The sequence below is a fragment of the Streptomyces sp. NPDC026522 genome (genome assembly GCF_055567555.1).
This window is the reverse complement of record NZ_JBVHQF010000004.1, coordinates 452782-506724: the sequence shown is the minus strand read 5'-3', so window position 1 is coordinate 506724 and position 53943 is coordinate 452782. Positions and strand designations below refer to the sequence as shown.

The 53943-nt window shown below is 70.9% G+C and carries 56 protein-coding genes, 1 tRNA gene and 1 riboswitch (2 of these 58 cut by a window edge); of the genes, 36 read left to right on the top strand and 21 right to left on the bottom strand.

Going from position 1 to position 53943, the window contains the following annotated elements:
* A protein-coding gene (locus tag ACZ4M3_RS13740; RefSeq protein ID WP_467732123.1) for an MFS transporter crosses the window boundary here: on the top strand, positions 1 to 200 show its 3' end. It extends 1282 nt beyond the left edge of the window; 200 of the gene's 1482 nt are visible here — the last part of the coding sequence; its start codon lies beyond the left edge, outside the window; the stop codon is at positions 198 to 200.
* Positions 201 to 343: 143 nt separating this feature from the next.
* On the top strand, positions 344 to 2128 hold the full coding sequence (locus tag ACZ4M3_RS13735) for a DEAD/DEAH box helicase (RefSeq protein ID WP_467732121.1): 1785 nt from the start codon (positions 344 to 346) through the stop codon (positions 2126 to 2128).
* A 115-nt stretch (positions 2129 to 2243) separates the two neighbouring features.
* Here ACZ4M3_RS13735 and ACZ4M3_RS13730 read toward each other — a convergent pair whose 3' ends face one another.
* Positions 2244 to 3278: a hypothetical protein gene (locus tag ACZ4M3_RS13730; protein WP_467732119.1), complete on the bottom strand. Its 1035-nt coding sequence runs from the start codon at positions 3276 to 3278 to the stop codon at positions 2244 to 2246.
* 367 nt (positions 3279 to 3645) lie between these two features.
* On the opposite strand from ACZ4M3_RS13730, the gene ACZ4M3_RS13725 reads away from it, so the two are divergent.
* A complete protein-coding gene (locus ACZ4M3_RS13725; RefSeq protein ID WP_453353789.1) occupies positions 3646 to 4287 on the top strand; it encodes an IclR family transcriptional regulator in 642 nt (213 codons plus the stop codon).
* 181 nt (positions 4288 to 4468) lie between these two features.
* Entirely contained in the window at positions 4469 to 5266 is a 798-nt protein-coding gene (locus ACZ4M3_RS13720) for a S16 family serine protease (protein WP_467732117.1), read from the top strand.
* Here ACZ4M3_RS13720 and ACZ4M3_RS13715 read toward each other — a convergent pair.
* The 3 genes from ACZ4M3_RS13715 to ACZ4M3_RS13705 form a co-directional block, all read right to left on the bottom strand.
* Entirely contained in the window at positions 5196 to 6512 is a 1317-nt protein-coding gene (locus ACZ4M3_RS13715) for an MFS transporter (RefSeq protein ID WP_467732115.1), read from the bottom strand. The two genes, ACZ4M3_RS13720 and ACZ4M3_RS13715, sit on opposite strands and share 71 nt — an antisense overlap.
* Positions 6509 to 7150, bottom strand: coding sequence for an ArsR/SmtB family transcription factor (locus ACZ4M3_RS13710; RefSeq protein ID WP_467732259.1), 642 nt, complete (start codon positions 7148 to 7150; stop codon positions 6509 to 6511). The genes ACZ4M3_RS13715 and ACZ4M3_RS13710 overlap by 4 nt, the downstream gene beginning before the upstream one ends.
* Before the next feature lie 104 nt (positions 7151 to 7254).
* Positions 7255 to 7725 carry an Lrp/AsnC family transcriptional regulator gene (locus ACZ4M3_RS13705; RefSeq protein ID WP_467732114.1) on the bottom strand — a complete coding sequence of 157 codons (471 nt, stop codon included), beginning with the start codon at positions 7723 to 7725 and terminating at the stop codon, positions 7255 to 7257.
* Between the two features lie 133 nt (positions 7726 to 7858).
* Here ACZ4M3_RS13705 and hppD point away from each other — a divergent pair, with 133 nt between their 5' ends.
* Positions 7859 to 9013 carry a 4-hydroxyphenylpyruvate dioxygenase gene (gene hppD / locus ACZ4M3_RS13700; RefSeq protein ID WP_467732112.1) on the top strand — a complete coding sequence of 385 codons (1155 nt, stop codon included), beginning with the start codon at positions 7859 to 7861 and terminating at the stop codon, positions 9011 to 9013.
* 214 nt (positions 9014 to 9227) lie between these two features.
* On the opposite strand, the gene ACZ4M3_RS13695 is transcribed toward hppD, so the two are convergent.
* On the bottom strand, positions 9228 to 10748 hold the full coding sequence (locus ACZ4M3_RS13695; RefSeq protein WP_467732110.1) for a tetratricopeptide repeat protein: 1521 nt from the start codon (positions 10746 to 10748) through the stop codon (positions 9228 to 9230).
* A gap of 96 nt (positions 10749 to 10844) precedes the next feature.
* Here ACZ4M3_RS13695 and ACZ4M3_RS13690 point away from each other — a divergent pair, with 96 nt between their 5' ends.
* The gene (locus ACZ4M3_RS13690; protein ID WP_467732108.1) at positions 10845 to 12266 is read left to right on the top strand and encodes an FAD-binding oxidoreductase; all 1422 of its coding nucleotides are present in this window, start codon (positions 10845 to 10847) and stop codon (positions 12264 to 12266) included.
* 51 nt (positions 12267 to 12317) lie between these two features.
* Here ACZ4M3_RS13690 and ACZ4M3_RS13685 read toward each other — a convergent pair whose 3' ends face one another.
* Complete coding sequence (locus tag ACZ4M3_RS13685) at positions 12318 to 12797, bottom strand: SsgA family sporulation/cell division regulator (protein WP_467732106.1); 480 nt, start codon at positions 12795 to 12797, stop codon at positions 12318 to 12320.
* A 275-nt stretch (positions 12798 to 13072) separates the two neighbouring features.
* Between ACZ4M3_RS13685 and ACZ4M3_RS13680 the strand changes: the two genes are divergently transcribed.
* Together ACZ4M3_RS13680 and ACZ4M3_RS13675 are read left to right on the top strand one after the other, a co-directional pair.
* Positions 13073 to 14410, top strand: a complete 1338-nt coding sequence (locus ACZ4M3_RS13680; RefSeq protein ID WP_467732104.1) for an RDD family protein — start codon at positions 13073 to 13075, stop codon at positions 14408 to 14410.
* A 90-nt stretch (positions 14411 to 14500) separates the two neighbouring features.
* Positions 14501 to 15229: an RDD family protein gene (locus tag ACZ4M3_RS13675; protein ID WP_467732102.1), complete on the top strand. Its 729-nt coding sequence runs from the start codon at positions 14501 to 14503 to the stop codon at positions 15227 to 15229.
* Positions 15230 to 15254: 25 nt separating this feature from the next.
* Here ACZ4M3_RS13675 and ACZ4M3_RS13670 read toward each other — a convergent pair whose 3' ends face one another.
* Entirely contained in the window at positions 15255 to 15566 is a 312-nt protein-coding gene (locus tag ACZ4M3_RS13670) for a hypothetical protein (protein WP_467732100.1), read from the bottom strand.
* 438 nt (positions 15567 to 16004) lie between these two features.
* Between ACZ4M3_RS13670 and ACZ4M3_RS13665 the strand changes: the two genes are divergently transcribed.
* Both ACZ4M3_RS13665 and ACZ4M3_RS13660 read left to right on the top strand, forming a co-directional pair.
* A complete protein-coding gene (locus tag ACZ4M3_RS13665) occupies positions 16005 to 18422 on the top strand; it encodes an immune inhibitor A domain-containing protein (RefSeq protein WP_467732098.1) in 2418 nt (805 codons plus the stop codon).
* 113 nt (positions 18423 to 18535) lie between these two features.
* Positions 18536 to 18841 (top strand): hypothetical protein, encoded by a 306-nt coding sequence (locus ACZ4M3_RS13660; protein ID WP_467732096.1) that lies wholly within the window; start codon positions 18536 to 18538, stop codon positions 18839 to 18841.
* A gap of 16 nt (positions 18842 to 18857) precedes the next feature.
* Here the strand turns inward: ACZ4M3_RS13660 and ACZ4M3_RS13655 are convergent, their stop codons facing one another.
* Positions 18858 to 19460, bottom strand: coding sequence for a nicotinamidase (locus ACZ4M3_RS13655; protein WP_467732094.1), 603 nt, complete (start codon positions 19458 to 19460; stop codon positions 18858 to 18860).
* 161 nt (positions 19461 to 19621) lie between these two features.
* Complete coding sequence (locus tag ACZ4M3_RS13650) at positions 19622 to 20950, bottom strand: nicotinate phosphoribosyltransferase (RefSeq protein ID WP_467732092.1); 1329 nt, start codon at positions 20948 to 20950, stop codon at positions 19622 to 19624.
* An 80-nt stretch (positions 20951 to 21030) separates the two neighbouring features.
* Here ACZ4M3_RS13650 and clpS point away from each other — a divergent pair, with 80 nt between their 5' ends.
* From clpS to ACZ4M3_RS13615, 7 genes are all read left to right on the top strand, one after another.
* Complete coding sequence (clpS, locus tag ACZ4M3_RS13645) at positions 21031 to 21345, top strand: ATP-dependent Clp protease adapter ClpS (protein ID WP_467732090.1); 315 nt, start codon at positions 21031 to 21033, stop codon at positions 21343 to 21345.
* Positions 21342 to 21953, top strand: coding sequence for a DUF2017 domain-containing protein (locus ACZ4M3_RS13640; RefSeq protein WP_467732257.1), 612 nt, complete (start codon positions 21342 to 21344; stop codon positions 21951 to 21953). The genes clpS and ACZ4M3_RS13640 overlap by 4 nt, the downstream gene beginning before the upstream one ends.
* Positions 21954 to 22309: 356 nt before the next feature.
* Positions 22310 to 23752 (top strand): amino acid permease, encoded by a 1443-nt coding sequence (locus ACZ4M3_RS13635; protein WP_467732088.1) that lies wholly within the window; start codon positions 22310 to 22312, stop codon positions 23750 to 23752.
* Positions 23753 to 23878: 126 nt separating this feature from the next.
* Positions 23879 to 24301 (top strand): M67 family metallopeptidase, encoded by a 423-nt coding sequence (locus ACZ4M3_RS13630; protein ID WP_467732087.1) that lies wholly within the window; start codon positions 23879 to 23881, stop codon positions 24299 to 24301.
* A 77-nt stretch (positions 24302 to 24378) separates the two neighbouring features.
* The gene (locus ACZ4M3_RS13625) at positions 24379 to 24489 is read left to right on the top strand and encodes a putative leader peptide (RefSeq protein WP_467732085.1); all 111 of its coding nucleotides are present in this window, start codon (positions 24379 to 24381) and stop codon (positions 24487 to 24489) included.
* A 114-nt stretch (positions 24490 to 24603) separates the two neighbouring features.
* Positions 24604 to 24882, top strand: a complete 279-nt coding sequence (locus tag ACZ4M3_RS13620; protein WP_467732255.1) for a MoaD/ThiS family protein — start codon at positions 24604 to 24606, stop codon at positions 24880 to 24882.
* Positions 24882 to 25832: a PLP-dependent cysteine synthase family protein gene (locus ACZ4M3_RS13615; protein ID WP_136214408.1), complete on the top strand. Its 951-nt coding sequence runs from the start codon at positions 24882 to 24884 to the stop codon at positions 25830 to 25832. Before ACZ4M3_RS13620 ends, ACZ4M3_RS13615 begins: the two co-directional genes overlap by 1 nt.
* Positions 25833 to 25983: 151 nt before the next feature.
* Here ACZ4M3_RS13615 and ACZ4M3_RS13610 read toward each other — a convergent pair whose 3' ends face one another.
* A complete protein-coding gene (locus ACZ4M3_RS13610) occupies positions 25984 to 26394 on the bottom strand; it encodes a hypothetical protein (RefSeq protein ID WP_467732083.1) in 411 nt (136 codons plus the stop codon).
* A gap of 195 nt (positions 26395 to 26589) precedes the next feature.
* Here ACZ4M3_RS13610 and ACZ4M3_RS13605 point away from each other — a divergent pair, with 195 nt between their 5' ends.
* Positions 26590 to 27342: an MBL fold metallo-hydrolase gene (locus ACZ4M3_RS13605; protein WP_467732081.1), complete on the top strand. Its 753-nt coding sequence runs from the start codon at positions 26590 to 26592 to the stop codon at positions 27340 to 27342.
* Between the two features lie 99 nt (positions 27343 to 27441).
* Here the strand turns inward: ACZ4M3_RS13605 and ACZ4M3_RS13600 are convergent, their stop codons facing one another.
* Entirely contained in the window at positions 27442 to 28698 is a 1257-nt protein-coding gene (locus ACZ4M3_RS13600; RefSeq protein WP_467732079.1) for a PTS transporter subunit EIIC, read from the bottom strand.
* A gap of 266 nt (positions 28699 to 28964) precedes the next feature.
* Entirely contained in the window at positions 28965 to 30266 is a 1302-nt protein-coding gene (locus ACZ4M3_RS13595; protein WP_467732077.1) for a PTS transporter subunit EIIC, read from the bottom strand.
* 255 nt (positions 30267 to 30521) lie between these two features.
* On the opposite strand from ACZ4M3_RS13595, the gene ACZ4M3_RS13590 reads away from it, so the two are divergent.
* The 4 genes from ACZ4M3_RS13590 to rdgB all read left to right on the top strand — a co-directional run bounded on the left by ACZ4M3_RS13590 (position 30522) and on the right by rdgB (position 32783).
* Positions 30522 to 30755 carry a PTS sugar transporter subunit IIB gene (locus tag ACZ4M3_RS13590; RefSeq protein WP_467732076.1) on the top strand — a complete coding sequence of 78 codons (234 nt, stop codon included), beginning with the start codon at positions 30522 to 30524 and terminating at the stop codon, positions 30753 to 30755.
* A 109-nt stretch (positions 30756 to 30864) separates the two neighbouring features.
* On the top strand, positions 30865 to 31599 hold the full coding sequence (gene rph, locus ACZ4M3_RS13585) for a ribonuclease PH (protein ID WP_467732074.1): 735 nt from the start codon (positions 30865 to 30867) through the stop codon (positions 31597 to 31599).
* Between the two features lie 140 nt (positions 31600 to 31739).
* Positions 31740 to 32132: a hypothetical protein gene (locus tag ACZ4M3_RS13580; RefSeq protein WP_467732072.1), complete on the top strand. Its 393-nt coding sequence runs from the start codon at positions 31740 to 31742 to the stop codon at positions 32130 to 32132.
* 48 nt (positions 32133 to 32180) lie between these two features.
* On the top strand, positions 32181 to 32783 hold the full coding sequence (gene rdgB / locus ACZ4M3_RS13575) for an RdgB/HAM1 family non-canonical purine NTP pyrophosphatase (RefSeq protein ID WP_467732070.1): 603 nt from the start codon (positions 32181 to 32183) through the stop codon (positions 32781 to 32783).
* A gap of 57 nt (positions 32784 to 32840) precedes the next feature.
* Here rdgB and ACZ4M3_RS13570 read toward each other — a convergent pair.
* Positions 32841 to 32915, bottom strand: a tRNA-Leu gene (locus ACZ4M3_RS13570).
* 511 nt (positions 32916 to 33426) lie between these two features.
* On the bottom strand, positions 33427 to 33894 hold the full coding sequence (gene bcp / locus ACZ4M3_RS13565; protein WP_467732068.1) for a thioredoxin-dependent thiol peroxidase: 468 nt from the start codon (positions 33892 to 33894) through the stop codon (positions 33427 to 33429).
* Positions 33895 to 34030: 136 nt separating this feature from the next.
* Between bcp and ACZ4M3_RS13560 the strand changes: the two genes are divergently transcribed.
* The 3 genes from ACZ4M3_RS13560 (at position 34031) to ACZ4M3_RS13550 (ending at position 35254) form a co-directional block, all read left to right on the top strand.
* The gene (locus ACZ4M3_RS13560) at positions 34031 to 34351 is read left to right on the top strand and encodes a DUF3618 domain-containing protein (RefSeq protein ID WP_467732066.1); all 321 of its coding nucleotides are present in this window, start codon (positions 34031 to 34033) and stop codon (positions 34349 to 34351) included.
* Between the two features lie 76 nt (positions 34352 to 34427).
* Positions 34428 to 34769, top strand: coding sequence for a GroES family chaperonin (locus ACZ4M3_RS13555; protein ID WP_467732064.1), 342 nt, complete (start codon positions 34428 to 34430; stop codon positions 34767 to 34769).
* 67 nt (positions 34770 to 34836) lie between these two features.
* Positions 34837 to 34901, top strand: a riboswitch (guanidine-III (ykkC-III) riboswitch).
* 32 nt (positions 34902 to 34933) lie between these two features.
* Positions 34934 to 35254 (top strand): DMT family transporter, encoded by a 321-nt coding sequence (locus tag ACZ4M3_RS13550; protein WP_467732062.1) that lies wholly within the window; start codon positions 34934 to 34936, stop codon positions 35252 to 35254.
* 21 nt (positions 35255 to 35275) lie between these two features.
* On the opposite strand, the gene ACZ4M3_RS13545 is transcribed toward ACZ4M3_RS13550, so the two are convergent.
* Positions 35276 to 37681, bottom strand: coding sequence for a transglycosylase domain-containing protein (locus ACZ4M3_RS13545; RefSeq protein WP_467732060.1), 2406 nt, complete (start codon positions 37679 to 37681; stop codon positions 35276 to 35278).
* A 173-nt stretch (positions 37682 to 37854) separates the two neighbouring features.
* On the opposite strand from ACZ4M3_RS13545, the gene ACZ4M3_RS13540 reads away from it, so the two are divergent.
* The 5 genes from ACZ4M3_RS13540 (at position 37855) to ACZ4M3_RS13520 (ending at position 43037) form a co-directional block, all read left to right on the top strand.
* Positions 37855 to 38781 carry an ABC transporter permease gene (locus ACZ4M3_RS13540; RefSeq protein WP_467732058.1) on the top strand — a complete coding sequence of 309 codons (927 nt, stop codon included), beginning with the start codon at positions 37855 to 37857 and terminating at the stop codon, positions 38779 to 38781.
* Between the two features lie 103 nt (positions 38782 to 38884).
* Complete coding sequence (locus tag ACZ4M3_RS13535; RefSeq protein WP_467732253.1) at positions 38885 to 39649, top strand: ABC transporter permease; 765 nt, start codon at positions 38885 to 38887, stop codon at positions 39647 to 39649.
* Positions 39650 to 39658: 9 nt separating this feature from the next.
* On the top strand, positions 39659 to 40627 hold the full coding sequence (locus ACZ4M3_RS13530) for an ABC transporter ATP-binding protein (protein ID WP_467732056.1): 969 nt from the start codon (positions 39659 to 39661) through the stop codon (positions 40625 to 40627).
* 80 nt (positions 40628 to 40707) lie between these two features.
* The gene (locus tag ACZ4M3_RS13525; protein ID WP_467732054.1) at positions 40708 to 41502 is read left to right on the top strand and encodes a DUF1707 SHOCT-like domain-containing protein; all 795 of its coding nucleotides are present in this window, start codon (positions 40708 to 40710) and stop codon (positions 41500 to 41502) included.
* A 101-nt stretch (positions 41503 to 41603) separates the two neighbouring features.
* A complete protein-coding gene (locus ACZ4M3_RS13520) occupies positions 41604 to 43037 on the top strand; it encodes a DUF445 domain-containing protein (protein WP_467732052.1) in 1434 nt (477 codons plus the stop codon).
* A 130-nt stretch (positions 43038 to 43167) separates the two neighbouring features.
* Here the strand turns inward: ACZ4M3_RS13520 and ACZ4M3_RS13515 are convergent, their stop codons facing one another.
* Both ACZ4M3_RS13515 and ACZ4M3_RS13510 read right to left on the bottom strand, forming a co-directional pair.
* Positions 43168 to 43470, bottom strand: a complete 303-nt coding sequence (locus ACZ4M3_RS13515; protein ID WP_467732050.1) for a hypothetical protein — start codon at positions 43468 to 43470, stop codon at positions 43168 to 43170.
* 50 nt (positions 43471 to 43520) lie between these two features.
* Positions 43521 to 43697, bottom strand: coding sequence for a hypothetical protein (locus ACZ4M3_RS13510; RefSeq protein ID WP_467732048.1), 177 nt, complete (start codon positions 43695 to 43697; stop codon positions 43521 to 43523).
* Between the two features lie 245 nt (positions 43698 to 43942).
* On the opposite strand from ACZ4M3_RS13510, the gene ACZ4M3_RS13505 reads away from it, so the two are divergent.
* Together ACZ4M3_RS13505 and ACZ4M3_RS13500 are read left to right on the top strand one after the other, a co-directional pair.
* Positions 43943 to 44479, top strand: coding sequence for a GNAT family N-acetyltransferase (locus ACZ4M3_RS13505; protein ID WP_467732046.1), 537 nt, complete (start codon positions 43943 to 43945; stop codon positions 44477 to 44479).
* A 39-nt stretch (positions 44480 to 44518) separates the two neighbouring features.
* Positions 44519 to 45517 (top strand): hypothetical protein, encoded by a 999-nt coding sequence (locus ACZ4M3_RS13500; protein WP_467732044.1) that lies wholly within the window; start codon positions 44519 to 44521, stop codon positions 45515 to 45517.
* Here the strand turns inward: ACZ4M3_RS13500 and ACZ4M3_RS13495 are convergent.
* Positions 45508 to 46305, bottom strand: a complete 798-nt coding sequence (locus ACZ4M3_RS13495) for a hypothetical protein (RefSeq protein WP_467732042.1) — start codon at positions 46303 to 46305, stop codon at positions 45508 to 45510. The two genes, ACZ4M3_RS13500 and ACZ4M3_RS13495, sit on opposite strands and share 10 nt — an antisense overlap.
* Positions 46306 to 46539: 234 nt before the next feature.
* Here ACZ4M3_RS13495 and ACZ4M3_RS13490 point away from each other — a divergent pair, with 234 nt between their 5' ends.
* The 4 genes from ACZ4M3_RS13490 (at position 46540) to ACZ4M3_RS13475 (ending at position 51862) form a co-directional block, all read left to right on the top strand.
* Positions 46540 to 47214, top strand: a complete 675-nt coding sequence (locus ACZ4M3_RS13490; RefSeq protein ID WP_467732040.1) for a hypothetical protein — start codon at positions 46540 to 46542, stop codon at positions 47212 to 47214.
* Positions 47215 to 47296: 82 nt separating this feature from the next.
* The gene (locus ACZ4M3_RS13485) at positions 47297 to 48709 is read left to right on the top strand and encodes a ParB N-terminal domain-containing protein (protein WP_467732038.1); all 1413 of its coding nucleotides are present in this window, start codon (positions 47297 to 47299) and stop codon (positions 48707 to 48709) included.
* Positions 48706 to 50526 (top strand): DEAD/DEAH box helicase, encoded by a 1821-nt coding sequence (locus ACZ4M3_RS13480; RefSeq protein WP_467732036.1) that lies wholly within the window; start codon positions 48706 to 48708, stop codon positions 50524 to 50526. The genes ACZ4M3_RS13485 and ACZ4M3_RS13480 overlap by 4 nt, the downstream gene beginning before the upstream one ends.
* Before the next feature lie 121 nt (positions 50527 to 50647).
* Positions 50648 to 51862, top strand: a complete 1215-nt coding sequence (locus ACZ4M3_RS13475) for a DNA cytosine methyltransferase (protein ID WP_467732034.1) — start codon at positions 50648 to 50650, stop codon at positions 51860 to 51862.
* Here the strand turns inward: ACZ4M3_RS13475 and ACZ4M3_RS13470 are convergent.
* The 3 genes from ACZ4M3_RS13470 to ACZ4M3_RS13460 form a co-directional block, all read right to left on the bottom strand.
* Positions 51859 to 52320: a very short patch repair endonuclease gene (locus ACZ4M3_RS13470; RefSeq protein ID WP_467732251.1), complete on the bottom strand. Its 462-nt coding sequence runs from the start codon at positions 52318 to 52320 to the stop codon at positions 51859 to 51861. The two genes, ACZ4M3_RS13475 and ACZ4M3_RS13470, sit on opposite strands and share 4 nt — an antisense overlap.
* Before the next feature lie 84 nt (positions 52321 to 52404).
* Positions 52405 to 53382, bottom strand: a complete 978-nt coding sequence (locus tag ACZ4M3_RS13465; protein WP_467732032.1) for a NaeI family type II restriction endonuclease — start codon at positions 53380 to 53382, stop codon at positions 52405 to 52407.
* Between the two features lie 39 nt (positions 53383 to 53421).
* Positions 53422 to 53943: the 3' portion of a hypothetical protein gene (locus ACZ4M3_RS13460; RefSeq protein ID WP_467732030.1), read on the bottom strand. Its footprint extends 486 nt past the window's final position; 522 of the gene's 1008 nt are visible here — the last part of the coding sequence; its start codon lies off the right edge, out of view — the gene reads right to left on this strand; the stop codon is at positions 53422 to 53424.

Sequence of the window (53943 nt, the reverse complement as noted above, 5' to 3'; positions counted from 1 at the left end):
GCGGGGCGGCGTTCGCCGCGCTGGGCGGCGGAGCGGTCGGGGCCGGGGCCGGCCCCGCGCAGGGGGCGACGGCCTCGCACCCCGCGGCCTTCGTGGCCGTCTTCCTGCCGATGGCCGCGGTGGCCCTGGTGGGCGCCTGGGTCGCGACCCGGCTGGACCCGGTCCCGGACCGGGACCCGGCCGCCGCCCCGGCCGCCTGACGCCCCCGTCGCCGCCGGACGCGTGTGACGCTCGCCGCACCCGCCGAGGTCGTGGGCCTGTCCCTCCGCGGGGGGTGCGTGCGCACCGGTAGGGTGGCCCGGTTGTCCTACGTACGACTGCCGAGAGCGACGAACCGGAGACCGTGACTACTACCGCCTCCCACCACCTCTCACCCGCCTTCCCCGGCCGCGCGCCGTGGGGTACCGCCAGCAAGCTGCGCGCCTGGCAGGAGAGTGCGCTGGGCCGATACCTGGAGACGCAGCCGCGCGACTTCCTCGCCGTCGCGACCCCCGGCGCCGGCAAGACGACCTTCGCGCTGACGCTCGCCTCCTGGCTGTTGCACCACCACGTCGTCCAGCAGGTGACCGTCGTCGCGCCGACCGAGCACCTCAAGAAGCAGTGGGCCGAGGCCGCCGCCCGGATAGGCATCCGGCTCGATCCGGAGTACTCGGCCGGGCCGCTGAGCAAGGACTACCACGGCGTCGCCGTCACCTACGCCGGTGTGGGCGTGCGCCCGATGCTGCACCGCAACCGGTGCGAGCAGCGCAAGACCCTCGTGATCCTCGACGAGATCCACCACGCGGGCGACTCCAAGTCCTGGGGCGAGGCCTGCCTGGAGGCGTTCGACCCGGCCACCCGCCGGCTCGCGCTGACCGGTACGCCCTTCCGGTCGGACACCAACCCGATCCCGTTCGTGACGTACGAGGAGGGCAACGACGGCATCCGGCGGTCGTCGGCCGACTACACCTACGGCTACGGGAACGCCCTCGGCGACGGCGTCGTCCGGCCCGTGATCTTCCTCTCCTACAGCGGCAACATGCGCTGGCGCACCAAGGCGGGCGACGAGATCGCCGCCCGCCTCGGCGAGCCGATGACCAAGGACGCCATCTCGCAGGCCTGGCGCACCGCGCTGGACCCGCGCGGCGACTGGATGCCGAACGTACTGCGCGCCGCCGACCAGCGGCTGACGGAGGTACGCAAGGGCATCCCCGACGCGGGCGGCCTCGTCATCGCCTCCGACCAGGACTCGGCGCGCGCGTACGCCAAGCTGATCCGGGAGATCACCGGGACCAAGGCGACCGTCGTCCTGTCCGACGACACGGGCGCCTCGAAGCGGATCGACGACTTCAGCGCGGGCGACGACCGGTGGATGGTCGCGGTCCGGATGGTGTCGGAAGGCGTCGACGTGCCGCGCTTGGCGGTGGGGGTTTATGCCACCACCATTTCGACGCCGCTGTTCTTCGCACAGGCCGTCGGGCGTTTCGTACGTTCGCGCAGGCGCGGCGAGACCGCTTCTGTGTTCCTTCCGACGATTCCGTACCTGCTCGGATTCGCCAATGAGATGGAAGTCGAACGGGACCACGTTCTCGACAAACCGAAGAAACAGGGTGAGGAAGACCCTTATGCCGAGTCCGAGAAGGAAATGGACGAGGCGAACAAACTGGAGGACGAGGACACCGGCGAGGACGAGCAGATGTCCTTCGAGGCGCTGGAGTCCGACGCCGTCTTCGACCGGGTGCTCTACGACGGCGCCGAGTTCGGCATGCAGGCGCACCCGGGCAGCGAGGAGGAGCAGGACTACCTCGGCATCCCCGGGCTGCTGGAGCCCGACCAGGTGCAGATGCTGCTCCAGAAGCGGCAGTCGCGGCAGATCGCGCACAGCCGGCGCAAGCCGGACACCGAGGCGGACCTGCTGGAACTGCCGGCCGACCGGCGGCCCGTGGTTTCGCACAAGGAGCTGCTGGAGCTGCGCAAGTCGTTGAACACGATGGTCGGCGCGTACGTCCACCAGAGCGGCAAGCCGCACGGGGTGATCCACACGGAGCTGCGCCGCGTGTGCGGCGGGCCGCCGAGCGCGGAGGCGACGGCGGGACAGTTGCGGGAGCGCATCAAGAAGGTCCAGGAGTGGGCCACCCGTATGCGGTGAGTCCCCCCGTCCCCGCGGGCTGTCCTGATGTTCCGAACGCGGAACGGGGCCCGCGCGCCGATGCGCGCGGGCCCCGTTCTCATGTGGTGCTCGGCTGCTCGCCTTCGCCCGCGGGTTACGCGGTGGTGCGGCGTCGGCGGCCGGTGCCGGCGACCAGGGCGGCGCCCATGGCGAGGGCCACACCGCCGGCGCCCAGGGCCCAGGTGGTGGCCGCGTCGGTGCCGGTCTCGGCGAGCTGGCCGCCGGTCTGGCCGTTGCCGGTGGTGCCGGTGGTGCCGGTGTTGCCCGTGGTGCCGGTGCCGGTGCCGGTGCTGGTACTGCTGTGCGTGCCGTTGTCCACGATCGGCGTGGTGTTGCTGCCGCCGTTCGGCTTCGTCTCGTTGCCGCCGGTACCGGTACCGGCGCCGGTGTCGCCCTTGACGATCTTCGCCTCGGCCCAGACGGTGTCCGACCAGACGTCCTCGTCCGTGTTGCTGCCGCCGGCGACGGCGATGGCGATGTCGCCCGTCGGGGCGCCCGCGGTGAACTTGACGCGGACCTCGAGGTCGAAGGTGCCCTTCGGGATGTTCAGGTCGTCCGTCAGCAGGGCGACGATCACGCCGCCCTCGTCCTCGATGGCGACGTTGTGCCACTGACCCGCGAAGCGGACCTGCACCTGGGCGTCGCCGGCCGCCAGCGCCGCGCGCTGGTGGGCGACGGCCAGGATGAGGACGTAGCTCTCCTGGGCCTTGCCCTGGGAGTTGTCCGCGGCGAGGGTGAAGTTCGTCCACTCGCCGCCGGCCTTGAAGGTGCTCGGGACACCGTTCAGGCCGAGCTCGGGGCCGGTGCCGTGCTCGAAGAAGTCGCCGTCGCCCATGTCCGGCTGCTCGGGCCCGGTCCCGGGCCCGGTGACCGGAGCCGGGGTCTCCCCCTTCGGGGCCGCCGGGGTCTGCTTGGCGGGAGTCTCCTTGGCGGGGGTCTGCGTCACCGGAGCCGGGGTCTCGGCGGCCGGGGCCGGGATCTCGGCGGTGGCGGAGTCGTCCTTCGGAGCTGCGTCCGGCGTCGTGACCGCCGCGTTCTTGACCTCGTCCGCCATCGCGGGGGTTGCCATGAGCACGGTCGGACCGACCACGGCGGCAGCGGCGACGACGGCCATGCGCTTGAGCTTCATTAGTTGCTTTTCCCCTCCGCGTGCTCCGGACGATCCGCCCGGCCACCCCCAGCGTTCTTTAAAACGTGATCAGCGTAGGGTCGAGGTAACGCCACATTGCGCCAATGAACATTACGAATTGACACACGGGGAAGAAAAAATCGGAACAAACCGGCGGTAGGCGCCCGGATTCTGGACGAGGCCTTCCGCTGAGCGGACCTGCTCGCTACTGTCCCCGCATCGAACGCCCCGTGGCAGCGCCGCCGCGGGAGCGCAGCCGGAGCCATGCCATGGCCGCAACCGGCGGCCTCTCCGTGCGTCGCCGAGGGACCGGCAGCGCTCCACCCCGCGAGAGTCACCGCCGCCCAGTGAAAGAGGGAGAGGCGTCGTGACTGCGGAAACCTCCCAGACCCTCGACCGAGGGCTCAGAGTTCTCAAGCTGCTCGCCGACACCGACCACGGTCTGACCGTCACCGAGCTCTCCAACCGACTCGGTGTCAACCGCACCGTCGTCTACCGTCTGCTCGCCACGCTCGAACAGCACGCCCTGGTCCGCCGCGACCTCGGCGGCCGCGCCCGGGTCGGGCTCGGTGTGCTCCGGCTGGGGCGACAGGTCCATCCGCTCGTCCGCGAGGCGGCCCTGCCCGCGCTGCGCTCCCTCGCCGAGGACATCGGGGCGACCGCGCACCTGACCCTCGTCGACGGCACCGAGGCGCTCGCGGTGGCCGTCGTGGAGCCGACCTGGACCGACTACCACGTGGCCTACCGGGCCGGCTTCCGCCACCCGCTGGACCGCGGGGCAGCGGGCCGGGCCATCCTGGCCGCCCGTCAGGGGGCGCTCATCGAGCCCGGGTACACCCTGACCCACGGAGAGCTGGAAGCGGGCGCCAGCGGCGCCGCGGCACCCCTCGTGGGCGTCACCGGGCTGGAAGGCAGCGTCGGCGTCGTCATGCTGGCCGACGCGGTGCCCGAGCGGGTCGGCCCGCGCGTGGTCGACGCGGCCCGCGAGGTCGCCGACGCCCTGCGCTGATCCCCTGCGCTGACGCCTGACGCCTGACGCCTGACGCCTGACGCGCCGACGCCGCGCGCCCGCGACGTGCGCCGACGTACCGCGCTACGGCCGCGCCCGCCGCGTCCCGGACCGCCGGGGCGCGGGCCGCGGCGGCGCGTGCGCGGGCCGGCGCTCCGCGGCGGCCCGATAGATTGACCGCGTGCTCTCTCGCCTCACACGTCTGCCGCGTCCCGCCGCCCTGGCCGTCTGCGCCGTGCCCGTCCTCGGGCTGTTCGTCGCGGCGGCCTTCGCGCCGCTGCCCTTCGTGATCGCCCAGCCGGGGCTCACCGCCGACGTGCTCGGCGCCCGTGACGGCAAGCCGGTCATCGCCGTCACCGGCGCCCCCACCCGCGAGACCAAGGGCCAGCTGCGGATGACGACCATCCAGGCCACCGGCCCCTCCTCGACGGTGCGGCTGCCCGAACTCGTCGCCCGCTGGTTCGACGGCACCCGGGCCGTCATGCCCCGCGGGTCCGTCTACCCGACGGGCGGAAGCGACAAGGAGATCGAGGCGCACAACCTGGAGGAAATGGCCAAGTCCCAGTCGACCGCCTCCGAGGCCGCACTCGGCTTTCTGCACAAGGACCCCAAGACGGTGAAGGCCGATCTCAACCTCGCCGACGTCGGCGGTCCCAGCGCCGGCCTGCTGTTCTCCCTCGGCATCGTCGACAAGCTCGACGGCGACGGCAGCGGCGGCGACCTCACCGGCGGGCGGGTGATCGCCGGTACGGGAACCATCACCGCCGGGGGCGAGGTCGGCGCGGTCGGCGGGGTCGCACTCAAGACGCAGGCCGCCAAGCGGGACGGGGCGAGCGTGTTCCTGGTCCCCAAGGCCGAATGCTCCGACGCCCGCTCCGAGCTCCCCGAGGGACTCCGGCTGGTCCCCGTCACCTCCCTGACGGATGCGGTGAACGCCCTTCGGGCACTGAACCGGGGGGAGTCGGTTCCGTCCTGCTGACCGGCCCGGGCGCGCCGGCCGGCGCCGGCCGGCGGTCCATGCCGCGCCACGCCGGGAACACCAAGGGGCTCAGCGTCGCCAGCAGGTAGACGCCGCCGAAGGCGAGCAGCGCCGGGGTGGCGCCGAACCCGTCGATCAGCAGGCCCGCCGCGAGGCCGCCCAGCGGCATCGTCAGCTCACAGCCCGCCGTGGTCACCCCGGCGACCCGGCTGCGCAGCGCGTCCGGCACGTGCTCGTAGACCAGCGTGGACAGGATCGGGTTGAGCACGCCCGCGCCCAGCCCGGAGAGCGCCATGGTCACCGAGAGCGGCAGCGGGGTGTCGGTGACGGCGGCCACCAGGTACCGGGGTGCCCCGCACAGCAGGAACGCCACCGTGAACACCGTCCGGCGGTCCAGCCGCTCGCCCCACGCTCCGTACAGCAGGGCGCCGAGCAGCGCGGAGCCGCCGAAGAGGGCGACCATCAGGCCGAGCGCGGAGGGGCCGCCGAGGGCCTCGCGGCCGTGCACCGGCAGCAGCACCGAAGACCAGCCCTGGTCCAGGCCGTTGGTCGTCATGACCATCACGGTGATGCCCAGCAGCAGCCTCGACCGGGCCACGAAGGCCCAGCCTTCGGCGAGGTCGGCCCGGTAGCCGGCGAACGAGATCTTCCCGGCGTCGCGGTGCGGTTCGGCCGCCGGGACGCCCCGCAGGAAGGCGGTGACCAGCAGTGCCGACGCGGCGTAGGTGGCGGCGTCCACCAGCAGGACCGATTCGGTCCCGAACGCGGCGATCAGCACTCCGGCCAGGGCCGCCCCGATCATGCGGGCCCCGCGCGAGACGGCGTCGTAGAAGCCGGCCGCCCGGGCGAGGGGAGTGCCGGCGTGCTCGGCCAGGTCCGGGAGCAGCACGCCGCGGGCGGTCAGGCCCGGAGTGTGCACGAGGCCGCTCAGCGCCATCAGCGCGCACAGCATCCAGAACTCCAGCAGTCCCGCGTAGTGCAGCAGCGGGATCGCGCCGACGGCCAGCGCACAGATCAGGTCGGAGACGGCGGAGACCCGGCGGCGCCCGATCCGGTCGATGACGGGCCCGCCGACGAGGGCGGCCACGACGACCGGGAGGGTGGCGCAGAAGGCCACGACGCCGGCCCGGCCGGCGCTGCCCGTGGTCTGGAGCACGAACCACGGAACGCCGATGACGGTGAGCGAACTGCCCGCTATGGAAATGGTGTTGGCGGCCAGCACCGCTGCTAAGGGGCGCCTGCTCATGTCGTGCTCCGGGGGGTGTCGGCGCTGTCGCGCGGGAAGGCGTGGGTGTGGACGCGGACCGGCAGCCGGCCTTCGGCGGGCGGCAGGTCGCGGAAGCTGTTGACCAGGTCGTGCATCCTGCGGATCAGCTCGCGGCTCTCCCCGGCGGTCAGGTGCAGCGTGAAGTCGCTGAGGTCGGAGCCGTGCCGCCACTCGGCGGACCAGGCGTGGGCGTTGCCGAGCCAGGTGCTCAGCTCCTGGGTGTGGATCGTCGCGACCTCGTGCAGGAAGAAGTCCGCCGCGCCGCGGGTGGCCGGGTCGTCGTCGTACAGCAGGCCCTCGTCGAACCGCATGCCGTCGTGGGCGGCCTTCCACCACCGCTCGCGGCCCTTGCCGTGCTCGGGCGCGTCCTCGACGAAGCCGTAGGCGGCGAGCTGGCGCAGGTGGTAGCTGGTGGAACCGCTGGACTCCCCGAGGCGTTCGGCCAGTTGGGAGGCGGTGGCGGGGCCGTCGTGGCGCAGCGCGGCCAGCATGCGCATGCGCAGGGGATGGGCGATCCCGCGCAACGAGCGGGCATCGAGGGTGCGGACCAGGGGCTGCGACCGGGGCCGGGACTGGGGCCGGGACTGGGGTTGGGGGTGGGGTTGGGACGGGGACATGGGCTGGGGCTGCGGGACTTGCGGAGTCTCGGGCACGGGCCCACCGTAGAGTTGCAAAGGTTCCTATGCAAGGGTTTCTTTGCAAGTCGTGTCGCCCCCGCAGGTCAGTCGTCCGCGGCCGCCTGCTCGACCAGCGGGATGATCCGCAGCGGAACCGGGTTCTCCATGACGATCGCCGTCGAGGCCCGCACGATCCCCTCGAAGCCGACCACCCGGTCGATCACCCGCTGCAGGTCCGCGTTGGAGCGGGCCACCAGCCGGCACAGCATGTCCCCGTGACCCGTCGTCGTGTGCAGTTCCAGCACCTCCGGCACCCCGTCCAGGTGGGCCCGTACGTCGGCCCCCTGGCCCTGCTTGATCTCCAGCGTGGCGAACGCGGTCACCGGGTAGCCCAGCGCGGCCGGATCGACCTGCGGCCCGAAACCGCGGATGGCCCCGCTCGACTGGAGCCGGTCCAGGCGCGCCTGGACCGTGCCGCGGGCCACGCCGAGCCGCCGGGACGCCTCCAGCACCCCTATCCGGGGCTCGCGGGCCAGCAGCACGATCAGGCGGCCGTCCAGTTCGTCGATTCCCATGGCTGCCTCCGGACCGCTCGACGGGTGGTCATACTGCACAGATCTTTCAGTCATGCTGCGGCTGTGCTGGTCAATATGTACAGCAGAAACGGAAACTATTGCGCAGCTTGTGGATCGGCGGGAATCTGCGCTCATGACTGAGTCTTTGGCGCACCTCGAAACCACCCCGGCCACCGCGCGTGGGGCAGACCCCTTCCCGGTGAAGGGCATGGACGCGGTCGTCTTCGCCGTGGGCAACGCCAAGCAGGCCGCGCACTACTACTCCACCGCGTTCGGCATGAAGCTCGTCGCCTACTCCGGACCGGAGAACGGCGTCCGCGAGACGGCCAGCTACGTCCTGACCAACGGCTCCGCCCGCTTCGTCCTGACCTCCGTCATCAAGGCGGCCACGGACCGCGGCCGGTTCCTCGCCGAGCACGTCGCCGAGCACGGCGACGGCGTGGTCGACCTCGCGATCGAGGTCCCGGACGCCCGGGCGGCGTACGCGTACGCCGTCGAGCACGGCGCGCGCGGGCTCGACGAGCCGTACGAGGTCAAGGACGAGCACGGCACGGTCGTGCTCGCCGCGATCGCGACGTACGGCCAGACCCGTCACACGCTGGTGGAGCGCAAGGGGTACTCCGGCCCCTACCTGCCCGGCTTCGTCGCCGTCGACCCGATGGTCGAGCCGCCGGCCAAGCGGACCTTCCAGGCGATCGACCACTGCGTGGGCAACGTCGAGCTCGGCCGGATGAACGAGTGGGTGGCGTTCTACAACAAGGTCATGGGCTTCACGAACATGAAGGAGTTCGTGGGCGACGACATCGCGACCGAGTACTCGGCGCTGATGTCGAAGGTGGTCGCGGACGGCACCCTCAAGGTGAAGTTCCCGATCAACGAGCCGGCGATCGCGAAGAAGAAGTCCCAGATCGACGAGTACCTGGAGTTCTACGGCGGTGCGGGCGTCCAGCACATCGCGCTGGCGTCGAACGACATCGTGGCGACCGTGCGGTCGATGCGGGCGGCGGGCGTGCAGTTCCTGGACACCCCGGACTCGTACTACGACACGCTGGGCGAGTGGGCCGGCGAGACGCGGGTGCCGGTGGAGACGCTGCGCGAGCTGAAGATCCTCGTCGACCGGGACGAGGACGGGTACCTGCTGCAGATCTTCACGAAGCCGGTGCAGGACCGGCCGACGGTGTTCTTCGAGATCATCGAGCGGCACGGGTCGATGGGGTTCGGGAAGGGCAACTTCAAGGCGCTGTTCGAGGCGATCGAGCGGGAGCAGGAGAAGCGGGGCAACCTGTAGGTTGCGCTGATGTGCCGGGCTGCGGCCCCGCCGGGTCCCTGCGGGGGGCGGCGGGGCCGTTGCGTTGCGCGGCGGTCCGGGGCCGGTCCGGGGCCGGTTGCCGGTGCGGCGCCGTTGCGCGGAGCGGCCCCGGCTGCGCCGGGCTTCCGGGGCTCCGCCCCGGGCCCCGCGCCTCAAACGCCGGCGGGGCTGGATTTGGCCCGGGCGCCGCGCCTCAAACGCCGGCGGGGCTGGGTGTGGCGGTGGGGGTGGGTTTGGGTGGGGTGGAGGGGTGGGGTTTGGGGGTGGCCTTGGGGAGGTCCGGGGCTACCCAGGGAGTGGCCGGCTGCATGTTCTCCGGGCCGCCCGGCGGGGGCTGGGCCAGGGCGGCCAGGGCTTCCTTCGCCAGCGGGCCGCGCAGCGGCGAGAAGCCCGGGTTCGTCCGCAGGGCCTCCTGCAAGTGCCGCCGCGCCCCCGCCTCGTCGCCCAGGCCGCGTTCGATCATCGCCCGGTGGAAGGAGAACTCCGCGCTCCGCAGCCCCGGTTCCGTCGCCTTCTTCGCGTACTCCAGCGCCATCGCGTCGTCCCCCGTCCGGTGCAGCGCCCACCCCAGCGCGTCCGCGACCTCCATGCTCTTGTGCCGCCCCCACTCCTGCGTCAGCCGCCGCACCGCCGCCTCCGGGTCGCGATGGTCGGCCTCGTACAGCCCGAGCACCACGCTCTCGTCCACCGGCTGCGCAGCCTCCTGCCCGGCCAGCGCGCCCAGCGCCTCGTACGGCACCCGCGCCTCCTCCACCCGGCCCAGCGACTCCAGCAGCTCGCCCAGCTCCAGCTGCAACCGCGGTACCGCAGCCCGGCCCAGCGCCATCCGGTAGTCCCGCACCGCCTCCCCGCCCCGCCCCAGCGAGGCCAGCGCCCGCGCCCGGCCGCCCAGCGCCTCCGCCTGCGCCGGGTCCGTGCGCAGCGCAGCCTCGTACTGGCCCAGCGCCTCCTCCGCGTCGCCCCGCTCCCAGGACAGCTCCCCGAGCCGGAACAGCGCGTACGCCTTCTCCACCGGGGCCTTCGCCGCGCCCGCAGCGTGCTCCATCGCCATCACCGCGTCCTCGCGCCAGCCGCGGTCCCGGTACACCTGCGAGGCCTTGACGTACACCGCCAGCCCCGAGTGCAGCTCGTCCAGCCGCTCCAGCGCCTTCTGCGCGGCCTTGTAGTCGCCGAGCCCGGTGTACGCGTCCACCAGCACGGGGTACGCCGTCCACCGCCGCGGCGCCTGCGCCCGTACCAGCTCGCCCCACTTCTTCGCCGTCCCGAAGTCCCGCCGGGCGTTGGCCAGCGCGCCCATGCCCGTCATCGCGTCGAAGTTGCCCTGCTCGGCGGGCCGCAGCTCCAGCGACCGTTTCAGCGCCCCCTCCGCCTTCGGGAACCAGTCCGCGGCGGCCGTGCGCCGGCCCTGTTCCAGGTAGGCCGAGCCGAGCACCGCCCACGACGCCCCGTCGCGGGGATGCGCCGCGAGCCACTTCTCCCGGTCCGTGACCAGCGCCGTCAGGTCCACCGCCGCTGCCGGGGCGCCCAGGCCCATCGCCGCCGCCGCCCGTTCACCGGGGCCGGGCGGGCGCGCGTCGTCCCCGGTCCGGGCCGGCCTGACGACCAGGGCCCCGACGATCAGGACCACCGCGACCGCGGCCGCCACGAGCGTCTTGCGGCCGGTGAACGTCACGGCCGGCTCGGCCTGCTCCGATGCGTAGTCGATACGGTCCATGAGGTCACTGTGCGTCAATATGAAGAGTACGCCGGGGTGTCCGAAGAAGGTCGCGTCCGTGTTCACACCTATGGCCCCAGCTGCCACGCTGACCCCATGGATGATGACCTCTCCACCCCACCCCGCACGGACCTCCGCGAGGCAGCGCCCCACGAGGCACTCCTCGAAGCGCTCCTCGACGGGCTGCCCGCGGAAGCGGTCCTGACCGACCCCGAGGTGACCGCCTCCTACGCCACCGACATGGCGAGCTTCTGCGCCGCCGGCACCCCGGCCGCCGTCGCCCTGCCCCGGACCGTGGAACAGGTGCAGCACGTGCTGCGCACCGCGACCGCCCTGCGCGTCCCCGTGGTGCCCCAGGGCGCCCGTACGGGCCTGTCGGGCGCCGCCAACGCCTCCGAGGGCTGCATCGTGCTCTCCCTGGTGAAGATGGACCGGATCCTGGAGATCTCCGCCGTCGACCGGATCGCCGTCGTCGAACCGGGCGTGGTCAACGCCGTCCTCTCCCGCGCCGTCGCCGAACAGGGCCTGTACTACCCGCCCGACCCCTCCAGCTGGGAGCAGTGCACCATCGGCGGCAACATCGGCACCGCGTCCGGCGGTCTGTGCTGCGTCAAGTACGGCGTCACCGCCGAGTACGTCCTCGGCCTCGACGTGGTCCTCGCCGACGGGCGGCTGCTGCGCACCGGCCGGCGCACCGCCAAGGGCGTCGCCGGGTACGACGTCACCCGCCTGTTCGTCGGCTCCGAGGGCAGCCTCGGCGTCGTCGTGCGGGCCGTGCTCGGACTGCGCCCCGCGCCGCCCCGGCAGCTCGCGCTCGCCGCCGAGTTCCCCTCCGCCGCGGCCGCTTGCGCGGCGGTCTGCGCCGTCATGGAGGCCGGACTGACGCCCTCGCTGCTGGAACTGATGGACCGTACGACCGTCCGGGCGGTCAACGCCCTCGGCAAGATGGGCCTGCCCGAGAGCACCGAGGCGCTGCTGCTCGCCGCCTTCGACACCCCGCAGGCGCCCGACGACCTCGCCGCCGTCGCGCAGCTGTGCGCGGCCGCCGGGGCCACCGCCGTCGTACCCGCCGAGGACGAGGCCGAGTCGGAACTGCTGCTCCAGGCCCGGCGGATGTCGCTGACCGCGCTGGAGGCCCTGCGGCCCGCGACGATGATCGACGACGTGTGCGTCCCGCGCTCGCGGCTCGCCGAGATGCTGGAGGGGACCGCCGCGATCGCCCGTACGCACGAGCTGCTCATCGGGGTCTGCGCGCACGCCGGGGACGGCAACACCCACCCGGTGGTCTGCTTCGACCCGGCCGACGAGGACGAGGCACGGCGGGCCCGCGCGTCCTTCGACGCCATCATGGCGCTCGGGCTGGAGCTGGGCGGCACCATCACCGGTGAGCACGGGGTCGGCGTCCTGAAGAAGGACTGGCTCGCCCGCGAGCTGGGGCCGGTGGGTCTGGAGGTGCAGCGCAACCTGAAGCGCGCCTTCGACCCCCTGGGCCTGCTGAACCCCGGCAAGCTGTTCTGAGACGCGCTCCGGGACCACCGGGGCCCGCGCGTCGCCACCACCCGCGGGCCCTCAGAAGTCCCCGTCCGGCGACTCGTCCGAAGGCCACGGGTCCCGCAGCCACATGTCGTCCGCCGGGGTCGGGGTGAGCAGCTCCGCCAGCGCCGCGTCCAGGCCGAGCCGCTCCGCCTCCGTCCCCGGCGGGACCACGCGCAGGGTCCGCTCCAGCCACGCCGACACACAGGCGGCGGGAGCCTCCAGCAGGGCGTCGCCGTCGGGGGAGCTGAGCGCCATGGCCAGCACGGACCGGTTGTCGACCTTCGTGGGCCAGATCCGGACGTCGCCGTGGCCGCACGGCCGGAACACCCCCTCGACCAGCAGCTCGCGCGCGAAGGTCCAGTGCACCGGGGCGCTGGAGCCGGCGTGGAAGGTGATGTGCACGGCGTACGGGTCGTCGGTCAGGTAGAGCAGCCTGGCGGGGACGGGGATGCTGCGCTCGGGGGACATGACCAGCTTGAGTTCCAGCTCGCGCTCGATGACGGGGTGGTGCATGAGGGCCTCACTTCGTTGCGGATCTCGCGTCCGGTGCGCGCGGGGCCCGGATCGAGCCCCACGTCCGGAGAGAGCCCCGATGTGCCGGGGTATGACGCGACTTCGCGAGGTGAAGCGGAGATTGGCCGAAATCTGTCGGATGACCGAAACCAGGCGACTGAGGAAAGGGTTCGCTCGAAGGCTTGGATTCTCCCGTTACCGGACCTGCCGGAGGGAGGTTCTTCGTTATGGTCCTGCCCTTCACAAGCCTCAAGCCACGATCGGAGTTGGGGACATTGACGGCCTCCCCTGGTGACGGCGAGCACGCGGCCCGCGAGGGCTACTACCCCGATCCCTCCATCCCGGGGTACGTCCGGTACTGGAACGGCTCGAACTGGGTTCCGGGTACGAGCAGGCCCGCCACGCCCGCGGACGAGACGGGTCCGGTCTTCCTGGACGAGACGTCCGCGACCGAGGCGCTGCCCGACCCCGACCCCGACCCCGGCTCCGACCCGGAACCCGCCGCGCCGTCGGCCCGCGACCCCGAGCCATTGGCCGCCGCCGTGGCCGAGGCGGCGGCCTGGCAGGCGGACCCCGCGCACCAGGCGGGCTTCGGCGGCCCGCGCGACGTACGGGTGTCCTGGGGCCATCCCGAGGAGCCCGCCGGGGCGCTGCCCGCCCGGGCGGCGGTCGCCGCGCCGCCCGGGGACCGGTACTCCGCGCAGGCCCCCGCGGAGGCGGTGGGCATCCTGTCGGCCCGCTCACCCGTGGCGGCGGCCGCCCCCGCGCCCGTCGCCGTCCCCGCCCCCGGGGCCGCCCCGGCGACCGCGTGGCCCGCGGCTCCCGGCGGCGGTGGCGGTGGCGCGCCGTCCGGGGTCACCTCCTCCTGGCCCGAGGCGGCCGCCCGGCCCGCCCCGGCGCGGCCCCGTCCGGCGGTGACGGCGCCCGGGCCGGCCCCCGAGCCGCCGCGGCCCGTGCCCGTCGCCGACCGCACCCCGCCCGTAGCCCCGGCGCCCACCCCGCCCCAAGCCCCGGTACCCAGCCCGCCCGTAGCCCCGGCGCCCGCACCGCCCGTAGCCCCGGCGCCGGCCGCCGTCCCGCTTCCCGCACCCGCCGCCGTTCCGCTCCCCACCGCGCACGCCGTCTTCGAGCGCATGGCCGAGCGGGCCGTCCGCCCCGCGGGTCTCGTCCGCCGCGGCCTCGCCCGGCTCCTGGACTCCCTCGTACTCGGCGCCGTCGCGGCGGGCACCGCCATGCCCCTCGTCCCCCGGGTGACGGCCCACGTCCAGGCCAAGGTCGACGCCGCCCGGGCGATCGGGCGGCACACCACCGTCTGGCTGCTCGACGCCACCGTCACCGGCTACCTGGGCCTGGTGCTCGCCGCCGTCCTGCTCTTCGGAGTCCTCTACGAGGCCCTGCCCACCGCCCGCTGGGGCCGCACCCCGGGAAAGAAGCTGCTCGGCGTCCGGGTCCTGACGACCGCCACCCGGCGCCCGCCCACCTTCGGGGCCGCCCTGCGCCGCTGGCTGGTGTACGCGGCCCTCGGCGTCCCGGGCAGCCTCTGGTGCCTGGCCGACCGGCCCCGCCGGCAGGCCTGGCACGACAAGGCGGCGAAGACGTACGTAGCCCGGTAGGCCCTGCGCCCCGCCCGCCCGGCCCCTGTCACACCCCCGGACGGACGCCTTCCCGTTGCGGGGTCCGCGCGCCCGGGGTCGACTCGGGCCATGAGCACCGATCAGCCGCCGCCGGACCAGCCGCCCGAGGACGACCCGTTCCGCAAGAAGCCCCAGGAACCGACGCCCCCGTCGGGCGGTTCGCCGTACGGTCCGCCGCCGGGCGGCGCCGGGTATCCGCCGCCCCCGCCCCCGGGCGGACCCGGCGGACCAGGCGGCGGGGGCTACCCGCCGCCGCCCGGGCAGTACAACGGGAGCGGTGGCGCCGGAGGGCCGTACGGGATGCCGGACCCGCTCGCCGGCATGCCCCCGCTCGCGGACTTCGGCAAGCGGCTCGGCGCCCGCGTCATCGATGTGATCATCGTCGCAGTACCGCTGTTCCTGATCCAGCTGCCGTTCGGCTCGCGGCGCTACTCCGTCGACACGAGCAAGGGGGAGGACGTCACCGAGGTCATCACCAAGTCGTACAACGGCAGCGGACTGCTCTGGACGCTCATCTCGATCGTCGCGTACGTGGGCTACGACTGGTGGTTCACCAAGCGGAACGGGCAGACCATCGGCAAGCGGGCCATGGGCCTGCGCGTCGCGATGCTCAACGACGGCAGCGTGCCGCCGTCCGGCCCCGCGCTCAGCCGTGGCGCGGTGCTGTGGGTGCCGACCCTGATCTGCTGCTTCTGCCTGTGGCCGCTCGCGCTGATCGTCTCGATGCTGGTCGACAAGCCGTACAAGCAGGCGCTGCACGACAAGGTGGCGAAGACCGTGGTGGTCCGCACCACTTAAGGGCTGTCCCGCCCGCTCCGCCGGTTCAGTGGTGCACGGGGTGCACGGGCTGTTCGGCCGCGGCCCGCGGTTCGGGCACCCGCGCCGGTGCCGGTGCCGCCGGGCCGGCGGGGACCGCCCCGGCCGCCGGCAGCGCATCGCCCTGCCGGGCGTGCCGGCCGCGCCGGCGCGGGATCGGCACGGTGAGTGCGACGAGGAGCCCGAGGGCGAGCGCGGCGGCGGAGATGACCGCGATGCCGATCCCCGTGCTGGTCTGCGACAGCAGCAGCATGGCGATCGTCGACACGATGACGGTGGCGGACCCGTAGGCGAGCTGTGCGGCAGTCGGACGCGGCATGGCGGTATCCGTCCTCAAGGCGGTGAGGGAGAGTCGGCTCAACTGGTCGCGCGTCAGCAGACTCTATGACGGGGGATGCCCGAGCGGAACCGTCAGTAAGCGTGCCCTAACCGGAGGATGGCCTCGCACGGGAGCACAGGGGGGCGCACGGCATCATTTCCCGGGCATCCTGTGGTGGTTCTCCGGCCATCTTCCGGTGTTCGCCGAGGGCGCCCGCCGAGGGCGGGAAGCGCCCCTTCGCCCCGACTGGCGCCGGAACGTCCGAATAGCGGAACTCGCTGCCCGCATAGTGCAGTTGTAAGGAACAAGTCAAGGTCTGTCTTTTCTCTGTTCTCTCCGGTCAAATGTCGTCACTTGAGACGCGCGCCGCGCGGAACCCCCCACTCCTTTGGAGACGTTCCGACCAACGCTGCGGCCGCGGGAGGGGAACGACATCAAGTGACCGGCAACTCCACGAGAAGGCGCAGGCTGCGCGCCGCGGCCGTCGCCGCGACGCTGGCCGCCACCGCGGCCTCGGGCGCCTTCTTCACCACGGCACAGGCCGACACGAGCCCGAGTGGGGGTGGCGCGCCCGCATCGGACCGCCAGGACCCGAACGCTCCGGCGAAGGAGCAGGTCCAGCACGACCTGCCGGGCCCGTTCAGCAAGCAGCAGGCGCAGGCCCGCGAGGCCGCCCTCGACCAGGTGCTGAGCGGCAAGAAGGAAGTAGAGCAGCGCGGGGCGTCCAAGGTCGTCAAGCTGGACGACAAGAAGTACGTCGAGCTGGGCCGCGAGAAGACCGACAAGATCTTCACGATCCTCGTCGAGTTCGGCGACCAGGTCGACAACACGACCATGTACGACCCGGACGGCCCGAACGGCCCCAAGCCGCCGGTCCCGAAGTACGGCGGCACCCCCGGCCCGGCGCACAACACGATCGCGCAGCCCGACCGCGCGACGAACAACAGCACCGCGTGGCGCAAGGACTTCAGCCGCGACTACTTCCAGGACCTGTACTTCGGTACCGGCCAGGGCAAGAACTCGCTGAAGACCTACTACGAGAAGACCTCCTCGGGCCGCTACTCGGTCGACGGCCAGGTCGCCGACTGGGTCAAGATCCCGTACAACGAGGCCCGTTACGGCTCGAACTACTGCGGCCAGACGAACTGCTCCAACGTCTGGGACACCGTCAAGGACGGCGTCAACGCGTGGGTCGACGGCCAGAAGAAGGCCGGCAAGTCGGACGCCGAGATCAAGGCGACCCTGGCGCAGTACGACCAGTGGGACCGCAACGACTACGACGGCGACGGCAACTTCAACGAGCCCGACGGCTACATCGACCACTTCCAGATCGTCCACGCGGGCGAGGACGAGTCGGCCGGCGGCGGCGTGCAGGGCAACAACGCGCTGTGGGCGCACCGCTGGTACGCGTACGGCACCGACGTCGGCAAGACCGGCCCGGCGAACAACAAGGCCGGCGGTACGCAGATCGGTGACACCGGCATCTGGGTCGGCGACTACACGATGCAGCCGGAGAACGGCGGCCTCGGCGTCTTCGCGCACGAGTACGGCCACGACCTGGGCCTGCCCGACCTGTACGACACCAGCGGCGGCGGCGACAACAGCGTCGGCTTCTGGTCCCTGATGTCGGCGGGCTCCTGGCTCGGCGACGGCAAGGACTCCATAGGCAACCTCCCGGGCGACATGGACGCCTGGAGCAAGCTGCAGCTCGGTTGGCTGAACTACGACAAGGCCACGGCCGCGACGAAGTCCACCCACAAGCTGGGTGTCTCCGCGTACAACACCAAGGACAAGCAGGGTCTGCTCGTCGAGCTGCCGAAGAAGCAGGTCAAGACGGACATCGTCGCTCCCGCCGAGGGCTCCTCGCAGTGGTGGAGCAACATGGGTGACGACCTCAAGAACACCCTGACCCGCTCGGTCGACCTGACCGGCAAGTCCTCCGCCGCCCTGTCCCTCAAGGGCTGGTGGGACATCGAGCAGGACTACGACTTCCTGTACACCGAGGTGTCCACGGACGGCGGCGCCACCTGGACCGCCCTCGCCGGCACCGCCGACGGTGCGGCCCTCCCGGCCGACGCCTCCGGCGCCCCCTCGCTGACCGGTGTCTCCGGCGCCTGGAAGCAGCTGAACTTCCCGCTGGACGCCTACGCGGGCAAGAAGATCGACCTCCGCTTCCGCTACCAGACGGACGGCGGCGCGGGCGGCAAGGGCTTCACCGCCGACGCCGTCACCCTCACCGCGGACGGCTCCGCGCTGTTCACCGACGGCGCCGAGAACGGCGACAACGGCTGGACCGGCAAGGGCTTCTCCCGGGTCGGCGCGAGCTTCACCAAGGAGTACCCGCAGTACTACCTGGCGGAGAACCGCCGCTACGTCTCGTACGACTCGACCCTCAAGGTCGGCCCGTACAACTTCGGCTTCGCCAACACCAAGCCGAACTGGGTGGAGCACTACCCGTACCAGGACGGCCTGCTGATCTGGCTCTGGGACACCTCCCAGAAGGACAACAACACGAGCCAGCACCCGGGCTCGGGTCTGATCCTCCCGGTCGACGCCAACGCCAAGCCGATGAAGTGGGCGGACGGCACCCTGCTGCGGAACAAGATCCAGCCGTACGACGCGACCTTCAGCGCCTACTCGACGGACGCGTTCACCCTGCACAAGAACGGCGAGGCGCTGTTCCTCAAGCCGAAGCCCGCGAACCTCGTCTTCGACGACCACAAGGGCAAGTACTTCTACGACGAGAACCCGACCGGTTCGGTGAAGGTCACTGACACCAACACCAAGATCAAGATCGTCAAGGAGCCGTACGACGGTCTCCAGATGACGGTCGAGGTCGGCCCCGCCGCCAAGTAGTCCGGCAAAACCGCAGGTCAAAGCATGATCGGCCGTCGCCCTCTAGCGGGCGGCGGCCGATCGCGTTTAGATGCGGGTCGGAAGTTGTCTTATTGACGGGGGAGCTGAAGATCATGCCCGGTGGAGGTTTCGTCAGACTGCCAGGCGGCAGCGTGGTGGTCGCGCTCATGCTGCCGAGACCGTCCGGCGAGGACGGGAACGTCCGCGTCCTCGTGCACGCCGCGAACCGGGCCCGCGCCCTGACCAGGCTGCGGAACCTCGGCATGCGCGCCGTCTACCTGCGCGGCAACGCCCACCCGCCGACCCCCGACGAGGTCACCGCCGTCCTGCACCACCCGGACGGCCTCCTCTGGCGCGGCACCCCCGACCGCGCCCAGGAACTCTGGCACCCGATCCGCGCCCTGCTGCGGGGCGCCTGAGGGCCCTGGCGGCCCGCTACGCGCCGCCGAGCACCGGCGCGCCCGTGAGGCGCACCCCGGCCGCCCGGAGCTCCTCCAGCGCGCGGGCGGTGGTGCGCGGGGCCACGCCCGCCGTGAGGTCGAGCAGGACCTGCGTGCGGAAGCCCGCGCGGGCCGCGTCCAGGGCGGTGGCCCGCACGCAGTGGTCGGTGGCGATGCCCACGACGTCGACCTCCGTCACGCCGCGCTCGCGCAGCCAGCCGGCGAGGCCCGCGCCGTTCTCGTCCCGGCCCTCGAACCCGCTGTACGCGGCCTCGTACGCCCCCTTGTCGAAGACGGCGGCGACCGCCCCGGAGGCGACCGCCGGGGCGAAGTTCGGGTGGAAGCCGACGCCCTCGGTCCCGGCGACGCAGTGCACCGGCCAGGAGCTCTCGTAGTCCGGCTCGGCCGGCGGGCGCGCGAAGTGCGGACCGGGGTCGATGTGGTGGTCACGGGTGGCGACGACGTGCCGGTAGCCGGGCGTGGCCTGGCCGATCAGCTCCGTGATGGCGGCGGCGACGTCGGCGCCGCCGGGGACCGCGAGGCTGCCGCCTTCGCAGAAGTCGTTCTGTACGTCGACGACGATCAGTGCGCGGTGCATGTCGCGTGCCCTTCGCTGTGATGTGTGGTGGGGCGGGACCCTCGCGGGGGCGCTTCCCCCACCGTGCCGGTGCCCTGCCCCCGGACCCCCGCGCCTCAAACGCCGCCGAGGTCGCAGTGGCCCCGGGCGGATCCGGCCGGGGGACGGCCCCCGCGCCGTGGCTACACGTACTCCGTCGGGATCACGGCCTCGCCGCGCGAGAGCTGCGCCGCGGACAGCGGCAGTCCGGCGCGGGCCGCGAAGTGGCGGTCGCGGGCCGCCTCCAGGGGCTCGCGGGCCACGACCTCGCCGCCCTTGACCAGCTGGACCAGCAGCTGCCGGTCCGCCAGGGCGGTCGGCACCGGGCCCACGCCGACGACCTCCGCCTCGGCGACCCCCTCCGCGTCCCGTCGGCGGGCCGCCCACTTGCGGCCGCCCAGGGAGGTCTTGCCGCCCGAGGACTTCTTCGCCACGGGCAGCAGCGGCGCCTTCGGGTCGTCCGACGTGGCCCGCGCCACCAGCTTGTAGACCATCGAGCACGTCGGGTGCCCGCTGCCGGTCACCAGCTGCGTGCCCACCCCGTACGCGTCCACGGGCGCCGCCGCCAGCGAGGCGATCGCGTACTCGTCCAGGTCGGAGGTGACCACGATCCGCGTGTCCGTCGCGCCCAGCTCGTCCAGCTGGTGCCGCACCCGGTGCGCGACCAGCAGCAGGTCCCCGGAGTCGATGCGCACCGCGCCCAGGCCCGTCCCGGCGACCTCCACGGCCGTCCGTACCGCCTCCGCGACGTCGTAGGTGTCCACCAGCAGGGTGGTGCCGCTGCCCAGCGAGGCCACCTGCGCGGTGAAGGCGTCGCGCTCGTTGTCGTGCACCAGGGTGAAGGCGTGCGCGCTCGTGCCGACCGTCGGGATCCCGTAGCGGAATCCCGCCGCCAGGTCCGAGGTGGAGGTGAAGCCGCCCACGTACGCGGCGCGCGAGGCCGCCACGGCCGCCAGCTCGTGCGTGCGCCGGGCGCCCATCTCGATCAGCGGCCGGCCGGCCGCCGCCGAGGCCATCCGGGAGGCGGCCGCGGCGATCGCCGAGTCGTGGTTGAGGATCGACAGGACGACGGTTTCCAGCAGTACGCACTCGGCGAAGCTGCCCTCGACGCGCAGCAGCGGCGAGCCGGGGAAGTAGACCTCGCCCTCCGGGTAGCCCCAGATGTCGCCCGAGAAGCGGTACGAGGACAGCCAGTCCAGCGTCGCCGCGTCGACCACGGCCCGCTCCCGCAGGAACTCCAGCACCGCGCCGTCGAAGCGGAAGTTCTCGACCGCGTCCAGCACCCGTCCGGTGCCCGCCACCACGCCGTAGCGCCGCCCCTCGGGCAGCCGCCGGGTGAAGACCTCGAAGACCGAGCGCCGGTCGGCGGTGCCGTTGGCCAGCGCGGCCTGGAGCATCGTGAGCTCGTAATGGTCCGTGAAGAGCGCTGTCGACGGCACGTCCACCGGCAGGCCCAGGTCCGCAGGGTTCATGTCACGGATGCTAGCGCACATCTCGTCAGAGTGACGAGATGTAGGGCCGGTTTGTGCGACGGACCCGTCACAGTGGCAGCATGGGACGGGTGAGTGTTGCTCCCATTGAGATCGAACGCACCGAATCGGCCGAAGAGGCCTCCGCCGTCCCCGAACCCGACGTTCCGTGGGTGACCCTGGTGCACAACGACCCGGTCAACCTCATGAGCTACGTGACGTACGTGTTCCAGGCGTACTTCGGCTACTCCAAGGACAAGGCGAACCGGCTGATGCTCGACGTCCACCACAAGGGCCGGGCGGTCGTCTCCAGCGGCACCCGCGAGGAGATGGAACGGGACGTGCAGGCGATGCACGGCTACGGGCTCTGGGCGACGCTGTCGCAGGACCGCGGCTGATGGGCACCTTCGAGTCCCGCCAGGGCGGCGGCGCGGCGATCGCGCTCGACGACATCGAGATCTCCATCCTGCGTTCGCTGGCCGTGCAGCTGCTGGAGCTGATCGGCCCCGGCGAGCCGGAACCCCCGGCGGACGCCGACCCGCTGGCCGTGCTGTTCGCCTCGGACGGCCCGACCGAACCCCCGTCCGACCCGGCGCTCGCCCGCCTCTTCCCCGATGCGTACGGGGCCGGCCCGGACCCGGAGGACGGTGCGCCGCGCGCCGAGGTGCAGGAGCTGCGGGCCCGCTCGGCCGAGTTCCGCCGCTTCACCGAGAACGACCTGCGCACCCGCAAGCGCGAGGACGCGCTGGCGGTCGTCCACAGCCTGAGCGGGCTCACCCCCGCCGAGGGCGGGGCGGCCGTGCTGGAGCTGACCGGGGAGCTGCCGCTGCGCTGGCTCGGGGCGCTCAACGACCTGCGCCTGACCATCGCCGCCCGGCTGGAGATCACCGAGGACGACGAGAGCGCCGCGCTGTTCCGGCTGCCGGACGACGATCCGCGCAAGCCGATGGTGATGGCGTACCTGTGGCTCGGCGGCCTCCAGGAGAGCCTGATCGAGACCCTCTGAACGGGCCACGATCGGGCCACCTGGCCGACATGCGCCGGCCATTCGCTCGTCACCCGCTCCGTTCGCTCAGCGAACGCTCAAATCCGGATAACGATCAGATCACCGCGATGCGGTGATCTGATCTGCTTTCAGTCTTATGTCCGGGTTTATCTGTGCGGTGCGTCACATTCCGGCCTCTCGATCACCCGTAAGCACGTGATAAATCTTCACGACTGCCGACGGGACGCCACCCATGTCTCCCGGCTCGCTTGTACCGGCTGATCGCCGGCGTGCAACTCCATCCGTATCCGGGGGGATCGAGGACCCGATCCGCAGCCATCGAGGCGCGGGTCGGCGTGGAGAAAGGCGCACCAGACATGACCTCTGTGCAGGTCGAGCAGCACGACAAGAAGCCCGGCGAGGGTGCCGGGCCCGAGGGTGGCGGGGAGGGATACCACCGCGCACTCGGAGCCCGCCAGATCCAGATGATCGCGATCGGCGGCGCCATCGGCACCGGCCTGTTCCTCGGCGCGGGCAAGGCCATCTCCAAGGCCGGCCCCAGCCTGATCCTGGCCTACGCCATCGCGGGCCTGGTCATCTTCTTCATCATGCGGGCCCTGGGCGAGCTGCTCATGTACCGCCCGGTCTCCGGCTCCTTCTCGGACTACGCACGCGAGTTCCTGGGCCCCTTCTGGGGTTACGTGACCGGCTGGACGTACTGGCTGTTCTGGGTGGTCACCGGCATCACCGAGGTCACCGCCGCCGCGCAGTACATGTCGTACTGGACCCACGACAGCTTCCCGCAGTGGGCGTACGCGCTGATCTTCACGGTCGTCCTCTACGCCGCCAACCTGATCTCCGTGAAGCTCTTCGGCGAGCTGGAGTTCTGGTTCTCCATGGTCAAGGTCACCGCCATCGTCGGCATGATCCTGATCTGCGCCGGCATCCTCACCATCGGGTTCTCCGACGCCGCCGACACCGCGACCGTCGCGAACCTGTGGAACGACGGCGGCTTCTTCCCCAAGGGCATCGGCGGCACGCTGATGACCCTCCAGATCGTCATGTTCGCCTTCCTCGCGGTCGAGCTGGTCGGCGTCACCGCCGGCGAGTCGAAGGACCCCGAGAAGACCCTGCCCAAGGCCATCAACACCGTGCCGTGGCGGATCGCCGTCTTCTACGTCGGCGCGCTGATCATGATCCTGTCGGTCGTCCCGTGGCACGAGTTCCAGCCCGGCGTCAGCCCCTTCGTGGCCGCCTTCGAGAAGATGGGCCTCGGCGTCGGAGCCGCCATCGTCAACTTCGTGGTGCTCACCGCCGCCCTGTCCTCCTGCAACTCGGGCATGTACTCCACCGGCCGCATGCTGCGCGACCTCGCCCTCAACGGCCAGGGCCCGAAGGTCTTCACCAAGCTGACCAAGAGCGGCACCCCGCTGGTCGGCACCACCTTCTCCGCCGCGCTGATGCTGGTGGGCGTCTGGATCAACTACGTCGCCCCGGGCAAGGCCTTCGACTACGTCGTCTCCTTCGCCACCATCTCCGGCATGTGGGCCTGGATCATGATCCTGGTCTGCCAGATCCGCTACCGGGCCGCATCCGACCGCGGCGACCTCCCGAAGTCCCCGTTCCGGGCGCCCGGAGCCCCGTACACCAGCTGGTTCGCGCTCCTGTTCATCGGCATGGTCATCGTGATGATGGGCGCCGACAAGGACGCCCGCGTCTCGCTGTACTGCGCCCCGCTGTGGGGTGTGATCCTGGGTGTTTCCTACCTGGTCATGAAGAACCGCAACCCGCGCGGCGCGGCCTTCACCAAGGCCCAGTAGCCCCCGCGGACCGCGCTTCCCGGGCGTCCATCACGCACGTCCGGGAAGCACGCCGTCCGTCCAGCATGCGGGCCCTCCCGTACCAGTCCTCGGTACGGGAGGGCCCGTCTGTTTATCCTGTCGCTCATGCTGACCCTCACCCAGGCCCTGTACGACCAGATCGTGGAACACGCCCGCAAGGACCACCCCGACGAGGCCTGCGGAGTCGTGGCCGGCCCGGCCGGCACCGACCGCCCCGAGCGGTTCATCCCGATGCTGAACGCCGCCCGCTCGCCCACGTTCTACGAGTTCGACTCCAAGGACCTGCTCAAGCTCTACCGCGAGCTGGACGACCGGGACGAGGAACCCGTGATCGTCTACCACTCGCACACCGCCACCGAGGCCTACCCCTCGCGCACCGACGTCACCTACGCGAACGAGCCCGGAGCGCACTACGTACTCGTCTCCACGGCCGACCACGACGGCCTCGGAGAGTTCCAGTTCCGCTCGTACCGCATCGTCGACGGAGTCATCACCGAGGAAGAAGTGCAGGTCGTCGAGGCCTACTGACCAGTATGTGAGCGTCGTGGGTCCACGATGCGGGATCACACTCCAAACGGGGGGGCGGGAATCGTTAACATGACCGCATGGTTTCCCCCGACGTGAGCAATGAGACGCCCGGCAGGCCGCTGCTGCTCGTGGCGCGGCTGCACGTCGACCTGTGCCGCCTCGCCAGCGCCATCTGTCCTGCTGCCTGAGCACTTCCCGAGCACCGAGCACCACAGCCCTGCCGCGCGGGGGCCACGCGCGCGTCCCCACCCCCCCCGCACGCCCCCTCACGCTTTGACGACTTGACGACACTGGAGCCCGCCATGGCCATCGAGGTCCGCATCCCCACCATCCTCCGCACCTACACCGACGGCGAGAAGGCCGTCACGGGCGAAGGCAGCACCCTGGCCGACCTGTTCGCGGACCTGGAAACCCGGCACAAGGGCATCGAGGAGCGCATCGTCGACGGCGGCCAGCTGCGCCGCTTCGTCAACGTCTACCTCAATGACGAGGACGTCCGCTTCCTGGACGGCATCTCCACCCCGCTCAAGGACGGCGACAGCGTCACCATCCTCCCGGCCGTGGCCGGCGGATCGAAGTAATGCGCTACGACTCCCCCCTCGCGGCGGTCGGCAACACACCGCTCGTCAGGCTGCCCCGGCTCTCGCCCTCCGACGACGTGCGGATCTGGGCGAAGCTGGAGGACCGCAACCCCACCGGCTCGATCAAGGACCGCCCCGCGCTCCACATGGTCGAACAGGCGGAGAAGGACGGCCGGCTGTTCCCCGGCTGCACCATCCTGGAGCCCACTTCCGGCAACACGGGCATCTCGCTCGCGATGGCCGCGAAGCTCAAGGGCTACCGGATCGTCTGCGTGATGCCGGAGAACACCAGCCAGGAGCGCCGTGACCTGCTGACGATGTGGGGAGCCGAGATCATCCCGTCCCCGGCGGCGGGCGGCTCGAACACCGCGGTCCGGGTGGCCAAGGAGCTCGCCGCCGAGCACCCCGACTGGGTGATGCTCTACCAGTACGGCAACCCCGACAACGCGGGCGCGCACTACGCCACCACCGGCCCGGAGATCCTGCGCGACCTGCCCTCCGTCACCCACTTCGTGGCCGGCCTGGGCACCACCGGCACCCTGATGGGCGTCGGCCGCTACCTGCGCGAACACGTGCCCGGTGTCAAGATCGTCGCTGCCGAACCGCGCTACGACGACCTCGTCTACGGCCTGCGCAACCTGGACGAGGGCTTCGTCCCGGAGCTGTACGACGCGTCGGTGCTCACCACCCGCTTCTCGGTGGGCTCGGCGGACGCGGTCACCCGCACCCGGGAACTGCTGCGCGAGGAGGGCATCTTCGCGGGCGTCTCCACGGGCGCGGCCCTGCACGCGGCGATCGGCGTCGGCCGCAAGGCCGTGGCGGCGGGCGAACAGGCGGACATCGTGTTCGTCGTGGCCGACGGCGGCTGGAAGTACCTCTCGACGGGCGTCTACACGGCGGCAACGACGGAGGAGGCCATCGAGGTCCTCCAGGGCCAGCTCTGGGCATAGGTCCCCCGACCCCGGCCCGTCCAGCCTCGTGGGGGTACCTCCCAGCGGTAGCAGGGGGAGTTCGAGGCGCGGGTCCGGGCGGAGCCCGGTTCCCGGAAGGGGCGGGGGAGAGCCCCGCGCAGCGGCACCCGACGCCCTGGTCACCGCCCGCTCACCCGCGGCCCCCGCCCAGCCCGCTGACCTCGTCCCACACCGTCGGATCCAGCATGCCCAGCCGCCTGTCGAACTCCGCCGCCGACACCTCCGCCGGCCGGTCCGCCTCCAGGTAGCCCGTCCGTCCCGGCACCCCGGCCACCCCCGGCGGCAACGGGATCACCCCCGCGCGCCGGTCGTCGTACTTCCCGGTGATCCACGCGACGCGCACCCGCCCGCCCCGCACCCCCGCCCTCAGCACCAGACAGGGCCGCCCGTCCGCCAGCCGCCACAGCTCGCCCGCCCGCACCCCGGCCCGCGACCCGGGCCCGCGCTGCCGCGCCGCGCCCCCTCGCGCCCGGCGGGGCAGCAGCAACAGCACCACGACGGCGACCACCGCCCCCGCGGCGGGCCACCATGACGTGTCCATAACCCGAAGGTAGCCGCGGCCCCCGCCCCCGGCACGGCAACGCCCGTACCCCCTGTCGCTCCCCCGGGTGACAGCACAGGTGATTCCCCCCACAACGGCCCGCCGCGGAGGAGCGACCGGAGGTTTCGCGCCTTACGCTCGACGCACGCTCGGCCCGCATTCCGTCCACGGACCGTCCACGGAGGTTCACGCTCCATGAAGCTCACCGTCGTCGGCTGCTCGGGGTCGTTCCCGTCCGCGGATTCGGCATGTTCGAGCTACCTCGTCGAGGCCGACGGCTTCCGGCTGCTCCTCGACATGGGCAACGGCGCCCTCGGCGCGCTCCAGCGCCACATCGGCCTCTACGACCTCGACGCGATCTTCCTGAGCCATCTGCACGCCGACCACTGCATCGACATGTGCGCGTACTTCGTGGCCCGCTACTACCGGCACGAGGGCGGCCGCTGCGGCACCATCCCCGTCTACGGCCCCGAGGGCACCGAGCAGCGGCTGACGACGGCCTACGACGACGTCCCCGACGCCCGCTCGATGGGCGAGGTCTTCGACTTCCGGACCCTGAAGTCCGGCGCCTTCGAGATCGGCCCGTTCCAGGTGCGTACCGAGCGGGTGTGCCACCCCGTCGAGTCGTACGCCATCCGCGTCGAGCACGGCGGCCGCTCGCTCACCTACTCCGGGGACACCGGCGTCTGCCCGGAGCTGGCCGCGCTGGCCGAGGGCGTCGACCTGTTCCTGTGCGAGGCGTCCTTCACGCACGGCAAGGAGGACGTCCCCGACCTCCACCTCAACGGCCGCGAGGCGGGCCGGTACGCGGCCACCGGCGGCGTCGGCCGGCTGGTCCTGACCCACGTCCCGCCGTGGACGGACGCCGCCCGCAACCTCGCGGACGCCCGCGCGGTCTACGACGGCCGGATCGACCTGGCGGCGCCGGGCGAGGTCTACGAGCTCTGACGGCCCGACGGCCCGACCGCCCGACGGCACACGCAGGAGCCCCCGCCCTCCCTTGCTTCGGGGAGAGCGGGGGCTCCTGCCTGCTTGAGGACGTCCGGCCTACTTGGCCTCGGCCTTCTCCATCTCGGCGATCTCCTCGTCGGACTCGCGGCCCGGGGTGGGGAGGTTGAACTTCGTGATCGCGAACCGGAAGACCACGTAGTAGACGACCGCGAAGCACAAGCCGACCACGGCGAGCCCGAACGGGTTGGTGGCCTTGCCCAGGTTCAGCAGGTAGTCGATCGCACCGGCGGAGAAGCCGAAGCCGTCCTTCATGCCGAGCGACCAGGTCAGCGCCATCGAGATGCCGGTGAGCACCGCGTGGACCGCGTACAGCACCGGGGCGATGAACATGAACGTGAACTCGATCGGCTCGGTGACACCGGTGACGAAGGAGGTCAGCGCGAGGGAGACCATCATGCCGCCGACGACCTTGCGGCGCTCGGGGCGGGCGCAATGGACGATCGCCAGGCAGGCCGCCGGGAGGGCGAACATCATGATCGGGAAGAAGCCGGTCATGAACTGTCCGGCGCTCGGGTCACCGGCCAGGAAGCGGGCGATGTCGCCGCTCTTGCCGTTGTAGTCGCCGGCCTGGAACCAGGGGAACGAGTTCAGCAGGTGGTGCATGCCGACCGGGATGAGCGCGCGGTTGAAGACGCCGAAGATGCCCGCGCCGACGGCGCCGGAACCGACCAGCCACTCACCGAAGTTGTGCAGGCCCGTACCGAGGACCGGCCAGATGAGGCCGAAGAGGATGCCGATCAGCAGACCCGCGAATGCGGAGAGGATCGGGACGAGGCGGCGACCGCCGAAGAAGCCCGCCCACTCGGGCAGCTTGGTCCGGTAGAACTTCTGGTAGATCAGAGCGACCACGATGCCCATGACGACACCGCCGAGCACCTTGGCGTCGACCGGCGCGTCGATCATGACGACCTTGCCGTCGACCGCCTTGGCGATCTTCGGCAGGTTGGAGTCGGTGAACGTGGCCAGCACGTTCTTGAAGACCAGGTAGCCGGTCACGGCTGCCAGGGCGGTCGAACCGTCCGACTTCTTGGCGAAGCCGATCGCGATGCCGACGGCGAACAGCAGCGCCATGTTGTCGAGGATCGCGCCGCCGCCGGCGGACATGTACCCGGCGATCTTGGTGAGGAAGCCCGGCAGCGACGGATCGCCGAGCATGTCCTTGTCACCGAGGCGGACGAGCAGTGCCGCGGCCGGCAGTACGGCGACGGGGAGCATGAGGCTCCGGCCGATGCGCTGCATGACGGCCATCACGCCCGCGCCCTTTTTCTTTTCCGCAGCGGTGGCTGTGGACATGAGCTTCCTCCAGAAGGCAAGGCGCCGCCAGGGGTGGAACCAAGGGGGACGGCGACGTCTCGAAAAGGGGGCACACGCCGCCGGGGGGAAGCGGTCGTGGTCTACACCATTGCGTGGTGTAGACCAGTTGTAACACGGTCAGGGTTAGATAAGGAACCTTCAATTTTTTGTTGTAGGACCCACCCTCCCCGCAGGCAGCGAAAAGCCCCCGGATCCGGTGATCCGAGGGCCTTTCGACCGTACGAGCGGAGGCGGCGGAGCGGCCCTCAGGCCTTGGTCACGTCCGCCTGCATCGCCGCGATCTCCTCGTCCGACTCCCGGCCCGGCGTCGCGAGCCGGAACTTCGTGATGGCGAAGCGGAAGACCGCGTAGTAGACGACCGCGAAACACAGCCCGATCGGGATGATCAGCCACGGCTTGGTCGCCAGCCCCCAGTTGATGACGTAGTCGATCAGACCCGCCGAGAAGCTGAACCCGTCGTGGACCCCCAGCGCCCACGTCACCGCCATCGACACGCCCGTCAGCAACGCGTGGATCACGTACAGCGCCGGCGCCACGAACAGGAACGAGTACTCCAGCGGCTCCGTGATCCCGGTGACGAACGACGTCAGCGCCACCGACAGCATCAGGCCCCCCACCTCCTTGCGGCGCTGCGGCTTCGCGGTGTGCGTGATCGCCAGCGCCGCCGCCGGCAGGGCGAACATCATGATCGGGAAGAAGCCCGAGAGGAACTGGCCGGCCTGCGGGTCGCCCGCCAGGAACATGTTGATGTCCCCGTGCACGACCACCCCGTCCGGCTTGGTGTAACTGCCGAACTGGAACCACACGGGCACGTTCAGGAACTGGTGCAGGCCGATCACCAGCAGCGCGCGGTTCGCGACGCCGAAGATGCCCGCACCCCACGACCCCAGGCCCACCAGCCAGTCCGAGAAGCTCTCCAGCGCGTCACCGATCGGCGGCCAGATCCACAGGCACAGTCCCGCGAACGCGATCGCCACGAACGACATGATGATCGGAACGAGCCGGCGGCCGTTGAAGAAACCGAGCCAGTCCACCAGCTTCACCCGGTGGAAGCGCTGCCAGAACCAGGCCGCCAGCAGCCCCATGACGATGCCGCCGAACACCCCCGGATTCTGGTACGTGTACCCGGCGAACGTGTCCGTCGACGTCAGACAGCCGCCCCCGATGTCCCTCGTCCCCGGCGGGCACGGCTTCGGAAAGGCGTGCATCACCCCCCGGTAGACGAGGAACCCCGCCACCGCCGCCAGCGCGGTCGAACCGTCCGCCTTCTTGGCCATGCCGATCGCCACGCCCACGCAGAACAGCAGGGGCAGACCCAGGTCCGGATCCAGCAGCGCGCCGCCCGCGCCAGCCATGACCTTGGCGACGTCCGCCCAGTCCAGCCCCTCCGTACCGAAGACGTCGGGCTGGCCGAGCCGGGTGAGGATCCCGGCGGCGGGCAGGACGGCGATCGGCAGCTGGAGACTGCGCCCCATCTTCTGGAGCCCCTGGAGCAGGCCGTTCCACCACTGCGGCCGCGGCCTGGCTGCGGCGCTGTTCGCGCTCATCGGCGTCCTCCCTGACCGGCCCGTTTTTGGCAGGTGCGGCCCGTACGGCACACTGGTGTAGACCATTTGTCGCGCGGTCACATGCACCGGCCCACAAGGCGGGTGGGTGCTGATCGTTATCATTCGGCAGGTGCCGGGCCCGCGCTCGCATAGATGGGCCAACCGTGAGTTACCGTGACAAAGCGGACCTCCGGGTGGGCCGACCAGGCATCCGGCCGCCGAGACTCGTTCTTCGTCATACGCAGGGAGACACACATGGCCACCAAGGCTGAGAAGATCGTCGCCGGGCTCGGCGGTATCGAAAACATCGAAGAAGTCGAAGGCTGCATCACCCGCCTGCGCACCGAAGTGATCGACCCGGTCAAGGTCGACGAAGCCGCCCTCAAGGCCGCCGGCGCCCACGGCGTCGTCAAGATGGGCACCGCGATCCAGGTCGTCATCGGCACCGACGCCGACCCCATCGCCGCCGACATCGAAGACATGATGTGAGCTGAGCCCACCGGCTCACCCGCCCCACCCCGCGCAGCACGGCAGACCCCGTCCCCTAACCACCCGGACGGGGTCTTCCCGCACCCGCACACCGACTAGGCTCGGCAGCATGTCTCGCATCGACGGCCGCACGCCCGAACAGCTCCGCCCGGTCACCATCGAACGCGGATGGAGCAAGCACGCCGAGGGCTCCGTCCTCATCTCCTTCGGAGACACCAAGGTCTTCTGCACCGCGTCCTTCAGCGAAGGCGTCCCGCGCTGGCGCAAGGGCAGCGGCGAGGGCTGGGTCACCTCCGAATACTCGATGCTGCCCCGCTCCACCAACACCCGCGGCGACCGCGAATCCGTGCGCGGCAAGATCGGCGGCCGCACCCACGAGATCTCCCGCCTCATCGGCCGCTCGCTGCGCGCGGTCATCGACTACAAGGCCCTCGGCGAGAACACCATCGTCCTGGACTGCGACGTCCTCCAGGCCGACGGCGGCACCCGCACCGCCGCCATCACCGGCGCCTACGTCGCCCTCGCCGACGCCGTCGCCTGGGGCCAGCGCAAGAAGCTGATCAAGGCCGGCCGCAAGCCCCTCACCGGGACCGTCGCCGCCGTCAGCGTCGGCATCGTGGACGGCGAACCCCTCCTCGACCTCTGCTACGAGGAAGACGTCCGCGCCGAGACCGACATGAACGTCGTCTGCACCGGCGACGGCCGCTTCGTCGAGGTCCAGGGCACCGCCGAAGGCGAGCCCTTCGACCGCAAGGAACTCAACGCCCTCCTCGACCTCGCCGCCGGCGGCTGCGCCGACCTCCAGGCCCTCCAGCTCAGCGCCCTGGACCTCGCCGTGTCATAGCCCGCCCGCGGGCCGGCAACCGCCGGGCCGGACCCGGCGTCTACGCCGGTACGGGCGCACGGTGTCAAAGCCGTGCGCCCGTCCACGTACCCGGGTCCTGACACCCGAGCCCACGCACCGAGCCCCAGGGGGGACCCCGAATGAAGCCCTACCGCAACCACCGCGTCGCCGCCGTCGTGCTGGCGGCCGCCCTGGCCGTCCCGGCGCTCTCCGCCTGCGACACGCTCTCCACCGCGATGGACTGCGCCAACACCGCCGTCGCCATAACCGACGGGGCCAACGACCTCCAGCAGGCCGTCTCCCAGGCCGGCAACAGCCCGCAGGACGCCCAGAACGCCCTCAACCAGATCGAGACGAGCCTCAAGAAGATCGGCGACCAGACGGACAACGCCGACCTGAGCAAGGCCATCGACTCCATGAAGACGGCCGTCACGAACGTCCGCACCTCGATCGACAACGGCAACACCGCCCCGGACATCACCCCGGTCGGCAACGCCGCGAAGGAGATCTCCAAGGTCTGCACCCCCGGCTGACGCCCGCCGGCGCACGGCCCGGCGGGTCACTGCTCGATACTGGACGCCATGACCCGCCTGATCCTCGCCACCCGCAATGCGGGCAAAGTCACCGAACTCCGCGCCATCCTGTCCGACGCCGGCCTGCCGCACGAACTGGTCGGCGCGGACGCGTACCCCGAGATCCCGGACGTCAAGGAAACCGGCGTCACCTTCGCCGAGAACGCCCTCCTCAAGGCCCACGCCCTGGCCCGCGCCACCGGCCTGCCCGCCATCGCCGACGACTCCGGCCTGTGCGTCGACGTCCTGAACGGCGCCCCCGGCATCTTCTCCGCCCGCTGGGCCGGCACCCACGGCGACGACAAGGCCAACCTGGACCTCCTGCTGGCCCAGCTCTCCGACATCGACGACCCGCACCGCGGCGCCCACTTCGCCTGCGCGGCCGCCCTCGCCCTCCCGGACGGCACCGAACGCGTCGTCGAAGGCCGCCTCCGCGGCACCCTGCGCCACGCCCCGGCGGGCACGGGCGGCTTCGGCTACGATCCGATCCTCCAGCCGGAGGGCGACACCCGCACCTGCGCGGAACTCACCGCGGCGGAAAAGAACGCCATCTCCCACCGCGGCCAGGCCTTCCGCGCCCTGGTCCCCTTCATCCGCGCCCTGACGGCCTGAGCCGGCCGGACACGCCGAAGGCCCGGCTCTCAGAGCCGGGCCTTCGATGGGTGCAGGTGGGCCCGGTGGGACTCGAACCCACGACATACCGGATCTAAACCGGCATCCTCTTGCCAGCTGGGATACGGGCCCGCGTGGCATACCTTACCGCTGCGATGCGACGGTCCCATCGCGCGGCCGTCGGGCACCTCCCCGGCACCAGGTGCTGGTGATCGCATGGCAGTTGGCGACCGGTCCTCCCGCAGGATCTCCTCGGTGGAGCGTCGCCGCCGGTTGTCCCGTGCCCGTTCTGTTCGCCGAACGGGCGTGAAGTGCGAGGTGTCCATGCCGAAGGACTGCACCTTGCGGCTGATGTGCGTGCGGTGGCCGCCCACGGCATCGGGGCCGGGGCGCCGGAGTACTTCGTACATGAGGTGGAAGCGGCTACGGCGTCCATCAGGACCTCCTTGGTCCACTTCACCCCATCGCGCTCGAAGTGGGACACGTCCACGCCCAGGCGCCTCATCCGTTCCCGGTCGCACGTGCGGCCCCCGTACGGAGCAACAGGTCGATAGCCGGACGGTTGCGGGGGATTGCGTCCGATGAGCGGAATGACCCGCACCGGTTGGGTGCGGGTCACTCATCGGCGGGGGAAGCGCGCGGATCAGATGCCGAGGTCCTTGATGATCTTGGCTACGTGGCCCGTCGCCTTCACGTTGTAGAGGGCGCGTTCGACCTTGCCCTCCTCGTCCACGATCACCGTCGAGCGGATGACGCCGGTGACCGTCTTGCCGTACAGCTTCTTCTCGCCGAACGCGCCGTACGCCGTAAGGACCTCCTTGGCGGGGTCGCCGACCAGGGTCACCTTCAAGTGTTCCTGCTCGCGGAACTTCGCCAGCTTCTCCGGCTTGTCCGGCGACACGCCGATCACGTCGTAACCCGCCTGGGCCAACACCGCCAGGTTGTCGGTGAAGTCGCACGCCTGCTTGGTGCAGCCCGGCGTCAGGGCGGCCGGGTAGAAGTACACGATCACCTTGCGGCCCTTGTGGGCGGCCAGCGAGACCTCGTTGCCGTCCGCGTCGGGCAGGGTGAAGGCGGGGGCGGTGTCGCCCGGCTGAAGTCGCTCGCTCATGTCAGCAGTCTCCTCGGGAGGGGATCGGTACGGTCCGAGACTAAGCTGACAGACTGTTCACGGTGGGCCACGCCCCTTTGGCCACCACGACCGACCACGACCGACCACGACCGACCACGACGACGGAGGCAGCGCGGTGCCGGAAGCCAGGACCCCCGCACAGATCGAGGCGGACATCGTCCGCCGCCGCGAGCAGCTCGCCGAGACGCTCGACGAGATCGGTGTGCGCGTGCACCCGTCGACGATCGTCGGGGATGCGAAGGCCAAGGTCGCCTCCAAGGTGGACCACACCGTCGGCCGCGCCGTCGTGGCCGTGAACCGGTTGGTCACCGACGTGAGGAGCGGGCTGCGCCGGGAGGACGGTTCGCCGCGCATCGAGCGGATCGTGCCGGTCGTGGCGGCCGCGGCGGGGCTGGTCGGGCTCCTCGTGCTGACGGCGCGCCGCAAGCGCGGATGAGGTCCGCGGGTGTCGGCGGGGTGTCGGCGGTGACCCTGCGGGGTGCCGGCCCGGCGCGGGCGGGTAGGTTCGGGTCGTGAGCGACAACACCACCACCCACGACAAGCTGCCCATCCGCATGCTGCACGACCGTGTGCTCGTACGTTCCGACCTGCCGGAGGGCGAGCGCCGCTCCGGCGGCGGCATCCTGATTCCGGCGACGGCCGCCGTCGGCAAGCGGCTGGCCTGGGCGGAGGTGGTCGCGGTCGGGCAGAACGTGCGCAGCGTGGAGCCGGGCGACCGGGTGCTGTACGACCCGGAGGACCGGGCGGAGGTCGAGGTGGGCGGGGCGACGTACGTGCTGATGCGCGAGCGGGACCTGCACGCCGTGGCCGCGGAGCGGCTGGAGGGGTCGGACTCGACCGGGCTGTACCTCTGAACCTCTGACTTCGAGCGCGGAGGGGGCCGGTGACCGAGGTCACCGGCCCTTTTGCATGCCTTTTGCTACGGTGGTGGGGAACCCCCGACGAGACGCGCCGTACCGGGTTGCTGGACGCAAAGACGACGCACCCCCGTTCCGTTCTCGTCCCGGAGGTGCCTGTCATGGCCTGGGTTCTGCTTCTCGTCGCCGGTCTGCTCGAAGTCGGCTGGTCGATCGGTATGAAGTTCACTGAAGGTTTCACCCGGCTCTGGCCCAGTGTGTTCACGGGTGCCGGCATCGTCGCGAGCATGGTGTTGCTGTCGTACGCGGCGAAGACGCTGCCCATCGGTACGGCGTACGGCGTGTGGGTGGGGATCGGCGCCGCTGGCGCGGCGGTGCTCGGGATGGCGGTGCTGGGGGAGCCGGTGACGGCCTCCCGGATCTTCTTCATCTGTCTGCTGCTGGTCGCGGTGGTGGGGCTGAAGGCCACCTCCGGTCATTGATGCGGTGGTTCGAGGCGCCGGTCATTCGACGAATCGTGACGGGGGGCGGGGGCGGCGGTTCGCGTCGGTCCCGCCCAGGACCCCGGCGGTGAGGCCGCCCGCCGGGGTGCCGCCGGTGGTGGCTCCGGCGCCGGTTCCCGTGGTGGATCCGGTGCCGGTTCCGCTGTCGGTGCCGGCGTCGGAGCCGGTGTCGCCCTGGCCGCCGGTCGTCCGTCCGCCGGTGTTGCGGCCTTCCGTCGGCTGTCCGCCGTCGCTCTGTCCGTCCTGGTTCTGGCCGCCCGTCGGTGGTGTGGGGCGGTGCGGGCGGCCCGGCCGGCTGGGCGGTGCGGGCGGGAGCGGGGCGGTGCCGGGGGGTTGCTCCGGGTTGTTCGGGGTGAAGGGCGGCGGGGAGGGCGCGGTGCCCTGCTGGACTTCGAGGTCGAAGTCGAGGGGGTCGCTGCCCGCCAGGGCCGTTTTCGTGTACTGGGCCCAGATCCGGGCGGGGTACCCGCCGCCGCCGAGGCGGTCTTCGCCCAGCGCCCCGTAGAGGGATTCCAGGGCGCCGGTGTCCGGGTCCTGGCCCATCACGGAGATCACCGTCACCAGGTCGGGGGTGTACGCGGCGAACCAGGCGGAGCGGTCGAGTTCCGCGGTCCCGGTCTTGCCGGCGGCCGGGCGGCCGGCCGCGAGCGCGGCGGTGCCGGTGCCGTTGTCCACGACGCTGACCAGCATGGAGGTGGTGGTGTCGGCGGCCTCGCGGCTGACGGCCTGGCGCGGGGTGCGGTCGGGCAGCTGGACGGTCTCGTCGCCCTTGCTGACGTTCTCCACGAGGGTGTAGGGGGTGTAGCGGCCGTGGTCGGCGAGGGTCGCGTAGGCCTGGCTCATGTCCAGCACGCTGGCCTGCAGGGTGCCGAGCGCCATGGCCGGGCCGGCGTCGAAGTTGGGGGTGTTGTCGGGGATACCGAGGGCGATGGCGGTCCGTTTGACCTTGTCGGTGCCGACGTCCACGACCATCTGGGCGAAGACGGTGTTGACGGAGAGGTCGGTGGCGGTGTTGACGGTGATGTCCCCGTACGACTGCTGGCCTTCGTTCTCGGGCGCGTAGGGGATCCGGGTGCCGACGACTCGGCGCTTGTTGTCGCCGTTGTAGAGGGTGTTGGGGGTGATGCGGCGGCCGTCCTGGGTGCGGGCGTCGTTGTCGACGGCGGCGGCGAAGACGAACGGTTTGAAGGTGGACGCCACTTGGTAGTCGTGCCGGGTGGCGTTGTTGACGTACTGCTTGGTGTAGTCGACGCCTCCGTACATGGCGACGACCTTGCCGGTGGTGGGGTCGATGGAGACGCCACCGGCCCGGACCACCCGGTCGGCCTTGCGGGTCTGCGGGTCGAGCTTGCTGATGAGCTGCTTGTCCGCGGCGGCGACGATGGCGTTCTGGCGGCGTTTGTCGATGGTGGTGGTGATCCGGTAGCCGCCTTCGGACAGGGTCTTGTCGTCGACGATCTTGCGTTCGACGATGTAGTCCTTGATGGCTTCGACGAGGTAGCCGCGCTGTCCGGAGAGGCCGGCGGCGGGGCGGACCTTGCCGGGTTCGGGGAAGCGGGCGGCGGCGCGTTCGGCGGGGGTCATCCAGTTCTTCTTGACCATGCCGTCGAGTACGTAGTTCCAGCGGGCGAGCGCGCGGTCGCGGCTCTGGGGGTGGGCGACGACGTCGAAGGCGCTGGGGGAGTTGAGGAGGGTGGCGAGGTAGGCGCCCTCGGTGGTGGTGAGTTTTCCGACGTCCTTGCCGTAGTAGGCCTGGGCGGCGGCCTGGATGCCGTATGCGTTGCGGCCGAAGTAGCTCGTGTTCAGGTAGCCCTCGAGGATGTAGTCCTTCGACTTCTCCCGGCCGAGTTTGATCGCGATGAAGAATTCCTTGGCCTTGCGCTCGACCGTCTGTTCCTGGCCCAAGTAGTAGTTCTTGACGTACTGCTGGGTGATGGTCGAGCCCGACTGGGTTCCCTTGCCGGCGAGCGTGTTCCACGCGGCGCGCAGCATGGCCTTGGGGTCCACCGCCCGTTCGGAGTAGAAGTCCCGGTCTTCTGCGGCCAGTACGGTCTCCTGGACCGTCCGGGGGACTTGGGAGAGGTCGACGTTGACGCGGTTGACCTCGCCGTCGCGGGCGAGTTGGGAGCCGTCGGCGTAGAGGTAGAGGTTGGACTGGGCGGTGGCGGTCGCGTTGGCGGGCGGGATGTCGACCAGGAGGTAGCCGGCGGTCAGGGCGCCGCCGATCAGCAGGGCGATGAGCAGGATGCCGCCGAGGAGCATGCGCCAGGTGGGGAGGGCACGGCGCCACCCGGTGCGCTTCCGGGTCCGCCCGGCGGGGACCGGCGGAGTCGCTCGCGCCGGTGCGTGCCGTTGGGTGTCGGGGTCGCGAGGGGGCCAGCCCGCGGGTGGTGACTGGTCGTTCATCTCCGGGGCTCCTCGACGGTGTACGGCATGTCCACATCTGTACCGATGGTGTCTACCTGATAGCCGATGTGCGTGCTCGGGACGGGCGTAAATCCGTCGCGTGGCTCGCCCCTCCGCACTAAGCTCGCGCGCTTTGGCCGACGTAGGAACGACCTGGGAGGGGGAGGGATACGGTGCGCCAGCAAGTGGAGACGGAAGCGGACGACGGCGGGAGCGGCGGCGGCGGGGGCGACGGCGGCGGCAAGGGCGCGGAGAAGGAGGCCCGGGGGAGGGCGGGGCAGCGAGCGGTCCACGGGTTACGGCTCTACGCGGCCGTCGCGGTCGGCGGGTTCCGGCGGTACGCCACCTACGGGACGGCGACGGCGGCCGGGGTGTTCACCAACACCGTGTTCGGCTTCGTCCTCGCCTACACCTTCGTGGCGCTGTGGGACGAGCGGCCCGGGCTCGGCGGCTACGACCAGGGGCAGGCGCTGGCCTTCATCTGGGTCAGCCAGTCGCTGCTCGCCGCGGCCGCGCTGCTGGGCGGCGGGTTCCAGGAGGAGCTCCAGGAGCGCATCCGTACGGGCGATGTCGCCGTCGACCTGTACCGGCCGGCCGACCTCCAGCTGTGGTGGCTCGCGGCTGACCTGGGGCGGGCGGCGTTCCAGCTGCTGGCGCGCGGGCTGGTGCCGCTCCTGGCGGGGGCGCTGGCCTTCCCGCTGGCGCTGCCGGCCGATCCGGTGCGCTGGCTGCTGTTCCTGCCGGCGGTGCTGCTCGCTCTGGTGGTGAGTTTCGCGGTGCGCTTCCTGCTGGGGCTGGCGGCGTTCTGGCTGATGGACGGCGCGGGGGTCAACATGGTGGCCACCCTGGTGTCGATCTTCTGCTCGGGGATGCTGCTGCCGTTGACCGTCTTCCCCGGCGGGTTCGGCGAGGTGGTGCGCATGCTGCCGTGGGCGGCGATGTTTCAGGTGCCGATGGACGTGCTGCTGGGCACGGGGTCGGGGGCCGGCGGCGCGGTAGGGGCGTTCGCGTTCCAGGCCGGCTGGGCGCTGGCGCTGCTGGGGGCCGGCCGGCTGGTGCAGTCGGCGGCGACGCGCAAGGCGGTGGTGCAGGGTGGCTGAGGCGACACTGGGGCAGGAGCGGCCGGCCGCCGCGGTGCGGGAGCGCGGGCCGCGGCGCAACCGCGCGCTGGAGGGGCTGCGCGGCTACGGGTTGATCGTCGCGATGTGGGTCCGGTCGACCATGACGTACCGGACGTCCTTCCTGCTGACGACCTTCGGAAACGCGGCGATCACGGTCCTCGACTTCGCCGCGATCTACATCATGTTCACGCACGTGGACGCCCTCGGCGGGTTCTCGCTCGCGGAGATCGGTCTGCTGTACGGGTCCTGCTCCACCTCGCTGGGCTTGGCCGGCCTGCTGCTCGGCAACACCGACCGGATCGGCGCGCGGATCCGAGACGGCTCGCTCGACACCATGCTGGTGCGTCCGGTCCCGGTGCTCGCACAGGTCGCGGCGGACCGGTTCGCGCTGCGCCGGCTCGGGCGGGTCGGGCAGGGGTCCGGGGTGCTGGTGTGGGCGCTGTCGGTGCTCGACGTGGACTGGACGGCCGGGAAGGTGCTGCTGGTGCCGGTGATGGTGCTGGCGGGTGCGGCGATCTTCGGGGCGGTGATGGTGGCCGGCGCGGCGTTCCAGTTCGCGGCCGGGGACGCGGCGGAGGTGGTCAACTCCTTCACCTACGGCGGCTGCACGATGCTGGAGTACCCGCCGACCGTGTTCGCCAAGGAGCTGCTGCGCGGGGTGACCTTCGTCGTCCCGCTGGCGTTCGTAAACTGGCTGCCCGCGCTGTACGTGCTGGGGCGGCCCGATCCGCTGGGGCTGCCGGGCTGGGTCGCGTACCTGAGTCCGCTCGTGGCCTTCGCGGTGTTCGTGCCCGCGTCGCTGGCGTGGCGCGCGGGACTTCGTTCGTACCGGAGCACGGGGAGCTGAGGACGGGGCATGCAAGACGTACTGATCGAGGTGGACGGGGTCGAGAAGGTCTTCTCCGTGCGGCGCCGGGTGGGGCTGGTGCGGCGGGAGAAGCGGCAGGTGCGGGCCGTGGACGGGATCAGTTTCCGGGTCGGCCGGGGGGAGATGGTCGGCTACATCGGGCCCAACGGTGCGGGGAAGTCCACCACCATCAAGATGCTGACGGGGATCCTCACGCCGAGCGGGGGCCGGCTGCGCGTGGCGGGTGTCGACCCGGCCCGGGAGCGGATGCGGCTGGCGCACCGGATGGGGGTGGTGTTCGGGCAGCGCACGACTTTGTGGTGGGACCTGCCGCTGAAGGACTCCTACGGGCTGATGCGGCGGATGTACCGGATCCCGGAGGCGAGGTACCGGACGAACCTGGAGCGCTGTGTGGACCGGCTGGACCTGGGCGAGCTGCTGGACGTGCCGGTACGGCAGTTGTCGCTGGGGCAGCGGATGCGCGGGGACATCGCGGCGGCGCTGCTGCACGATCCGGACGTGCTGTACCTGGACGAGCCGACGATCGGGCTCGACGTGGTGAGCAAGGCGAAGGTGCGGGGCTTCCTGCGGCAGCTGAACGCGGAACTGGGGACGACGGTGCTGCTGACGACGCACGACCTCCAGGACATCGAGCAGCTGTGCGAGCGGGTGATGGTCATCGACCACGGGCGCCTGATGTACGACGGGACGCTGGGCGGGCTGCACGCGGCGGGGGCGGCGGAACGGAGCGAGCGGACGCTGGTGGTGGACCTGGAGCGGCAGCTTCCGCCGCTGGTGGTGGCGGGGGCGCGGGTGGTCCGGGTGGAGGGGGCGCGGCAGTGGCTGGCGTTCCCGGCGCAGGCTTCGGCGGCGCCGCTGGTGGCGGCGGTGGCGGCGGGGTACCCGCTGTTGGACCTCTCGGTGCGGGAGCCGGACATCGAGGAGGTCATCGCGCGGATGTACGCGGGTCGGGGGTAGGGGGAAATCAGGGTCGGTCCCGGGGTCCGGTACGGGGGCGATCCGTACCCCTGCCGGGGCCCAGTACATAGGCTGGGCCCATGAATGACGAGCGGCCGGAGAAGCCGTTGACGGAGGGATCGCTGCCGGGGAAGCCGGACATGGGGAAGGCGGTGCCGGGGGCCGCGGCGGCTTCGGCGCCAGGGTCCGGGTTGCCGCAGCTGAGGGCCTCGGACGCCGACCGGGAGCGGGTGGTGGAGCGGCTGCGGGACGCCGTCGCCGAGGGCCGGCTCGACATGGAGGAGTTCGAGGAGCGGCTGGACGCGGCGTACAAGTCGCGGACGTACGCGGAACTGGAGCCACTGACCCGCGACCTGCCGGCGCCGGGGGCGGCGCTGCCGGTGGCCTCGGCGCCGCCGGTGTCGGCAGTGCCCGAGGTGACGCGGGCGGGTTCCGGGGCGGCCTGGGCGGACCGCATCGGGGGCCGGGGCACCTCGTCGACGGGGATCGCCGTCATGTCGGGGTTCCAGCGCAAGGGCCGCTGGACGGTACCGGCGCGGTTCGACGCGTTCGCGCTGATGGGCGGCGGGGAGATCGACCTGCGCGAGGCGAACTTCGCGGAGCCCGAGGTGGTGATCAACTGCGTGGCCGTGATGGGCGGCATAGAGATCACCGTGCCGCCGGGCGTGGAGGTCGATGTGCGGGGCATCGGCTTCATGGGGGCGTTCGACCAGCGCGAGAGCCCGTTCCCGCCGGAGCCGGGCGCACCGCGCGTGGTGGTGACGGGCCTGGCCCTGATGGGCGGGGTCGAGGTACGGGTGAAGGAGCCGAAGGGGGCCAAGGGCAGCAAGGGCGGCAGGTGGGTGGACGGCCGGCCGCCGCGCAAGGAGCTGTAGGGGGCGCTGCGACTTCCTCCGGCGATCCCCTCCGGCGACTTCCTCCGGCGACTTCCTCCGGCGCGCCGGGAACTCCTGGGACCGGCCGGGAGTCGGATGCTATGCAGACAAAACCGGCCATCGGGGGAAGGCAGGAGTACGTGGAAGACGTGGACCATCGCACGGGGACGGGCGCGGGCGGCGCGGTGAGTGGGACCGGGGACGGCTCCGGTTCCCGGGACGGCTCCGGGTCCGGGGCAGGTTCCGGGTCCCGGGCCGCCGTCGCGCGGGGCGCTTTCGTGTTCAGCGCGGCCGACGAGGAACGCCGGCACGGTGTCCGCCGGATGAAGGCCACCGCGACCGGGCTGCTGACGCTGGTCGCGCTGGTCTACGTACTCGCCAAGTGGGCGCAGCACACCGGCGCGGGCGGCTGGGCCGGTTACGTCGCGGCCGCCGCCGAGGCGGGCATGGTCGGCGCGCTCGCGGACTGGTTCGCGGTCACGGCCCTGTTCCGGCGGCCCCTGGGGCTGCCCATCCCGCACACCGCGATCATCCCGACGAAGAAGGACCAGCTGGGGGTGTCGCTGGGCGAGTTCGTCGGCGAGAACTTCCTCTCCCCGGAGGTGGTCAGGGCCCGGCTGCACGCCCTCGGCATCGGCGGACGGCTCGGCTCCTGGCTGGCGGATCCCGCGCACGCCGAGCGGGTCACGGCGGAACTGGCGACCGCCCTGCGCGGCGCCCTGACCGTGCTGCGGGACTCCGACGTCCAGGCCGTGGTGGGCGAGGCGATCACACGCCGGGCCGAGGCCGCCGAGATCGCCCCGGGGCTCGGCAAGACCCTGGAGAAGGTGGTCGCCGAGGGCGGCCACCACCGCGCCGTCGACCTCATCTGCGCCAAGGCCCACGACTGGCTCGTCACGCACGGCGACTCGGTCATGGACGCGGTCCAGGGCGGCGCCCCGGGCTGGACGCCGCGCTTCGTGGACCGCAAGGTGGGCGAGCGGGTGTACAAGGAACTGCTGCGCTTCGTGACGGAGATGCGGGACATGCCGCAGCACCCGGCGCGGGGCGCGGTCGACCGGTTCCTCGCGGACTTCGCCGCCGACCTCCAGTCGGACACCCGGACCCGGCAGCGGGTGGAGCGGCTCAAGTCCGAGATCCTGGCGCGGGGCGAGGTGCAGGACGTGATCGCCTCGGCGTGGGCGGCGGTCCGGTCGACGATCATCGCGGCGGCGGAGGACGAACAGAGCCAGCTGCGGGTGCGCGTCCGGTCCTCCCTGATGACCCTGGGCGCGCGGCTGGCGACGGACGGGCGGCTCCAGGCCAAGGTGGAGGGCTGGATCGAGGGGGCGCTGGTGTACGTCGTCACCACCTACCGGACCGAGATCACCTCGCTGATCACCGACACGGTGGCGAGCTGGGACGCCGAGCACACCTCCCGCAAGATCGAGGCCCACATCGGCCGCGACCTCCAGTTCATCCGCATCAACGGCACGGTGGTGGGCGCCCTGGCGGGGCTGCTGATCTACACCGTGTCGAAGGCACTGGGGGCGTGAACCCCGGCCCCGCCATGTCCGGCCCCGCCGGCGTTTGAGGCGCGGGGGCCGGGGCGGAGCCCCAGAACACCCGGCGCAGCCGGGGCCGCCCCGCGCGACGGCGCCGCGGGGACCGCCCCCGCGCCGTCGGCTACCCGCGCCGGTCGGCCACCACCCACGCGGCCCCCGCCACCACCCCGGCCGCGCCGAACACGGCCGGCCACGCGCCGACCTTCTTGGCCAGCGGGTGCGCCCCCGCGAACCCGGCCAGGTACAGCGCGCCGAGCCCGGCCGCCGCCCCCGCCCCGTTGCGCCGGTGCCACTCCCGGCCCGCGGCGATCCCCGCGGCGCCCAGCACGACGCCGCCCAGCGGGCGCTTCTTGGTCCAGCGGGCCACGGCGTACCCGCCCACCAGCCCGGCCGCCGCCACCATCGAGGTCGGTACCCGCTCCATGTCCACTCCCTACTCGCGCCACCCGCGCCGTATCCGTCCGGCTCACGAGGCTAACGCGGCCCCCTGACCGCCCGACGGGCGCCCAGTCCGCCCAGCACCAGCACCGCCCCGCCGATCACCCCCTCCGGCACCGCCTCCCGTACGGCGGCCGGCAGCAGCGCCACGACCCCGAGGACGAGGAGGAAGGCGAGGGCGGCCCCTCCGGCCGCCCGCAGCAGTCTGTCCACGCCTTCTCAACGCGACCGCCGCGGCCGCGACACGCACGCCCTCGATACGCACGCCCTCGATACGCACGCCCTCGATACGGACGCCCTCGATACGGACGGCCTCGACACGCACCCCGCTGAGGGGATTTGTCGCACACTCGCCGGATCCGCCTGATACGCCGCCCATGGAACCCGGAGCGCATAAATTCACTCTCCAAAGACAAACGGGAAAATCCCCGCCAACGTGCCCCAGGAGTCCGGACATCGTGATCTGCTACGGACAGGCCGTCCTCGACCTCGTGGACGAACTGGTCGACGCCTACGCCGACGTCTTCTCCGCCCCGCCGTGGAACGAAGACGAAGAAACCATTCGCCAGTTCGCGGGCCGCCTCCCCGTCGACGCTCGGCGCCGTGGTTTCCGTACCGCCCTCGCCCAGTCCGCGGCCGGGATCGACGGGTTCGCCACCGGCTGGCTGACCCCGGCCGCCTTCCCCAAGAACCGGGCCTACGGCCAGGTCGCGGCGCAGCTCGGACCCGGCCGGGTGAAGGAACTCCTCATCGGCGCGCTGGAGATAGACGAACTCGCCGTACGTCCCTACGCGCGCGGCCGCGGCACCGGCCGAGCCCTGCTCACCGAGATTACGGCCGACGCCCCCGACCGGCGCGCCTGGCTGCTGACCTCGCGGCTGGCCAGGGACACGGTCGCGACGTACCGCCGCCTGGGCTGGCACGAGGTCCCCGCGCTCCCCGGCACCGAGACGGGCGTGATCGTCTTCCTGGCGCCGGACCACCCGAGCCGCTGACCAGGGATATCCCGTTCCGGGGGCGGGCATACCCGCGCCATGATCACCACAACGCCCCAGCGGCTGGCCCGGCGCCAGCTCAACATGGCCACCCGGCACCAGCTCACCGCCACCGCCGGAGTGCCCGACGGCACGATCACCTCCCGCACCCGCCCGGGCGGGCCCTGGCAGCGCTTACTGCCCCGGGTCTACCTCCTCCAGACCGGCCCCCCGGACCACCGCCAACGCGCCCTCGCCGCCGTCCTGTACGCCGCCGAGCCCACCGCCGACCCGCTCTCCGGGGACACGGCCGCCCTCACCGGCGGGGCCGCGCTCGCCCTGCTCGGCGTCCGCGAGGCCCCGTCCACCCCGGCGGACGTTCTGATCCGCGCCCCGCGCCGGCTCACCGCCACCCCAGGGGTCCGCCCGCTGGCCACCTCCCGCTGGCCGCGCACCATCACCGTCGGCGGCATCCCGAGTACCCGGCCGGTCCGCGCGGCCGCCGACTTCGCCGCCCGCGCCGACGACCCCGACCGCATCCGCTCGACGCTGGCCCACGTCGTCCAGGCCGGCTGGTGCCACCCGCACGACCTGCACGCCGAGCTGCGCGCCTCCCGCCTCCTGACCCGCCCCGCGATCCGCTCGGCGGCTTCGGAACTCCTGGCCGGCGTCCGCTCGATCGCCGAGGCCCGGGCCCGCGACACCCTCACGGCGACCGACCTCCCGACCCCGCTGTGGAACGCCCGCCTGTACACCCCGGACGGCGCCTTCCTGGCCAGCCCGGACGCCTACTGGCCCGACGAGGGCGTGGCCCTGGAGATCGACTCGGCCGAGTACCACTACACCCGCGACGCCTGGCACGCCACTCTCCGCCGCCGCCTGCGCCTGGAGTCCCACGGCATCCTGGTGGTCAGCGCGACCCCCTCCATGCTCCGCGACACCCCGACGGAAGTCCTCGCCGCCCTCCGCACCCTCCTCACCCTCACCACCCCCCGCCCCACCCCACCCACAGCCCTGGCCCGCGGCCACCAACAGCTCGTCCTCCCGCTTCAGTGCTGAACGGCTGCCGACAGCAGATAAGCCACGTCCGTGTGCTGGCCGGCTCTGTGCAGTGCCGCTGTGATGTTCAGGACGGCCTGCCGGTCGGCCCGCTCGCTCGCGCTGGAAAGCACCGTTTCCGCCGCTGCGTCCTGCCCTGCGGCACGGCAGGACGCGACGGCCTCCGCGACCTCACTCGGCGAGGCGGTACTCCCCGCCCGCCACAGCATCACGCCGGCGTCGCGATTGCGGCCGTCGGCGAGATAGCGGAGAACGGTCTCGAGCTCGGTCCAGGCGGGGCCCCCATGTTCCGTGCCGTGCCGGTCCCCCTCTCGGAGGGGGACCGGCACGGGCTCGTGCCGGGGGGCCGAGGCGGCGAGCCAGGGACCCGTTCGCGGTCTGTGCCGCACGACATGCGTGGGCCGAAGAGTCAGCGAAGCCGGCGCGATGCCGGGGGCGTTCGCCGGTCCGCTCCCTGAGGTCGGCAGAGTGGCGACCGTGTAGCCGCAACAGGGGCAGTGGCGTGCCGCAGCGTGCTGGCGCAGAGTCTGCAGCTCACCATAAGTGCACGGCAGCGTGAGCCCGGCAGCGAGGCATTCCGCCTCGACCACGGTGAAGAAGCTCCTGAGCAGGGATTCCTCGGGTACACGACCACCGTTCAGGTGATTGGACAGAGTGGTCGGCGCGATGTTCGCCTCCGCGGCTATGGCTGCCTGGGTCCGTTCACTGCACTCGCGCAGCAGGCGCATCTGCACGACCAGTGCACGGTGCGGAGTGGAGAGTTCCGGTGGCAGCCTCTTCCACTTCATCGCCCTTGGTAACAACGCGACCCCTCACCTCGACAACAACTGCCCAGTCTGAGCATGCCTGTTCATGCGGGGGAGGTGAATGTTTCTGCAGTTTTCACCTGCCCTCGAAAGTCCCGCGGGCCTGGACCCCTGACCAGCTGCCAGGCAAAGCTTTGGAGTGTCCGCAACGGCTGTCGGGCGAGGGATCCGCCCAGCCCGGTTCGGGACGACTACTCCAGGAAAGGGAGTTATGCGATGGCGCTGCCTTCGTGGACGGATACGCAGCTGGGGACCATGAAGCGTGCCGCGCTGTGGCTCGTATCCGTCATCGGTGAGGGGAAGACCTTCACCAAAGAGGACGTCAAGACGGCGTTTCCCGGGGTGAGCCAGGCCGACCGCCGAGTCCGTGATTTGCGCAAGCACGGCTGGCGCATTGACACGAATCGGGAAGACCCCAGCCTGGGTCAGCACGAGCAGCGGTTCGTGGCGCAAGGAGAGCCGGTCTGGCAGCCGGGCAAGGGCAGCGTGCCGGCTCAGTCCCTCACCGATACGCAACGCCGCGAAGTGCTCGCGCGGGACGGGCACTTCTGCCGGTCTTGCGGCATCGCACCCGGCGAGGAGTACCCCGGAACCTTCCAGTCCGCGCAGTTGGACATCGCCCGTCGCCCGGTTAAGCAAAGTGACGGGAAGGTCCGCATCGAAAATGTGGCGGAGTGCAACCGCTGCCGTGTGGGCGGCCGGGGCAAAGAGGCTGACGTCGAAGCGCTGATTGCGGGGGTCAGCAAGCTCGGGCCCATGGAACGGGCGATGCTGGGCGAGTGGATCGACGCGGATCAGCGGGAGTTCGGCGCGGTCGAGCGGTACTGGGCCGATTACCGGACGCTGCCGGCCGAGTCGAGGGAGAAGGTCCGCAAGGCCCTCGGTGGCTGATGTGCCGTCCAGGCCGGCCGGGGCTGCGGTGTGCCGCCCCGGCCATACACCCGCGTCTTTGCATATGGAGGGAACACACACTGTGAGTACGGACTTCGGACGGCCGCCGCGCGCTGCCGAGAACCGCGAACTCGTGGGCGAGAGGCTCAGGGAAGCTGAGGCCGGCACGGGACTGCAGGAGACGCTGACGATCGAGTGGCGTGCCAAGCCGCGCGTCGTGCAGGTCATCGACATGCCGGTGGACGGAGTGTTCTACAATCCGGCAACCCACCGGATCCGTGCCCAGCGCAGTTTCGATCCCGAGCGCGACCGGCAGCTCGTGGCCGATCCGTGGAGCGCCGAGAGCCAGGATTACCTGCATGACCTGCTTCAGGCGTCTCCCTCGAACCCGGCCAAGCGGGACACGGAGTTCGATGATCTGAAGAGCAGCCTGAAGGAGTACCGGCAGAACGAGCCGGGCCTCATCACCCGCGACGGGGTACTCGTCAACGGGAACACCAGGGTGGCCGCTCTCCGTGAGCTTGGCGTCAGCAGCGTCCGGGTGGGCGTCCTGCCGGAGTCCTGCACCTGGGACGACATCAACGCGGTTGAGCTGTCCCTCCAGCTGAGGCACGACACGCGGCGCCCGTACTCCTACATCAACCGGCTCCTCACGATCGAGGAGCAGGTGGTTCACCGGCCGCTCGCCGACATCGCCAGAGACTTCCGGATCAGGGTGTCTACGGCTGAGCAGGACCTATGGGTCCTCGCATGCCTGCGCGACCTGGCAGAGCGATCACGTGCCAACAAAGCGCAGCTCCGCCTGATGGACTTCGAGGATGCCCAGGAGAAACTCCGGGAGCTGCACCGTGCCTACAGCAAGGAGTCGAAGCAGAACCCGGAGCGGGCCGAGCTGGTCAAGGAGAACAAGCTCGCCCTGATTGTTCTTGAATTCTCGAAGACCGACGTGCGTCTCGCCGAGGCGGATTTCCGGACCCGCTACCTTGAAAACCGGCTCCCCAGCGAGCTGAATACCGCACCTGTGGCTGCGCCAGCGCGCACCATTCCAGGAATCAACCGCGGGGTCCGGGGTGATTCGGCTCAGGTAGCTGCCGCGAAGGCGTTCACCGACGTGCTGCTGCGGGCCAAGGCGGTCCAGCGGTCCGTCGACGTGGTGACCGCCCCCGAAGCCCAGCGGGCAGCTGACGTGTGGCAGCAGGCCAGGGACGCTGTCAACAAGGCTCTCGTGCCGGCGGGTAAGGACGCTCGTGTCCAGAAGCGGAAGCAGGCTGCGCCCGACCGCCTCAATGACGCCTGTGAGGACATCAACCAGTGCGTGACGGACATGGCCCTGGCTCGTGCGTCGCGCAGTCTGGATGACGATGCGCTGGAAGAAGCAGTGGTCGCGCTGAAGGCGAGCCTGACGAAACTCGCGCGGGAGGCGGCACGCAGCATCACGGTCCCGGGCGATGGGATCGCGTGGCTTCTCGAAGCGGTGAAGCTGGAGGGAGTGTGACGGCGCTCGGTGAACCGTCTCTGCGGGTCGGCTTCGACGTGTCCCGGACCAAGGCGGTTCTCCGGGCCGGAGAGGCATTTCGTACGGAACTGACTCATCTCGCTGCCCGTTTCCCAGGGGGCGGGCAACGTGGGCCGCTGGCGATGGAACTGTCCCTCGATGAGTTCCTCGCAGGAATCGACTCTCTCGCTGACTGGCCGCATCCCGACTCGGTTGAATGGGAAGACGAGCTCGCAGAGCTCGTCAACGGAGTCCTGGACGACGCGGACCGCGCTGAAAGGCACCTGCGAGGCGGCCCGGCCGCCTCGCAGGTTGACCTGAGCAGTCTCGACGAGGCGCTCGGCAGCGGGTGGTGTGCGAACCTCACGGATTTCCAGCGCAGGGACATCGCGAGGCTGCTGTCGTTGCGGCATGGTGCCAACTTCAGTGTTCCGGGTGCGGGGAAAACCCGTGTGGGTCTCGCTGTCTATGCGGCGATGAAGGAGGCGGGCGAGGCGCGGCGCTTGCTGGTGGTGTGCCCGAAATCGGCTTATGAGTCATGGCTTTACGAAACCCGGCAGTGCTTCAGCGAGCCTCCCGCCACGGAGGTCATGGGCAGGTATCCAGGAATCGGTGCAGAAGTCCTGCTCGTGAATTACGAGCGGCTCGACCGGTCTCTGCACGAGCTGGCGGCATGGCTGCGCGCGGTCCCTTCTATGGTGATTCTTGACGAGGCTCACAGGATGAAACTGGGGCTGCAGGGCACGTACGGCAGCGCCTGCATGGCACTGGGGCCGATCAGCCGCCGTCGGCTCATCCTGACGGGCACGCCCGCTCCGAACGGGGCGCGCGATCTAGAGAACCTGCTGTCGTTCGTCTGGCCTGGACATGGCCGCAGGGTGGTCACTCAGGCTGTCGCCGGCGGCGACCTCGCGCACGCGAGTTCCGTTCTGAGGCCGCTCTTCACGCGTACGACCAAGCGGGAACTGGGCTTGCCTCCTTTCCGGCCCCGCATCCGTTACATCACGATGCCGAGTCTCCACCGCGAGGTCTATGACGCCCTGGTCGGGCGCTTCACAGCGCGCGCGGAACTTTCGCGAGCGGATTTCGATGCCCTGGGGAAAGCGATGCTGCGGCTGCTGATGGCCGCCACCAGCCCGGCCCTCCTCATCGAGGGAAGCAGCAGGTACGAGCCCCTGAGCTATCGTGTGCCACCGTTGGAGATCCCTGAGGGAGAGCCACTGTTCGGGCTGATGCGGAACCTGCCGCAGCATGAGCTGTCTCCCAAGTACACGGAGACGCTCAACATCGTCGCCGAGAACGCTGCTGTGGGGCGCAAGACGCTTGTCTGGTCGACGTTCGTCCGCAGCATCACCACCCTGGAGAGCCTCTTGTCGGCCTACCGGCCGGCGGTGGTCCATGGGGGGACGGCCGACCGGGAAGAGCAGATCCGGCGTTTCCGGGAGGATCCGGACTGTCATGTGCTCATCTCGAACCCGGCCACGCTGGGCGAAGGGATCAGTCTTCATCACGAGTGTCACGATGCCGTCTACGTGGACCGTGACTTCATGGCCGGACGTTTCCTGCAGAGCCTCGACCGCATCCACCGCCTCGGGCTCGCACCCGGGACTGAGACGCGGGTCACGGTGCTGGCGGCCGAAGGAACGATCGACGAGGTCGTGGCCATGCGGCTCGAGGCGAAACTGGAGTTCATGGGCAGGATCCTCGACGACCCCTCCGTACAGGAACTCGGCGACCTGCAGGAGGAGCCCTCGGTTGCCGGCGGCATGGATATGGCCGATGTCCGCGCCCTTCTCGCACATGTAGGCGTCGGCTGATGAGACAGCCGGCTTCTGAGCTGCACGCGACGGGCGAGCCTGGTGCGATGCGGTCTGGTGCCTGATGTCAGTGGCGGATGCGACACTTGCCTGTCTGCATCAGCCACACCAGGAGGACTCGATGGATGCCAGCGAGCACACGCTGACCTCGATTGAGATTTGCGCGGGAGCCGGGGGGCAAGCCATCGGCCTCCACCAGGCCGGGTTCAGGCATCTCGCGCTCGTGGAGATCGACCGGCACGCCGCGAAGACCTTGACCGATAACATCGACCGTCGGCCCGAGTGGGGATTCGAGCGGAAGTACTGCGACATCTTCACCGGGGATGTCAATGACTTCAAGCCCGAGGTCCACCTCAAGAAGGCCTCGGACTACTTCGACGGTCCGGTTGAGCCAGGCGATGTAGACCTGCTTGCTGGCGGTGTCCCGTGTCCTCCGTTCTCCCATGCCGGAAAGCAGCTGGGAAAGGACGACGAGCGCGACCTGTTCCCCAGAATGCTTGACCTCGTCGATCAGATTCGCCCGAAAGCGGTGATGATCGAGAATGTGCGCGGAATCAAGGACGAGAAGTTCCAGGAATACCGCGACTACGTCGTGGCCCGCCTCGAAGGTGGCGGGGCGAAGCATCCCGTGGATGGCACCGAACAGGACTTCGAGGGTGCTGGGTACAAGGTGTGCGGCTGGGAGATTCTAGAAGCGAGCAACTTCGGTGTTCCGCAGCTCCGGCCGCGCGCCATCCTCGTAGCCATCCGCAGGGATGTGCTGGGGGACCTCACGTTCCGGTGGCCTGCCGCCAAGACAAAGGATGAGCCGGTGAGCGTATTCCATGCTCTTGAGAAGAGCATGGAAACCCGGTTCGCACCGCTGCTGGAAATGGGCGGGGACATTCAGGCGCGCGCTCAGGAACGTCTTGACCGGTGGCGCCAGCAGGCGGGGGAAGCTCAGGACCTGAAAAAGGACCGGGGAATCGCCCCCACGCTGGTCGGAGGTTCTAAGAAGCACGGCGGCGCCGACCTCGGACCGAGCCGGGCAAAGGCAGCATGGGCGAACCTTGGTGTCTCCGGCCTGGGTGTAGCTAACGAGGCGGTGGTGAGCCTTGCGAAGGGGACTTATGAGCGCGACCTGCTGCGCCCCGATGGTCCGATGCTGACAGTTTCCCAGGCAGCGATCATTCAGGGCTTCCCCGAAGAGTGGGAGTTTGACGGGGGGAAGACGGCGCAGTACCGGCAGGTGGGCAACGCCTTCCCGCCGCCGGTCGCGAAGGCCGTGGGCGAGGAGATCGCTGCTGTGCTCCGAGCTGCCCACCAGCGCAACCAGGCAGGCCGCGCCCGTAGCTAGCTGGCTTCGTGTCCGCTGTTCGCCAGCCGGGCCCGGACCGCGTCAGCGATCCGGGCCGCGCACACAGCCGAGTCCTGATGCTCCCAGAAGCGCAGCACCAGCCATCCTGTCTCCATGAGTTTCTCGTCGGTGTCCCGGTCGCGCGCCATGTTCCGCGCGACCTTTTCCGACCAGTAGCCGGAGTTGGTCTTCGGTGGTACGTAGTGCTCGGGGCAGCCGTGCCAGTAGCAGCCGTCGATGAAGACGGCCACCTTCGCCGGACGGAAAACCATGTCCGCTGTCCGGCGAAGACCGGGCAGCGGCTTGGCTGCCACCCGGTACCGGAGTCCCTGCGCGTGGACGAGCCTGCGCACCAGCTGCTCGGGCTTCGTGTCACGGCTGCGAATCGCCTGCATGTTGCGACGCCGGGCGGCTGAGGAAGCCCAAGAACCCGCAGGGCGGTCCCAGTCTTCAGTCATCGTGTCGTTCCGCTCCAGGCGTCTTACATCGGTCCAGGCCATTCAGGCGTTCAGGGCACATCATTAATTTACGACGCCCGGCCGTTACCCTGCGTCGTTGTCCGTATGCCTGGGCAGGAACGGCGCCGTCTCGACGGGGTCGCTGTCGTCGGCGAGCACCCAGAAACTACCGTCCAGCTCGACCCGCGGGCGGCCCACGTGGTGCGGTCGGGCCGGAGCCACCCGAAAGCTGACCAGTTCACCCAGCCTCGGCACGGCGACCCCCAGCGTCCTCGCGATCGCCTGGTGGCTGCTGAAATGGCCGGGGATCAGGAGCCCCTCCTCCCGGAGCACGGTGCGAGCCCGCCCTTTCGCCTCGCGGACTCGCGCCATGTAGTCACGCTGCTGAGCCACGGTCCGGATGACCCCCCGCCCTATTCTTCTGCGCTGGACTCGGCGAAACAGTTCGTTAACGCGCTTCTGCCCGGACGTCGGCGTGAGAATGGCGTTACGTGTCTCTTCCGGGAGGTGCAGGAGAACGTTCTCCGGCAACTCCGCGTGGTGCCAGAGCCAGAGAATCCTGTTCCTGTGTTCGGCCTTGACGGTCAGCTTCAGGTCGCGGTTCTTCCCACCGGTGAGCAACGCGTCTTCTATCCGCAGCAGTCCTGCGCTCCAGCGGCTTGCGAGGTCATCGGCCCAGACGAGCAAACACAGGTGGCCGACCGCTTCCGGCGGGATCATCCAGCTCCCGAACCGCTGCGAATATTTGCAGTCGACGTCTACACCAGCGATCTGGTAGTCCATCGCGGCGCCGTCGTCAAAGCTGAACTCGCGCTGAAGATTGATTTCTACGAGCGTTCCTGCGTGCGTCTTCTCCGTCTTGAACAGCTTCTCCCACTCGTACCGGCCGGTTACCTCACCGTTCAGCAACTGATCGATGGTGTCGCGCAGGACCTGGGCGAAGCGCTGGCCCGTAGGGTCCAGGCGGATCAGCTGCGCATGGACGGCCAACAGCTCCGGGTCGTTGTGCAGGGAGACCTGCGCGTGGATATTGGCAGCGGCTGAGACGTCCGGTTGCAGCAAGGGCCAGTCCTGTCTGAGATGACGGTGATGGTGACGCGGTCAGGAGCCCTGCGGCTCGCCGTGGCATTCCGGGTACGGCTTGCCCGAGGTGCACCAGCAGGGGGAGGTGGGGGAGGGGGGCCAGGGGGTGGCCTTGCCGCGGGCGGCGAGGGTGGTGGCGTACTCCGCCAGCAGGCTGGGAGAGGCCGGAGAGGTCTTCTCGGAGGCGGCGAAGGCCTCGTACGACGGGACGCTGGCGGTGACGATGCCGAGGTTGGTGGTGCCGGAGGCGGCCAGGGCGCGGAGGGACGACTCGATCTGCGCCAGGTGCTGCGCGTGCGACGGGTACTCCGCGGCGAGGGTCGGGTAGCTGGTCAGGAGCTCGGCCAGTTCGCGCTGGGGCCAGTGCAGGATCGCCACCGGGAAGGGGCGGGAGAGCGCGGCGCGGCGGTCGCCCAGTTCGGCGCGCAGGCGGGCGATCTCGGCGCGGAGCTCGGCCGGGTCGTCGGAGCCCAGGGCCCAGATGCGCTTCGGGTCGTGGAGCTCGTCCAGCGGGATCGGGCCGATGTGGCGGGTGTCCGC

What these genes read in the sequence shown, in the direction of transcription:
- ACZ4M3_RS13730 (WP_467732119.1), bottom strand. Translation starts at nt 3,278, where the DNA reads ATGAAGCTCAAGCGCATGGCCGTCGTCGCCGCTGCCGCCGTGGTCGGT.
- ACZ4M3_RS13715 (WP_467732115.1), bottom strand. Translation starts at nt 6,512, where the DNA reads ATGAGCAGGCGCCCCTTAGCAGCGGTGCTGGCCGCCAACACCATTTCC.
- ACZ4M3_RS13710 (WP_467732259.1), bottom strand. Translation starts at nt 7,150, where the DNA reads ATGTCCCCGTCCCAACCCCACCCCCAACCCCAGTCCCGGCCCCAGTCC.
- ACZ4M3_RS13705 (WP_467732114.1), bottom strand. Translation starts at nt 7,725, where the DNA reads ATGGGAATCGACGAACTGGACGGCCGCCTGATCGTGCTGCTGGCCCGC.
- hppD (WP_467732112.1), top strand. Translation starts at nt 7,859, where the DNA reads ATGACTGAGTCTTTGGCGCACCTCGAAACCACCCCGGCCACCGCGCGT.
- ACZ4M3_RS13695 (WP_467732110.1), bottom strand. Translation starts at nt 10,748, where the DNA reads ATGGACCGTATCGACTACGCATCGGAGCAGGCCGAGCCGGCCGTGACG.
- ACZ4M3_RS13690 (WP_467732108.1), top strand. Translation starts at nt 10,845, where the DNA reads ATGGATGATGACCTCTCCACCCCACCCCGCACGGACCTCCGCGAGGCA.
- ACZ4M3_RS13685 (WP_467732106.1), bottom strand. Translation starts at nt 12,797, where the DNA reads ATGCACCACCCCGTCATCGAGCGCGAGCTGGAACTCAAGCTGGTCATG.
- ACZ4M3_RS13675 (WP_467732102.1), top strand. Translation starts at nt 14,501, where the DNA reads ATGAGCACCGATCAGCCGCCGCCGGACCAGCCGCCCGAGGACGACCCG.
- ACZ4M3_RS13670 (WP_467732100.1), bottom strand. Translation starts at nt 15,566, where the DNA reads ATGCCGCGTCCGACTGCCGCACAGCTCGCCTACGGGTCCGCCACCGTC.
- ACZ4M3_RS13660 (WP_467732096.1), top strand. Translation starts at nt 18,536, where the DNA reads ATGCCCGGTGGAGGTTTCGTCAGACTGCCAGGCGGCAGCGTGGTGGTC.
- ACZ4M3_RS13655 (WP_467732094.1), bottom strand. Translation starts at nt 19,460, where the DNA reads ATGCACCGCGCACTGATCGTCGTCGACGTACAGAACGACTTCTGCGAA.
- ACZ4M3_RS13650 (WP_467732092.1), bottom strand. Translation starts at nt 20,950, where the DNA reads ATGAACCCTGCGGACCTGGGCCTGCCGGTGGACGTGCCGTCGACAGCG.
- clpS (WP_467732090.1), top strand. Translation starts at nt 21,031, where the DNA reads ATGGGACGGGTGAGTGTTGCTCCCATTGAGATCGAACGCACCGAATCG.
- ACZ4M3_RS13635 (WP_467732088.1), top strand. Translation starts at nt 22,310, where the DNA reads ATGACCTCTGTGCAGGTCGAGCAGCACGACAAGAAGCCCGGCGAGGGT.
- ACZ4M3_RS13630 (WP_467732087.1), top strand. Translation starts at nt 23,879, where the DNA reads ATGCTGACCCTCACCCAGGCCCTGTACGACCAGATCGTGGAACACGCC.
- ACZ4M3_RS13625 (WP_467732085.1), top strand. Translation starts at nt 24,379, where the DNA reads ATGGTTTCCCCCGACGTGAGCAATGAGACGCCCGGCAGGCCGCTGCTG.
- ACZ4M3_RS13620 (WP_467732255.1), top strand. Translation starts at nt 24,604, where the DNA reads ATGGCCATCGAGGTCCGCATCCCCACCATCCTCCGCACCTACACCGAC.
- ACZ4M3_RS13615 (WP_136214408.1), top strand. Translation starts at nt 24,882, where the DNA reads ATGCGCTACGACTCCCCCCTCGCGGCGGTCGGCAACACACCGCTCGTC.
- ACZ4M3_RS13610 (WP_467732083.1), bottom strand. Translation starts at nt 26,394, where the DNA reads ATGGACACGTCATGGTGGCCCGCCGCGGGGGCGGTGGTCGCCGTCGTG.
- ACZ4M3_RS13605 (WP_467732081.1), top strand. Translation starts at nt 26,590, where the DNA reads ATGAAGCTCACCGTCGTCGGCTGCTCGGGGTCGTTCCCGTCCGCGGAT.
- ACZ4M3_RS13600 (WP_467732079.1), bottom strand. Translation starts at nt 28,698, where the DNA reads ATGTCCACAGCCACCGCTGCGGAAAAGAAAAAGGGCGCGGGCGTGATG.
- ACZ4M3_RS13595 (WP_467732077.1), bottom strand. Translation starts at nt 30,266, where the DNA reads ATGAGCGCGAACAGCGCCGCAGCCAGGCCGCGGCCGCAGTGGTGGAAC.
- ACZ4M3_RS13590 (WP_467732076.1), top strand. Translation starts at nt 30,522, where the DNA reads ATGGCCACCAAGGCTGAGAAGATCGTCGCCGGGCTCGGCGGTATCGAA.
- rph (WP_467732074.1), top strand. Translation starts at nt 30,865, where the DNA reads ATGTCTCGCATCGACGGCCGCACGCCCGAACAGCTCCGCCCGGTCACC.
- ACZ4M3_RS13580 (WP_467732072.1), top strand. Translation starts at nt 31,740, where the DNA reads ATGAAGCCCTACCGCAACCACCGCGTCGCCGCCGTCGTGCTGGCGGCC.
- rdgB (WP_467732070.1), top strand. Translation starts at nt 32,181, where the DNA reads ATGACCCGCCTGATCCTCGCCACCCGCAATGCGGGCAAAGTCACCGAA.
- bcp (WP_467732068.1), bottom strand. Translation starts at nt 33,894, where the DNA reads ATGAGCGAGCGACTTCAGCCGGGCGACACCGCCCCCGCCTTCACCCTG.
- ACZ4M3_RS13550 (WP_467732062.1), top strand. Translation starts at nt 34,934, where the DNA reads ATGGCCTGGGTTCTGCTTCTCGTCGCCGGTCTGCTCGAAGTCGGCTGG.
- ACZ4M3_RS13545 (WP_467732060.1), bottom strand. Translation starts at nt 37,681, where the DNA reads ATGAACGACCAGTCACCACCCGCGGGCTGGCCCCCTCGCGACCCCGAC.
- ACZ4M3_RS13535 (WP_467732253.1), top strand. Translation starts at nt 38,885, where the DNA reads ATGTGGGTCCGGTCGACCATGACGTACCGGACGTCCTTCCTGCTGACG.
- ACZ4M3_RS13530 (WP_467732056.1), top strand. Translation starts at nt 39,659, where the DNA reads ATGCAAGACGTACTGATCGAGGTGGACGGGGTCGAGAAGGTCTTCTCC.
- ACZ4M3_RS13525 (WP_467732054.1), top strand. Translation starts at nt 40,708, where the DNA reads ATGAATGACGAGCGGCCGGAGAAGCCGTTGACGGAGGGATCGCTGCCG.
- ACZ4M3_RS13520 (WP_467732052.1), top strand. Translation starts at nt 41,604, where the DNA reads ATGCAGACAAAACCGGCCATCGGGGGAAGGCAGGAGTACGTGGAAGAC.
- ACZ4M3_RS13515 (WP_467732050.1), bottom strand. Translation starts at nt 43,470, where the DNA reads ATGGAGCGGGTACCGACCTCGATGGTGGCGGCGGCCGGGCTGGTGGGC.
- ACZ4M3_RS13500 (WP_467732044.1), top strand. Translation starts at nt 44,519, where the DNA reads ATGATCACCACAACGCCCCAGCGGCTGGCCCGGCGCCAGCTCAACATG.
- ACZ4M3_RS13495 (WP_467732042.1), bottom strand. Translation starts at nt 46,305, where the DNA reads ATGAAGTGGAAGAGGCTGCCACCGGAACTCTCCACTCCGCACCGTGCA.
- ACZ4M3_RS13490 (WP_467732040.1), top strand. Translation starts at nt 46,540, where the DNA reads ATGGCGCTGCCTTCGTGGACGGATACGCAGCTGGGGACCATGAAGCGT.
- ACZ4M3_RS13475 (WP_467732034.1), top strand. Translation starts at nt 50,648, where the DNA reads ATGGATGCCAGCGAGCACACGCTGACCTCGATTGAGATTTGCGCGGGA.
- ACZ4M3_RS13470 (WP_467732251.1), bottom strand. Translation starts at nt 52,320, where the DNA reads ATGACTGAAGACTGGGACCGCCCTGCGGGTTCTTGGGCTTCCTCAGCC.